Consider the following 54,739-nt stretch of genomic DNA (forward strand, 5'->3'; position numbering starts at 1 on the left):
GATGATGTTGATCAGCGATTCACGGCGATCGATCAGCGGTTTGATGATGTTGATCAGCGATTCACGGCGATCGATCAGCGGTTTGATGATGTTGATCAGCGATTCACGGCGATCGATCAGCGGTTTGATGATGTTGATCAGCAAATGGAACGGATCGATCAGAAAATTAATCATATTACTGAACAAGTCGCTAAAAACTCTGTTCAATTAACTGAACACGGTGAGAAATTGACTCCACTTTCCAAAGCTCGGAATGTGCTGATTGCCGGACAGCAAAAACAGGATAAGCTATTGCAGACGTTGGCCATGCGTTCACTTGAACAGGAATCCGATATCCGAGATTTAAAACGGATTAAATGAGCGGCAACGCCTGACAAATTGCAGCTTAAAAATTAATTAACGCCCTTAATTAGTATAGGATTATTTATCTGTCACATATCACATTTTTTCATTCTATCCGGGTTTATAGACTGCTCGTGCAGATCACACCGACCGAAGAGCCATTCATATGACTCTTACAGGCCGGAACTTATGTGAAGTTTCAATTCTCATAGGTAAGAGCTCAACGAATAAGTATCGTTATTCCACTAAGGACACTTCCGGCATCCTTTATTATGAAGCTTGTCTAAGGCAGATCGATATCGATAAAGCAAAATAGATGAACCCTTTTTCATGGCCAAGAGCGGCCCATTTTCAATGAAAAAAAGCAATCACCTGTCAGCAGACAGAGGATCACTCATTTTTCCCCTCGTTAAGCCTTAATGTCAATTCCTCCGGTAAAATTATTGCCGGACGAACTGTTTTGACTGCTTAAAACCTGAGAATGCTGATTCTCAGCTAGTTGCTGCTGTTGCTGTAATCTGTTCTTGATCGTTTGTATCGCCTGTTGAATCTTTTGAATCTGTTGTGAATTGCCATTGCTGTCCTGTAACTGCAATATCTGATTTGTCAATTGTTTCTCTTGATTAGCCAGAACCGTAGGATCGCTCGATGTAATAGTCGTTGAGATAGTCGATGAATTTTGAGAACTCGCTAAGCTGACCGCTTGACTGACTTGTCCATTTACCGCGGATACGCTCATGTACAAACATCTCCATTTATATTGAAATAACACTTGTCTAATTAAAAATAAAACATTTCAAACATACTGTCAATTATCCTTTTAAGCCGTATTCTTATACCACAGTCATGAATTGTGTCTTATTTTATTTGAAGATGTTCATTTAGGTCAATTATAGGTGCCTGAGGAACAAATGATTCGGGATATTTTATCCCGAGTCCGGTGTTCAGAAAGACAACCGTTTCTCCTTCCTTGATCCATTTCTTTTTTGTTAAGTGCTTCATTGCTGCAAAAGCCGCCGCCCCTTCCGGACAAATAAAACTTCCTTCGAACTCAGCGACTTCACGCTGCGCAGCTGTAATTTCCCGGTCAGAAACCGATAGTGCGTAACCGTCTGTTTTGTATAACGCATCAAGAACTAAGAAATCGCCAAGCGCTTTAGGGACATTGATCCCGAAGGCAATCGTTTTAGAGTGATCCCAAAAACGGCTTTCTGTCTGACCTTTTTCCCACGCCCCGACTATTGGGGCACATCCTTCTGCTTGTACCGAAACCAAACGGGGAATTTTTTTTATCCAGCCAAGTTCACGCAGCTCAAGCAACCCTTTAAAAATACCGATTATACCAACACCGCCGCCCGTAGGATAGAGGATGACATCCGGTACTTCCCAGCGCAGTTGCTCGAGTATTTCATAAATCATTGTTTTTTTCCCTTCAATTCGGTAAGGCTCCTTTAAAGTAGAAGCATCGTAGAAACCGTAGTCGGAAATCAGCTGAGCGGCTATTTTCCCGGCATCGCTGATCACTCCGCGGACCAGGTATAGATTTCCGCCCGATATTTCAACCTCCTCCCGGGTTATTTTCGGTGCATCCACCGGCATGATAATATAAGAATGAATCCCCGCCCGCGCCGAATACAATGCCCATGCTGCACCCGCATTGCCATTAGTCGGCAGAACAATATTCCTGACCCCTAGTTCTTTTGCTTTGGATACGCCTACGGAGGCTCCTCTTGCTTTAAAAGATCCGGTTGGTATGATTCCTTCATCTTTCATCAGAAGGTTAATAGAGAATCGCTCTCCGAGACGGCTTAACGGAACAAGCGGTGTACTTCCTTCTCCTAAAGAAACGATATTTCTTTCTTCCTTAATTGGAAGCACTTCATGATATCGCCACAAAGTGTTTGGCCTCGTCAACAAATCGGCTTTATTCCAATTCTTTTTTAATAAGCGAAGATCATAATGAACAAGCAGCGGAAAGCCATCGACAGACAAATGATGAACTTCATTCAGCAAATATTTTTCATCTGCATTCTTCGAACTGATCAGACGGTCTGCATAACTAAACGGCATTTTAATCATCATTCTCCTTCTCTTTATTTTCCTTCAATACTCATTTGTGATTGTCCAGTATCCGGAAGATAATTAAACTCTTTCTCGGATTTAGCAACAATGACAGCTGCTAATGCATTGCCAATGACATTTAATGAAGATCTTCCCATATTGACAAAGAAGTCAACGGCCATTAACAGAGCCACCCCCTGAGCAGGCAGCCCCAATTGATGCGATGCCGCTAAAAGAACGACGACAACTGCTGAAGGAACTGCGGCAATACCCTTGGTCAGAATGGCTAAAAACAATATGATTGTGATGATTTGGCCCAGTCCCAGGGCAAGATGGTAAACATTTGCGATGAAAACAACAGCCAGACTGATATAGATAGAGGCACCGTCCAGATTAAAGGAATAGCCAAGCGGGATGACAAAAGAAGTGATCGAACGTGAAAGGCCGAATTTCTGCAGGCGTTCTATGACTGAGGGCATCACCACTCCGGAGCTGCCCGTAGTAAATGTCAACAAGAGAAGGTCGGCAATCCTTTTTAATAATTCAATATAGGGGACACGAAAAATCAGGCTAATGATCGGGAATATAATCAGCGCGGTCACAAGAAATGCAAGATATGCGATGAAAACAAATTGTCCTAAAGCAATCAGGTTTCCTAACCCATACTTGGCAACGTCATAAGACAGAAAGCCAAAAACACCGATCGGAGCAAAGGAAATAGCATATTGAACAAGTTTAAACATGGCCTGAGACCAAGATTCAAAGAAATCAATGACCGGACGGGCTTTTTCTCCTATTGCAACCAATGAGAAGCCCAGGAAGGCCGCGAAGAAAATAATGGATAATAGATTCCCCGAAGCAAGACTGCTGACGATATTCGTAGGTATGATATCCAGAAGAAATGTTTTAAAGTCGATGCTGCGTGCGATTCCGCTCAAAGACGCGGTGCTGACATGGCCGGCACTGAAATTGCTGCCGATAGACAATGCTTTTCCAAGTATGATCCCTAAAACAATTAAAAAGGTCGTCACCACCTCAAAATATATGATTGCCTTCGTTGCAATGATTCCAAATTTTTTTGCATTGTTAATCCTGATAATTCCAAGTACAATCAATGGAAAGACGAGGGGAACGATGACCATTTGTATTAAATTGAGAAATGCCGTCCCCAATATTTGTAATTGAATGCCCCAGGTTTTATTCAAATAACCGACCAGAATACCCAAAACCAATCCAATGACAACTTGTATCGTCAGACTCACATGTTTTCTCGGCTTTTCCCGCAAAGTTTTTCCCACTGGCTACCACTCCTCAAATCCATAATATTCTGTTACAGTAAATTTTTTCTTAAAAACAAATGAAAGATTCTCTGTCGTTCGTAATAGTTTTTTTACTTTTCATTTGTTTTAATAGGATCAGTAACAAGTGGAACCTATCAATTTGTATCAGATTCTCATCTTTTATAAAGGACCAGAAAAAAGAGATGATAAAAATGCCTTCTTGAAAGATCACATCGGCATCATCCTGTTTCCTGCCTCTCTGCCGGAACGAACTTTCCCCATTATACCGACTGTCGGATTCCATTGAACCAGTCCCTCCGCCGTTTCTTATCAGGAGTCTCTTAATCTTGTACTAAAATTGGAAGTAATCGGCTTTGCAAAAACATGTCCGCTCCCGTATCCCGGATGCGTCCGGAATTGTACCAATCATTAGCTAAAATTATAATTCATACTAAAAACATGTCAATAATTATGTTTAGAACAACATAGAACTTTAACTTTTTTTCTACAAAAATAAAAGGGATCGCCAGGATGGATTACAGAAAGCATCGCATTTGGAGAACAACCGTCGGGTGTTCCCCTTCAGAATTTTGAGCACGACTCTGGCAAACCCTCATTTCATGGATCTGCTTGAACAGATACTTATTCCGTGTTTAATTTTTGAGTTCATTATCAGCCATGCGCTCACTGGCCCGGTTTCGTTCGGAAGCCTTCACTTTGCCGGCCGGCCTTTTAATTTTTTCTCGCTCATATCTGCATCACTCTGACCTCCATTCAGGCAAAAGAAAAAGCACCGCACGGGTGCAAAAAAATATTCATGTTTTTCCAAAATAAATAGTCATAAATCTCCTCGCATCAAAATATACCGGTAACAAGGGGGTGGATGAACATGAACAAGGTATTTATTGCCTTTTCAGGCTTTTTGTTTTTTCTCGTTTCCTTCCTTGCTCTGATCATTGCGCTGATCAAATAGCAGGCTTTTTATTCACCTGGTACTGCCCATACCGGGTGTTTTTTTTCACGCTTTATATCTATACACAACCGCATTCAAAAATGACAACGATCAGTCAATCTTCACAATAAATTCTCACTTCCTGAGAATTGTCCTGAGTTTTTCGCAGAGCGAAAGGCATCTCCGGATATAACGATAAGCAGCTGATTCATTGCCAAAGTCTTCAGGCATATATTCTAGTTATTAGCATGCGGTGCATCGGCCTTCGGAACCGTCATGCTTCGATCCACCCGCGATGTACCGTTTGCATAATTAAACTGAAAGCCGGGTTGAACGTTGAAGATGAATACATTGAAGTTTAACGATCGATCAGTTGAAACGGCTTGCAATTGCACACCTTTGGCCATTAAATCATTTCCATTGAAGATGGCCTGTGCCTGATAGATGACTTTTTTCCCTTGCTTCAATGCTTCCCGCACTTTACTTTCGTAAATGGTTTGAATCTCCTGATTGGAGAATGCAGTCTGCGTGAACAGGTTCTTCGGGTTATTCTGATCCCCTGACTGCAAATCAGGGTTATATTGTCCCGTGTAGGCAATCCCCTTCGACAATGAGTAGGCGATTAAATGACCGCGGTTGAGGATCGCTTCACCGTTGGAAAACTTCTGATGCCAGCCGCTCGGCTTGACAATCTGGCGTACCCTCAGCGTGTCGCCGGCCAGGTTGCGCTCTTCAAGATAGCCTGTATTCGGCTGTGATGTTCGGTTGAGTGAGTCAAGGTTGCTGTAGATAACTTTATTTCCTTTCCAATCTGCCGGATTGAGCGTGGATTGATTGTTGTTTACTGTAATCACAACGCTGCTTCCGGAGCGATACGACAGAGATGCAAGGTTTGACGAAGTGGCCGGCGACGGACCACGATCCGGCAGGGCTGAGTTAATGCCTGAAACCGCCTGTTGAATTCCGTTTGTAACGTTGCCGACCATGTTTTTTACGCTATCGGAGGCATTGCTTGCAGTGGATGCTCCCTCAAAATTAAATTTTCCGAGACCGAACCCTGCAAGGACAAAAACAATGGCAACGACGGCAATGAATTTTTTCAATCTCTTTCTCCTTTTTCTCTTTTTTATAAATAAATAGTATCGTTTGTACCTAATCTTTTATAGTCATCAGCAGGCTCAACGTTTCAAAATATCAGACTTCCGATCAATCAATACCCTTGTCAGTCATTAGAATAACTTTGCCGGCCAGCCGCTGTCCAGTGTATTCATTCAAATAGAAAAAAATAATCCGCTTCATATGCCATTACAGTGGCAAGAAGCGGATCATTAAGAGAATTTCAGCTCGTATATTAACTGATGTTAAAACGGGCAAGAGGATATTAGATATCGGCAACTCCAAAAATATTGTTCTTAAAAGATATCTTTCTTGTTAGTGATACAGCGGGCCGATCGGATCCTTTATCAAGGAAGTTTGTTCCCTGCGGCCAGATATATTTCGTACCATTCTTGACGGGTGAGCGTGATATCTGCTCCTGCTGCAGACTGAGCCACACGTTTGAGATTGGTCGTTCCCAGGATGACCTGCATTTCTGCCGGATGGCGCAGAATCCATGCGACGGCAATCGCATTGTTTGTCACATCGTATTTTGCTGCCAGTTGGTTGATTTTTTTATTCAATTCCGGGAATTTGTCATTATCGAGAAAGACGCCTTCAAAGAAACCGAATTGGAAGGGCGACCAGGCTTGAATCTTCATATCGTGCAGCCGGCTGTAGTTAAGAATGCCGCCATCGCGATCGGAAGACGCAGCAGCCGTCATATTGACGTTAATTCCCTGATCGACCATTCCGGTGAACATGATGCTGAATTGTAATTGATTGATTTCCAGAGGCTGCTTAACGGCCTTTTTCAGCAGCTCGATCTGTGACGGATTCTGGTTGCTGACACCGAAATGCAGCACCTTGCCTTCCTGATGCAGCCGATCAAATGCTTCAGCGACTTCCTCCGGTTCCATTAACGCATCCGGACGATGCAGCAGCAAATAATCGAGATGATCGGTCTGCAGCCGTTTTAGACTGGCATTAACGGTTTCCAGCAGATGATCCTTTGAAAAATCATAATACGTATATTCCGGTCCGTGGATAATGCCGCACTTGGTCTGCAAGACAATCTTATCGCGCAAATCTTTACGTTTTCCCAGCACTTGTCCGAATAATTCTTCACAAACACCCTGACTGTAACAATCCGCATGATCGAAAAAATTGATTCCATTTTCGATATCCGTGTCAATCAAGCGTTCCACTGCTTCTTCAGACAGATCCTTGATGCGCATGCAGCCTTGAACAACCGCCGAAACCTGTCTCTTATCCGATCCAATCGTTCTTTGTTTCATAATCATTTTTCCTCCTCACAATCATTGTCTTAGCTCACAAATAACTAACTTAATGTATTCCGGCAAAATGCGGAAGCCGTCAACCCGGCAGCATTTTAAGGGCCGCTGTCCAGTATTTCCGCATAAATCTTAAAAAGATCACCTGTAAGCCCCACTGATGATGGCAGCTGTCTGTTCGTCCGATAATTGATAACGGTCCATTTCAAACAGGCCTCCCATTGTTGCCTTGGAATTTTTAACCAATTCAGGTATTTCGTCTTTAAGAATGCCATAGTCCGACATTTTAAGCTGATCCACACCGCAGCTCTTCTGAAGATTTTTTAAGGCCTGCACAAAAGCCATCGGCCGCTCGTTCTCTGAATACGCATTCAGGTCGGCTCCGGCAGCTTTTGCCATCGTCGTATAACGATCGGGCACTTTTTCAGCAAAGAAAGTGTGAAATGACTCAGATAACATGATCAGCCCGGCTCCGTGGGGCAGCTCAGGGTGAAAAGCACTGAGGGCGTGTTCCATAGAATGTTCGGACGTGCAGCTGGATAAAGACTCTACATATCCGGAAAGTGTATTCGCCAGCGCAATTTGAGTCCTGGCCTCAATATTATCTCCTTGATTAACCGCCTGAGCAAGGTTGCCGAAAATTAACTCAATGCTTTTTAAAGCAAATAAGTCGCTGACTGGATTAGCAATCGTGGCAATATAGCCTTCCGCCGCATGAAAGAGTGCATCAAATCCCTGATAAGCTGTCAGCTTTGGGGGAACAGAAACCATCAATTCAGGATCGACGATAGACAATGTTGGAAAAGTGTCCGGAATGCCGAATCCTATTTTTTCATTCGTCTCTTCGTTTGTTATCACTGTCCAGGGATCGGCTTCGGTTCCGGTTCCCGCTGTCGTTGTAATCGCAACAATCGGCAGCACTCCCCGTTTAACCGGTTTCCCCCTGCCCGATCCGCCGGTCACATAATCCCAATAGTCGCCGGGATTTTTAGCCATGACTGCTATACTCTTTGCTGAATCAATGCTGCTCCCTCCGCCAAGGCCAATAACGAAATCGCAGTGCTCTTCTTTTGCCAGAGCCGCCCCTTCCATAACATGTGATTTAATCGGATTAGGAAGAATCTTATCAAAAACGGCACTTTCAACATGATTGGCTTTTAACAGTGAAATAACCTTTTCAAGATAGCCGTACTTGCGCATCGATTTTCCCTTTGAAATAACAATCAATGCCTTGTGACCGGGCAATTCTATCCGCGACAGTTCTGCCAGCTTTCCCGCCCCAAACAGGATTTTAGACGGGATAAAATAATCGAAACGCGTCATTTCTTCATCACCTTTCAATATTAGCCGTCCTTGCAAAGCAGTATTATTGTAACATTATTGATATACTACTTGAAGTAGTTACATATATGTCATATAGTTACACTAAAGAAACTCTTAAATCATACTGGGAGGTTCAGTGATTGTGGAATCTGAAAAAATAGTGAATGACGTTGAAGCGGAATGTCCGCCTGACGTGGAATGCTCGATTGAGAAAACACTTGAGGTTCTTGACGGGAAGTGGACTTTTCTGATCATCAAGAATCTCTTCGATGGGGTTAAACGATTCGGGGAGCTAAGAAAGTCTCTTGAAGGAGTCAGTCCAAAAACGCTGTCCTTGCGTTTAAAACAACTGGAAAATCAGCAAGTGATTACAAGGACGGCCTATGCAACCATTCCCCCCACGGTTGAATATGCGCTGACCGAAAAAGGAAAGAGCTTAAAGCCCATTATACGTGCGATGAAATTATGGGGAGCAGAATGGAGATAATTTGCAGAAACTCTGTTATGACAGGCTGACGCAGCCAGCCTTATTTTCAATACATCCCTGCGTTTCGGCGCAGGGATGTTTTATTCAGGAAAGACCTATGAACAAATAGTTGGCAGTTTTTCGGAGCTTCTTTATGAAGCACGGACAGACCAAAAGCGCGATCAGGTAGATCTGTCATCATCCAGCAGCGAATCGAAGATCTGCCTGACTATATAAGGCTGCCAGCCCGCATTTTCGGTCAAAAAATTTTCCCGCTTTTACTATACTTATTGATAACGGTCAGAATCATCATCCGGCGGCCGCGCTTTCAAATCACCTTGTCCATTTTTGACCGGCTTGAACGGCTGCTTTGCTTATTTACTGAACTGTTTACTTTTTATAGTGCGAATTTCATCCTGATGACGCTTGCCCCATTGGCGTATGGATAAAATGACCGGAGATAGTGTACTGCCGAAATCGGTCAGAGAGTATTCGACTTTCGGTGGAACAACAGGATATACTTCACGATGAATGACGCCGTCTTCTTCCAATTCTCTTAATTGAAGCGTAAGCATTCGCTGTGTTACATCGGGAATCAAACGTCTGAGTTCATTGAAACGGAGCGGCTTACTCTGCAAATGATAAAGGATGACGCCCTTCCATTTTCCTCCGATGACCGATAGGGTCACTTCAACGGGACAGGCGCGGTCCAAAAAATCCATATAGCTGTCAAAATCCTTTTCATACTTTTTCAAAGTGTGTTCTCCATTAACAGTATATTTTTTAATACTATAGCACAATAATGTGCGTACTTACAATTATATGCTCCTTATATTAAAGTGGGTGTGGATAGAGAGGATGAGAAAAGGAGCGGGTACGATGACAAGAATGAATGCGGTTGGTTTCTATAAAAATCTGCCGGCCAGCGATCCGGAGAGCTTAGTGGATGTGACTGTGTCTAAACCGGTGGCAAAAGGACACGATTTGCTCGTACAGATTAAGGCCATTTCTATTAATCCTGTCGATACGAAAGTAAGAATGACAAAGCGTCAGGTAGAGACGATGCCAAAGATTCCCGGATATGATGCGGCCGGTATCGTTGAAGCAGTGGGTGATGCTGTGACATTATTCAAGCCCGGAGATAAAGTTTATTACGCCGGCACACTCGATCGCCCGGGCAGCTGTGCAGACTATCAGCTGGTGGAAGAAAAAATTGCTGGACATATGCCTGAACAGCTTGGCTTTTCTGAGGCGGCCGCCCTGCCTTTGACAACAATCACTGCATGGGAAGCGATGGCTGACCGGGCCGGAATCACGCCGGAAAAAGATGCCAATCAGGGCAAGTCCATCTTGATTATTAATGCGGCCGGAGGGGTCGGCTCGGTTGCGACTCAGCTTGCGAAGTACTTCGGACTGACGGTGATCGGCACTGCATCTCGGCCTGAGACGGCAACGTGGGCTAAAGCACACGGCGCTGAATTCACCATCAATCATCATCATGAATTTCTTCCCCAGCTTCAAACAGCAGGATTTGCGGATGGCGTTGACTATATTCTGTGTCTGCATTCGACAGATCTTCATTGGGTGAATATGGCCCAAACAATTAAACCGCAGGGCCATATCGTGTCCATTGTTGAAAATGAGCACCCTCTCGATTTAGGATTATTAAAAAGCAAGAGCGTTTCGTTCTCATGGGAATTTATGTTTACTCGACCTGTCTGTCAAACTCCGGATCGCATCAGACAGCATAAATTACTGGAGGCGGCGGCACAGCTGGTCGGACAGGGAGTGCTCCGCCCCACGCTTAATAAACAACTGAAGGGTATCAATGCAGCGACGGTTCGTTTGGCGCATCAAATTGTTGAAACGAACCGCATGATTGGAAAACTTGTGATTGATGTTTGAATGCATCTAAGTAATCCCGGCACTCCATAAGAAAGTGCCGGTTTTGCTGTGCACCTGGCATGGATGACAGCCGGATGGATGCCATTTGAACCTTAACCAATAAATGCAGCCCACTGGCGGAAAACGGTTTTTCCTTGCCGGAGTTCCAACAGGGAAGAAGCAGACGCCGGCTATCCACCCATATAGGGTGGGATCTGAAAACAAGAAGCATCCGCAGCGGCTGTCCACACCTCGTACCCGTGGTCTTTCAGCTTTGTCCCGGTGACCGTTTCGTGCAGCGGATCAATAAGTTCATGACCAAGCGTCGTCCGGCCGGTTTCTTTACAGAATGTGTTCCGATCTCTTTGCGGCGTACCGGCTGCCGGCAATAATACCGGAAAACGGCCAATCAGAAGATGCCCACCGCAGAGATGATTCTGCTCCAGCAGGCGTTACCGATCCTAACTATGCAGATCCGCCTTTTCAGGAGATTTTCCGTATAAGAAAAAATAGGGAACGATGCAGGCAAGGACGACCAGAGCCATACATATATATAAACCTCTATATCCGATCGACGGCACTAACAGGCCAAGAAAATAGGGACCGATTCCCATGCCTCCTTCAAGAATGCTGTAAAAAGTCGACGTTGCAACGCCAGTTCGGTGCGGCAGCGCAACTTTTACTGCGATCGTCTGGGCACTTGAGAGAAAAGTTCCGAAACCGCACCCGACAAAGGCAGCTGCAAGCAGAAGAACTGCACTCTGGTGAGCCAGACTGATAATCGAAAGTCCGATGGCAAACAGAATAAAGCACGGATACATCACTGAATTTTCTCCTCTTTGGTCAAAGAGTTTCCCGGCGGCCGGTCTGGAAAGCAGGAGAAAAATGGCATAGACCGCAAAAAAGAAATTGCCTGCGGCAGCCAGGCCGGATTGCCGTGCAAATGGATCGATAAAGCTGACGATACTTGCATAGCAGATGCCGACAAACAGACTAATACCTGAGATAGGAAAGGCTTTGATCTCAAAAAAGTTGCCTAACTTGAATTTTCTCATGTCTGCCAGTTGTTCCCGGCTTACATTGACTTCAGGTATTTTCAGAAAAAGCATGGCAATCCCGCTGATGGCAATCACTAAGAAGCAGATAACAATAATCATGTTGAAATGGCCCCGCTGATTAAGATACATTCCTGCAAGAGGTCCGATCGCCGAGGCGATTGTAGAACTAAATGCAATAAAGTACCCGATGCCCTCCCCGCGGCGTTCCTTTGGCACAATATCGGCAATAAAAGTCTGCGCGGAGGTGGCAGAAATACCGAATCCAATCCCATGCAATATTCGCACAAAATACAGAAACGCGAGGCTGGTGACTCCGAAATATAAAAGAGTCGTCAGAAGGAAAAAAATCAGCCCGATAAAAAGGATCTTTCCGCGCCCGACCCGCTCGATCAATCGCCCCGTAAAGATTCGTGCGATCAGCGATCCAACGATAAATATGCTGGATGCAAGCCCGGCCTCGCTCGGCGTCGCGTGCAGAGTATCCATTGCATAAGGCGCAATGATAACCAGCAGCAGATAAAAGACAATATAAATAAAGAAATTTGCGATCGTATCAATCAGAAAATCTTTGTTTAACAGACCCGGTCTCTCCATTATGCTTTTCTCCTTTTTTGATTCAACTGAGTAACCTGCTTACAATTTAATATAAGTCATTTTTATATTATATTATTGATTGATTATGATTAATAATATATAATTTTTCATGTTATTATGGCCTCAATGCCATGTTAAGGAAGGTGAATAGCCATGCAATTACGGCAATTGGAATATTTTCAAGTGGTTGCACGTTTGGAAAATATGACACGGGCTGCAGAGGAACTGCATGTTGCCCAGTCCTCTCTGAGCAAGATGATGTCCCGCCTCGAAGAAGAGGTCGGCGTTCCTCTGTTCGAACGGTACGGGAGAAAAAGATTCCGTCTTAATCGATCCGGAAGACGTTTTTCAGAACGCATCCGGCAAAGTTTCACGGAATTAGAACAGGGATTGCGCGAAGCGAAGGATATTGCAGGTATCGAAGAAGGCCGTGTGATTATCGGTGCCACGACCTCCCGAATGCTTCCAAAATTATTTGAACACTATTTAGCTCAGCATCCACGTGTCAAATTTCGGCTTTATCAGATGACTCAGCAATCGGAAATTCAGGAGCAGCTTTTGGATGGCACTATTGACCTGTGCCTGTCTTCTTTACCGATTCAACAGACTAAAATACACTGTGAACCCCTGATAGACGAAGAGATTTTTTTAGCCCTGCCTCCGGGACATCGTCTAAGCGGAAGAAGCGGAATTCAACTGGCGGAGGTTGCAAATGAACCGTTTATTCACTTAACTTCGGAATGCGGACTTCGCGAAATAACAAACGAATTTTGTCGGCAGGCCGGATTCAGCCCCAATATTGCCTTTGAAAGCAATACTGCCGAAGTCATATGCAGCCTTGTGAAAGCGGGGCTTGGAAATGCGTTTATTCCCGAATATTGGTGGAACGGGCCCAACACAGAGTCTCTGGAGAGACTTCACATCAGCAATCCTGTCTGCCGACGGACAATCTGGCTTTCCTGGGTTAAAGATCGTTATCTTTCAGCAGCAACCCGGGACTTTAAAACGTACCTGATTTCAGAACTGAAACCTATCCGAAACAGGAAATAATGTACAGGTACGAAAAGTTAATCATCGGCAAAATTTTCCCCGGAGCGTCTTATGCCCGCAATTTATTAACCCGGATTCGTTTTTGACACTGTTTCTTAAATTCCGCCCCAATGACTAATCGGACATGAGCCAAAACTGAAGAATTTATGCGGTCATGGATCGCAGGCCATGGGGCATTATGCAATAAGGTGCCCGTCAGTCGGGGCACCTTATTACATCTCATTCTCTTCATTCCTATCAAAACATACATTTTACTTTTCAACGCAAAAGGATCGTATGTATATAATATTTGATAGGGGATTTAAAGCCAATAATACCTGGCAATCGCAAATATTCCGAAAGGGATCAAGATCCTGATTATCCAAACGCTTCTCCTCCCACTTTTCACTTTCCCATTACCAATCACTTTCATATTGCTGTTTACTCACGGCGAACGGATTAACCGTTATATTTTTTATCGCATCGCGATCTCTCCGTATGGTAAAATATTATCATAACTATAGCTCGGGAGGAATCTGAGCTTTTTTAACAAATGAAAGGAGAATGAACATCATGAGCCATGTCGCCGTTGTTTATCAAACACAATACGGTGCAACTCAGAGATATGCACAATGGATCTCTGAAGCGCTTCATTCCGACCTTTATAAGCTGTCAGATGTAAATGCTCAGGTTTTAAGAAAATACTCGACGATAATCTTCGGAGGTGCCATATATGCGAGCGGAATCATGGGTTCAAAACAAATTTCGACCTATTTCTCTGACTTACCGGATACAAAGTTAATTGTGTTTACAGTAGGTTTATCCAATCCGAAAACAACTAATTATCAAAGCATCATTAATAAAAATTTTAACGGCGCGCTTCAAAAATCAATATCCTTTTTCCACCTGCGCGGTGCTATCGATTATAAGAAGCTGAATTTTCTCCACCGAATCATGATGTTTGCCTTAAAAAACAAAGTAAAAAAATCTGCCCATACATCTCCTGAAACCTCTCTGTTTTTGGAGACCTACGGGAAAAAGATTGATTTCACTGATAAAGAATCGATAAATCCGCTTGTTCGTCAGGCTGAGAGCCTTATTTAAGCGATGTTTTGCCGTACCACGAATCATCGGACAAAACTGTTCACAACTTCAGGTGATCTGACTTCCGCTTCAATCAATCATCAGTAGCTTTCGTTTCAGTCCGCCCGTATCAAAGGTCTCAAAAGGATCCATCATTTTTCTCCTTCGTCCGGCTGCCTGTTCAATCATTATTACAACATTTACCCGATCAGCGGATACGGCTTTTACCGTCTTGGATGACAGAAGGAATGTCGCCCTGAGCATTCCGGTTGGCAGTTATAGATGCGGAAATGGTTTTGCATAACTCGTCGTCCGGTTCATTCCGCTGATTATTATTGCCCCACTCCAGCATTTATCTCCCATTCCGCCGTAGGCCCTAATTCATTGCCTTCATGCCAAAGGCACCCCGTTCAGAATGTCTTTTTCATCACTCAAAATCTCTTTTTTTCCCAACCGTCACGGCTTCTTGTGTGAATATCTCGTCCTTTAGGCGTTAGCCGTTAATCAAAGGCAAATGACTACATACAGTGTCTGTGTTGGCAAAATAAATGAGGAGTGGTAATCTTGATGAACGATAATTTTTACGATCCTTACCGGCCGAATCAAAATCCCAATTTTACAAATCCGACGGGTGCGCCCATGCCCATGAATATGTACCCTAATCTCAATGTAAATCCTGTAAATCCTGTAAATCCTAATCCGGGTATTAACACCAATCCATCAATGAGTACAAAAAACCTGAAGGAAAAAGTGATGTCCGCACTCAGACCGCTGATGCCTTCTATGCATAAAACGATGGCCATCGCTTACCTCATGGGTATGGGATACACCTATAATCACGCCAAAAGGACTGTCGAATCGTGGAGCTCAGCTAAAATGCCTTCGCGCGAAACCTATTAAAAAGTATTTCTCGTCCTTAGAGTGCCCTTTTTCTGAGCACTCTTTTTATCGCTTTCTGTTTCGTGTGTCCAGATCGTGCTTCTGCGGCCTTTTCCATCGTAAGATTGTATTCCAAATCTGTGACCATTTTAGAACCGGTCACTGCAAAATACATTTGTTGGGGAAGAACATCCCCAAAATACAAAGCAACAGTATCTCTAAATTCATAAGTTATCATGATTACCGCAACTCCGTCTCTCTTTCAGAATATCGCTCATTGAATCTCCTCCCGGCACAATTTCTACGCTGATTATTATACGGTGCATCTTCTGCACAGCTAATAGGTTTCGTTTATTTTTTACACAATTACTTATATGTGCAAACTCTTCACTTATAATAAATTTAGATTATGGCAAACAGCCGGGAAGTTTAAGAGAATCAAGAAATTTGTCGCAGCAGGATTGGGCTGACAGACTAAAAATCAATCGTTCAGCTAATGCATGATACAAATTAAGTTAAACAGAATCTGACTATCAAGTCTTGAGAAATATGGCTGATTTTTCAATGCTTCTTTCGATTATATTTTCGGCAGGACAGGTATTCCAAGCAAGGCTAGTAATAGCAAGGATATTGAGGAACCGGCGAAAGATCCGGACTTCATGATCGCCTATAAGTAATATCGCGGAAACCTTGAAGAGGCAAGAAGGAATCTGCTTAGATTTCTTAAGCCGACAGAACAAGACGAACGAAGGAGGAAAAAGAAGTAAAATTCATTTATGGGGATGAAATCTATGGCTGATGAATTATTAAAACAGATTGTGGAAGAATTGCATGGCCTGAGAAAAGAATTATCCGACTTTCGCTCAGAGACAAAAGAACACTTAGATCAGTATGACAAAAAACTGGATCGGCACGAGCAAAAGCTCAATGCGGTCTACGAACAGGTCGCCAAAAACTCGGTAGACATTGCACAGATAAAAACCGATCAGCATGCGCTTGTTGTTGGTCAGGCCAAGCAGGACAAAATATTACAGATGTTGGCAACACGATCGCTTGAACAGGAAGCTGACATTATCAGTCTAAAAAAAGCAAAATGAAAACTTGTATCTTTGTCATCGGCCATCCGTATGACAAAGATACGCTCTCTGGAGAAAACTATTGCAGCGAGTAAAAATCATACACCGGAATTTATGGTCAGCTTAATGGGTGTTAAGCTGGTCGGTTTCCGCTACTGATATGACAATAACGTATGGATTGTTGCCTGTAACCGGGGCATCAGATGTTGTATTTCCTTATAATTTATACAATGATGGGTGCTCCCTTGTTTTATTCAACCGGAACGGCTAAGCTCAAAAATAACACTCATGGATCAGGAATTTTCTTTTTAGCCGTTAATGCGTTCTGACTTATTTATTGTTCTTGAGAATGATGCATATAATAGATAAATTTTCCCGTGAACGGTCGAACATTTCGATGAATTTTTACGCTATAAATGCAGAAAAAATAAATCCCGTCCCACATGCAGTGGTTTGTCAGACGTCCGAATGAATTCTGCTTCGAACTAATTTCTCCAGGCAGGCGGTAAACGTGCTGCTGTCGTTGAGCGCCGGGATATAGTGGAAAGATTCACCGCCGGCTTTTTTGAATGCAGCCGCATTCTCAATCGCCAGTTCATACAGCGTTTCCACGCAATCCGAAGTGAACCCGGGAGCCATAACCGCAAGATGCCGGATGCCCTGATGAGCAAGCGAAGTGACGGTCTCCAGTGTATCCGGTTCCAGCCATTTTTCATGACCGAACCGCGACTGGTAGCTTTGTATGATTTTCAGGTCAGATAATCTTTTCTGAAGCGCGCCGGTCGTCGCCAGGCAGTGCTGTGCATAGGGATCGCCTGAATCGGCATATTGCTGCGGGATCCCGTGATAGGAGAGAATCAGGCAGTCCGGCTTGCCGTTTTGCCTGATTTCCGTCTGAATGCGTTCTGTCAATGCTTCGATATACAGCGGATGCGTCGCGTAATTGGTAATAAAACTTAATTCCGGCAGATCCGGCCATCCGGCAAGGACGTTTGCGCAGCCATCCCATACGGATGCAACAGTTGTCGAAGAATATTGCGGATAAAGCGGCAGAATAATAAGATGGCGGACGCCCCATCGGTGCAGTTGTTCGAGTTCGCCCCGGAGAGCGGGCGATCCGTAACTCATTCCCAGAGCGACTTTTATTTTGTCCGCTGCCAGTCTTTTTTGCAAACCGCTTCGCTGTATCAGGCAGTTCATCAGAAGCGGCGAACCTTCGCTTGTCCAAATCTGACGATAAAGAGCCGCCGTTTTTCGGGGCCGGACGCGCAGAATAATCCCGTGCAGAATCGGCAGCCATTTCCAGCGGGGCAGATCAATGACGCGGCGGTCGCTCAAGAATTCAGACAAATATCTGCGAACGGCAGCAGGCGTCGGCGCGCCGGGGGTTCCCAGATTAACAAGCAGTACAGCGGTTTTCAACATGAGTCTCTTCTCCATTAGATTCAGGATACAGTCTAAGCTTAGCAAAATTACAGGAATCGTCAATAGTGACTTTAAATTGTATCCCTGGAAAAAGCAATGGAGAAAATCCGGAGACAGGGTCAGGGCAATGCGAAGAGGGCCTGAAAACAGCAGAAGAATTCTCCTATTTCCAGACCCTTTCTCTATATGAACGAGTATTGCCCTACACGATCCGTGTGTGCCATCGCGGATCGTGTGAGTGTGTCAACAGTCCGGGACTGAGAAGCGATGATCAGTTATCAAATCAGGCAATCAAAAAGGAGATGGCCCAAGCGGATCGGCCGGCACGCGCCCGGGGCTGTATCTCACTGTTTAGTTGGGGCTCAAGTCGCAGCTGTCAAATCGGGGCCGTCTTATCACTTTTCGGTGCCGCTCACCACGTTTGGCTGTTTCTACTCTACATGCTGCTGCTTCCAGAAGAATAATGCTAACAATCTATCCCCCTTCTTTCCTTAAATGCGAATATTTCTTTTACTGCATATTTGTATCCGCCAGCCTTCTTAAACGAATGACTTATTTTTTTGATATTCTCCAGATAGCTTGGATCTGCCTGAACTTTCTCAACAGCATCTCTCAATGTTTCCGGTGTGACCTTATCCTTATCAAGAGAGATCGCGGCTCCAAGTTCTGACACCCTTGCTGCCTGATATGGCTGATCTGCTCCGATTGGTATTGCAACAAACGGTATGCCGTTATATATCAGGTCGCTCATACTGTTCATTCCAGCATGGGTTATAGCAACAGCCGTATATTTTAAAATTTTTGATTGAGGAACATAATTTCTAACTATGAAATTCTTCGGGATATTAAACTTTGAAATGTCCATATTATATGCGGTCATAACTACGACAACATCGGTATCAGCAAATGTCTTGAAAAATATATCGTAAAGTTTACGGTCCGTGCCATTATATACCGTACCTAATGAGATATATACCACTTTTTCATCCGCTAATTTTTCAAACGGAAAATCGACCTTCTCTTTCCTGTCGTAAATTGACGGGCCAATAAATATAAAACTATTATCGTAATTTTCAGGATGAGGAATAAAATCTTTTGACGTATATGCGATGTTTAAATCACTTTTGATGCCAAACAAATCAAATATATTGGCGGGCGCTTTTACATGATAATTCCTGTACAGTCTATCTGCAAACCCGCTGTATACATCACTGAATAATTCCCTCAATTGATCTCCAAGTGCGATTTTTTTCAGCCGCTGACTTATTGAAACAATTGCTGCAAAAGAAGAGATCGTGGGGATTCCCAGTATTAAAGAGATCAATTTCCCCAGCGGAAATTGAGGACTTACTATCATATAATCAAACTTTTCATCTTCGATTTGTTTCATGATAATTGGTATTGTTTCTTCATTTAATTTAAGCATTTGATCAATATAATTTACCAGGGATTTTCTCATGATTTTATTTTCTGACAGATCACTCGGAAACACATTCAAGGCGGGCTGCATTGAACGTACGTTATGACTCCGCGGAGAATCATTTAATAGTGCCGCACCCAATCCCTTAGAGGCATTACGAAAATTTCTTGGATAGAATTCGGTTTCACCATAGCTTCTAAACGTGGCGCCTGCTCCTTCTATCCTTGTTCTATATTCTTCAGAGCAAAAATAAGCCACCTGTTCCCCTTGCCCTACCAATTCATCAACTAAGCCTATTGTCGGATTAACATGCCCATTATAAGGCTGTATGACAAAAAGAACGTTAGACATATGGATACAGCTCCTCTTTTAAGAAATACACATTTTGTATGAAAACACGCGCGAAAGACTCAGGGCTTTTTAAGATTTGACTTCGTCATACTATTTTTTTCATTAAAGCACAGATTTTATCGCTTAAAATATATGCCTCACTTCCTTTCACCGCTGCGGCATTTTCGGTTCAGATGAAGAATTTCCACGTCATCCTTTCTGCGGCGCCGTTTTCGTCCCTGATTTTTTGTGCATGGCTAAAAACAGCGTGGGGATCGCCGCTACTGCAGCGAAGCCGATCGCCCACCAGAACGAGACGTCGAACGCATTGGAAACCGCATGGAGATCGGTATCCGCATGGCCTGCCATCTGATGTTCGGCGACGGTCGCGAGAATAGCAGACCCGAAAGCTCCGCCGATGGTCTGAAAAATCCTCGTGGCGATGCTCGCGTGGGGGATCTGCTCTCTCGGGAGTCCGATATAAGCGGACACCATGATGGCAATCAGCAAGCCGCCGAGCCCCGCCCCTCTGATCAGCAGGGCGACAGCTAAAAGGATATAATTCGTAGCCGTTCCCGCAAAAGCAAACGGCAGCGTACCCACTGCAATACCCGCGAGGCTGAGCAGCACGATGGTACGCGAACCGCTGCGGTCGGCCGCTTTTCCGGCCCAGCTTCTGGTGAGCAGCATCCCGATTCCTTGCGGAAGCAGCCACAATCCGGCATACAGGGCGCTGGCCCCGCGCACCTCCTGATAATAGAGCGGCAGCATCAGCATGGCCCCGTTCGTGATGATCCCGCACAGGATCAGCAGGATATTGGAAGCGGAAAAATTGGCAGATTGGAACAGCCGCACATTCAGAGCCGGTTCCCGTCTCGTCTTCAGCGCATAGACGACATATGACGCCATCAAAACGATGCCGAGGATAAGCGGAATATAAACCGCGCTGCTGCTTATGCCCCCGTGCGTGGCGACCTGCGCAATGCCATAGATCAGAAGGGCGAACGCGGGAGAAAGCAGAAGCATGCCGATCACATCGAGAGACGCTTTCTTTTCCACGTGCTTGTCGGCCGGTATTCCCCACAAGGCTAATGGGATCGCTGCGACGCAGATCGGAATATTGACAAAGAAAATCGCGCGCCAGCTTAAGCCATTGACGATAATTCCTCCTAACACCGGGCCAAGAATCGGCCCCAGAAGAGCAGGAATGCTGACGATCGACATGATCTGCCCGAGCTTGCGGCCGCCGGAAAGCTGTACAAGCTCCGTTTGCAGTACCGGCATCAGGAGTCCCGCACCGATTCCCTGGATAACGGCAAAACAGATTAAGCTCTGGATATTCCAGGAAAGCAGGGCGAGCACGGATCCGGCCAAGAAGATCACCAGGGAAAAGATATAGGATCGTTTGCATCCGAATCGTTTGGCGGCCCAGCCTGAAATTGGGACGGTCAGTCCCATGGCCAGAACGAATCCGGTTGTGATCCACTGCACGGTAGAAATGGCTGCCTTCATATCGGTTGCAATGGTATGAATCGCTACATTGACCATCGTTGTATCGAACAGTGGCGCAAGTGCACCTACGACCAGAATGATGGCAACCCTGAGCACGACCGGATCGAGTTTTTCTTTCGCCGGTTTTACATTTTCTGCATTCATGGGAAAACTCCTTTTATAGTTTATTTTAATAAGAAACTTATGTTTCTTATTAAACGATGATATAATAAATATAAATTTTTGTCAATAGGAAACGCGATGTTTTCTATTTTCATTTCTACGACAGAGGTACATTTATCGCTGAAACCGGCGATTGGCGCAAAGATGTACAGGCCTAACTTCGTGTGCATGTTGAACCGATGAAAGCAATCGGCGCGCAGACGATCAAGGCTTGGTTGGGGTCAGAGTACTGTCGCCGCATTTCTGGGCTAATACATGGCAACACAGCCATAGCGGGATCTTTCACAAATGCATGATCTGGGAAAGCAAAGGCTACCTATGGCTTTCCGAGCAGGCGAAAAGATAAGTCCCCAGGCCCAGGAAGATTGCTGTCAAGGTGATGATAACAACCAGATCTGCCAATGGATGAAACAATACGACGCTATGGTATTCCGGCGTCCCGGCATAGACGACGGCGCGCGTGAGGTCGAGGCAGCAGGTCATCGGCATGATGCGGCTTAAAGCGAGCAGCACGCCGCTGGAATGGCTGATCGGGATAATCACGCCGGAGAGAAACATCAGAGTTATAAACGACGCGACGAGGGTCGCCGTTCTCGCATTCTCTAATGAAACATTGCTGACAGCATGTGTTTGCCAAATGTTTTCGTGAGGTGATCCAGTTGGATCACGGCATCTCTGCCGCTGCTCAGCTTCTCCATTAAATAACAATCCCTTCGTGTTTTTATATTTGGACAGAAATCCCGCTTTCATATCGGACACAATGGTATGGATGGCCACATTGGCCCTCGTCGGCAGCGCACCTGCGGACAGAATAACGGCGGTCCTGAGTACGGCCGGATTAAGTTTTCTTCCGCCGATTTTACACTTTCTGTACTCATGAAAATCCCTTTTGCAATAGAAAACTTTTAGTTTCTTATAGGGCCATGATATGATAAATACAGATTTTTGTCAATAAGAAACTTTCAGTTTTTATAATTTTTACGATAGAGATCCCTTTAATTTAATTGTTGAGGGGGAATAAAAGATGGACGAGCAAAAGAAAGGGAAGCACCGCCGCGGACAAGTTCTGGAAGAGGCGATCCTGCAGGCCGTGTGGGAGGAACTCTCCAAAACCGGCTATACGCAAATGACGATGGAGAGCGTCGCAACGCGGGCGAGGACAAATAAATCCGTCCTTTATCGCCGCTGGCCCGATAAGTCTGAGCTTGTGATGGCCGCCCTGCGCAAATATTATTTTCCAAAGATTACAAATGAGATCCCCAATACCAGGAACCTGCGCGATGATGTGTATGCCTATCTGTATGCGCGTGTCGCACCGCTGAAAACAATCGGCTCGGAGACGATCAGGGGGCTAATTATGGAACCGGCGGTGCGGCGCAGGATCATCGCATCCATGCCGAAAATAAACGAGCGGAAATCAGAGAGCAAACAAATAGCAGCTATGGCAGCGATTTTGAAAAACGCGGAACTTCGCGGAGAAATCATCCTTGAAAAGCTGATGCCCCGGATCATCTCATTGCCGTTGGATCTGCTGCAGCACGAGCTGATTACAAGGCTGGGACCCGTATCCGACGGAGCCCTAGCAGAATCTTTTGCAAATGCGTGGTCAGGATCGGCATCTTCTAACGTCGGATTATAGAACAAAAAAATCAATAGCCCCCACCCCTATATTCCGGTGTGAACGATCGATTTCTCGTATTTGAAAATAAAATAGGCAGGCAAACGTTAATTTCAGTCCAAAAGCCTGCATCACTCTCATTCTTTTAGCCAATAGCCTCCGGCTATTCAATGTTAGCGTGTTTCCCGGCCATCGCAGCGTATTAATCCCTGTATCCTTCCTAAGCTGTAATACAGCAGCAGCAAAATAGAGCAGGACGGTCTGTTCAAACAATGTTACCAAAGGCTGAATAGAGTTCAGCACATTCGTTTCTGCTTTTTTTATATTTCCTGTAATGAAAAGAGTTAGCCAGGCCGGTTTGATCGACCTGGTTTATGGGTCAAATCTGAGGCATGACATGCTATAATCAGAACAGGCAATAGATGCATATGAGCGGACAGCGACGCCCTTGTGAAAGGGGGTGGCGCCAATGACAGTATTTCAAGCCTTAACGCTGATGCTTTCTTTCGGTGTATTGGTATTCATGCTGTCAGACAGAAAGAAATAATCCGCTTCATATGCCATTCGCAGTGGCGATAATTGAAGCGGACCATTCATGTTAATGTGTTTAATTCTTATTGCGCTGCTCCGCTCTGTGCGGATATTGCCATTCCGTCAGTGTTCACGCGCTGGCGGTTTTATTTTATGTTCCCTGTGTCCTTATTATACCCGGTAGCCTGTAAGAAATGCAATGGGCGGGATTGGTCAGCTCAATTCTGAGCGATGAGGCATTCATCCTGAAGCCTTAGTTCCAGTTGAGCGGTTGAAGTTGAATCACCCGCTGAAGGGTATACCCGTCAGATGAATCCCCCCGCCTTGGTTCCTAACTTTTGGGAACGTGCAGCAGGGCTTTCTTGTGTATTTTTTCCTGTTTGTAAAATTAATTGTTAACCAATAATAGATATGAGTCAACTCTTCATGAGGCCGTCAGCTTGAACGAAGTGCTGATCATCAAGACAGCCGGCATACTCGGTTTTCTGGCGGGATAGAAAACAGATATTTTTTCATTTTTGCTCCCGATTTGCTCCTCAAACGTCTTTAAGGGGAAAGGGCAAAATAAAAAAGCCTTTCATATCAAGGCTTTTCGCTATGTCCCAGAAGGGATTCGAACCCATGACCCACGGCTTAGAAGGCCTAGATACGCTTAAATACGATTAAAGCTCATGACATTCATTGCCTGTTATTATACGATTCTGTGAAATGATATAATGCTCATTCATGCCGAGTAATACTTATGTTTATTCAATTTCACTCCCATTTCCACTCCCATTCGCTTACCATGGTAAACGAACGGATCAAAGAGTATTTTAACCGCTAATATTGTGCATACTGTTCCTTGCCCCGTCCATTCTTTATCCCCTTATGTAATCCCCGTGCTTCGGCGTGGGGATATTTTTTATAAACAGAAAAGAAGTCCGCAATTTGAATCGGTCTCAATGTTCTACTCTGTAATTTCATTATTATTTTAATTATCGATAGTGATCCTACATATTTGAAAGTTTTTTATAAAAAAATTACCTGCATTCGCAGGTGTTGAATACCACAGTTGCAGTGGTTTAACAATGGCTTATGAGTTCTTTTTGCTCTTTTTATTTCTGTTAATTTTCAAATTCATGTTTTTTTTAACATTTTTCTTTTTCTCGGCGTCTGTTTTTTCCTTTTTCTTTCTTTGCTTTTCTAAATACTCTTGATGTTTTTCCTCAGAAACTTCAATGCAAAATGCTTCAAGACCATATTGGCTAGCAAAAATTCTCTTTCCATTCCTCAATGTAATGAACTTAGTAAAGATGGTCATCATTAATCGATCCTTTGCTATTTATTTCTTGCAAAAGGACTTATGTAGTGATAAAGTAAGAATGCATCATCCAAATGTGTTTTTACTTTAGCAACTTCACTACATATTATTTTTTTGTTGGTCCCCTACAAGGGATAATTTTCTGCGTCAAGTTAAATTATCTCCTTATTTAATTAAATGTTCGAGTTGAATTTCAGCGACTTTTGGAGAGACGTTGAAATGAATTGATACTTCAGGGATGCTCATGCCTTTAATTAAATCTGGTGGAGCAAGCAATTCACCGGCAAATGTGTTTGCTTGCCATTCCGGCTCTTTAAAAGCCGGAATTTTTGTTTTTCCATTAATACTACGTGCAAATGCAACTTTCGCGGGCTGATGCAATATATAATGCCCGATCTCATGAGCAATGGTGAACCGATCTAGATGGGATCCATCACAGGCACGGTCATATACGTCCTGCCTTATTTTTATTAAATGTTCCTCAGGATATGTTACAGCATATTTATCCGGCATCTGTTCAATTGGAACAATCTCATAATTAAAATTCTCATCAATTTCCGACATGCAACTTTCAAGAAACCTCATTATAGGAAACGGTTCAGCTTTGTTTAAATCAAATAATCTCCTAATAAACATGACTATTTCCCGAATATTTCTTCTTGATAATGGCTTAGCAACATAGAGACCGTCCATTTTTTCACTCCTTATCGTCATCAAATAATATCTTGCTGATCCTCTGTAATTCGCTATCGTCCATGCCGTTAAGTTTTCGAGCGAACGCTAATGCAATATTCTTCTTAGAATTACTGCTTCTCGAAAGGTCGATATTAACGTTCGTTTGAGACGCCTCGAATGTAAATTGTAAATCGCTCCTTTCCTTTTCTTTAAGCGAATACTTATTGATCAATTTAGCTACCCATTCATTGGGAATCTTTCTCTTACCATTTTCAACAGCGGATAGATAAGCAGATGTGACATTAAGTTTAGTCGCCATGTCTTTCAAGAGTTCCCCCCGATCAATACGCAGTTTACGGCAAAATTTACCGAATGGGGTTAACATATACTATTTCCTCCTTTTTACTTTTCCCTTTTACTTTCCCCTTTTTACTTTTCTTCTTGTGTTTATAATATAACACACGCTGGATATCCAGTCAACTAATTCTGTTTATCCGTTCAACATAATTGTTTCTTATGTACGCCCGCTCACGCGGACCTTTTTCATTATGTCAAGCTTTCTGAGCAGGACTTACCGGCGCCTGCACAGGATTTGCACCTGATACAGTGGCCGATTTCACTTCACTGGCAACCTGTTTCCCATCATTCTGCAGCTCCGACAGCAGCGTTTTCACCTCATCCTGAGTGATCTTGATCCCCTTTTTCTGAGCGAAGGCTATAATGACCTCGGTACCCTTATCCACTGTTGCTGGTGATTCAAGAACCTGTGAAACCTCATTGGCTACTTTCTTCGTCAATTCTGCTGCAGCACTTTTACTGCTAAGAAAGGCTTCAACTTTGCTCAGCTTTGCCAAGTCCGCGTGATGTTTAATAAGAACTGTTAAAAAAGAGCCGGCAGCGAGTGCTACCAGCTTGATGAGGTCCGTGAGACCGGATGAAATGATTGTCTGAAACATGTGATCGTCTCCCTTAATATCTTATTTTCTGACCTGGATAGACCAGATTAGGATTTTTAATGCCATTTTTGCTGACAAGCACTGATACTGTTGTATGAAGTTTCGAAGCAATGCCCGAAAGTGTATCGCCACTCTTAACGACGTACACGCCGCCGAGACTTGCTGCAGATCCGGATAGCTTCAGGACTTGGCCCACACGGATCAGATTTGGATCCTTTATTCCGTTAATGCTAGCTAGCTGTTGGACGGTCGTGCCGTGAGTGGATGCAATTCCGGACAGCGTATCGCCTGGACGAACGGTGTAGGTGCCTGAAGCAGCAGAATTAGATGCCTGGGCACCTGACAATCTAAGTACCTGGCCGGCCTTAATCAGGTTGACGTTATGAATCCCGTTGACGGCTGCCAGAGCTTCGACGCTTGTCCCAAATCTTGCCGCAATCGTACTCAATGTATCGCCCGATCGTACTGTGTACGTGCCCGGTTCCGATGTTTTTACCGGTGTTGCAGGATGCTGATCAGGAGCCTGGTGAACAGTTGCAGCTGGATTCCCGGGAACGACGAGTTTGTCCGTGTAGGCAATATCTGTATCGACGTCACCATTGATGCCTGGAATGCGTCCCGTCCATGAATTTTGCCAAACATCGGCGCCGGAAACACCAGGTGCCGAAGATTCCGGGTGTGCGATCCACAAGAGGCTACCGCCTCTGAGTTGATTAAAATTGAGTCTGTTGTTAAAAAAGTTGATATTGCAATACAAACCGAGTTTTGTATAACCGTTCTTTGCAAGCTCGTCCAAAAATGCGTTTACGTAATTGGTTAATGCACCCTTGTCCGAAGTTAATTCATCAGCCTCAACATCGGCAAAAATATAGCCTTTTACCGGAATACCTTTGATGTTTTTTAAGCACCATTGAGCTTCAGCCCTCGCATCAGCTTCATTAATGCCTCGAAAATAATGATAAGTGTGCGTAGTCAGGCCCGCTGCATTGGCGTTTACAATGCTTTGCTTAAAATACGAATTGATATAATGTGATCCTGCCTCACTGCCCTCTGTCGCTTTAACGATTACGAATTGATAACCAGCAGCCTTGACTTTATTGAAATCAACATGACCCTGCATCGAAGCGATGTCAATGCCTTTGTATTGTGTCATTTTGAACCATCCTTTCCATTCAAAAGTTCAACCATGTTCTTCACTTGATTAGGGACCGGCAAGCCCATCCGGCCCGCATTTTCGATAATGGAGATCAGTTCATTCGCCAGGTAAAAATAAATCGCTGCATTCATCGCGATATGGTCCAATCCAAAAATCTGATCAGACAAGTGTGCGACGGCAACGATAAAAAAGATCATTACTTTTTTGGCGATCCCATGAAATCCTACTTTGCTGGACAGCTTGCCAAGATAGGCCGCGGCCAAAACCCCCGACACATAATCGATCACAACGAACGCGATCAAGATCCCCATCAGTGACGTCCACCCTCCATACAGATAGCCCGTGACAGCCCCGATCGCCGCAGCCAGGGAACGATAAATCAGTTCATATTTGTTCATTTTTTCACCTCAAAAGCCATTGTTTTTAAGTATAAAAAATAGATCCCTATGGATCTGAAAAGGCTATCCTCCTTTTTTGAGGTATGAAAAAAGAGCCCCGAAAGGCTCTTTACTAATTAACTATTCTTTAACTCATCCTTAAACCTTTTTATGTTTTTATCAATATAATTCTCAATGTCTGGATCGGTTTTTAGTTTTGGATTGTCTTTAATCTCGGGCTTTAAAATATTGACAAACCCTTGAATATACGAATCAGCATAATTAGGATAATAGGACTTCGCCCTTCTCCAAATGAGGTCTTCGAGATCATTATCTTGCATAGATTATCATCTCCCCTTCTATATTATAGTACTAAATTTGATTAAATTTGGATCCATTGCCCTACCTGCCTTTTGTGCAAAATAAAAAGAGCCCGGAGGCTATTTAATAAATCATTTTTATTTAATCAAAATGTTTTTCATTAATTTCATAAAAATTTTTGTCTTTTAAATAACCACCCTGATTCTTTCTTAACACCATTAACTCGTTCCCATTAATTGTCCAATGACGAATTTCGGTAAGCTTAAAATATGATTTTTCGGTTTCTTCATCCATATAAAAAAATTTTAAATATGTTGGTTTCCCTACAAGTTTAGATAAACTCTTTACCAGATGATTACCAAGGTCTAGATAGGTATTCTCATAATATTTATCGCTGTCATGGAAAACATTTAGTGAAGTAGCACCAATTTTTTCGTCATTTTTATTAATAAATATTTCTAGATAATCAATTTGTCGCATAACTTATCCTCCAATATCTATACCTATTAGAGATAATATTGGCGGATATAATATTTTTGTCAAGTATCTATTTGTTACACAGTAACTTACTACTTTAAAAGTATTCTTTTTCTTATCCTTGCCGCTTCTTTATCAGTGATTACTTTTTCTTTTAATAACTGATTTACAAGATTTATTTTTTCTACTTCGCTGAGTCGATTTTGATCTGATTCCTTAAATAAATGAACGACCTTGTCATTCACCAAACTTTATGCCTCCCACCACGCAAATTACAATAATTCTTTTACCTTTTTTCCATTTCGCTCAATAATTAGCGCATGGCTTCCTACAACTGTACAATTGTCAGCGACATCTTTTGTAACTGTCGTATTGGCTCCAATTACAACATTGTTACCGATTTTTATATTTCCTACAACAACAGCTCCTGAATAAATATGGACATTGTTGCCAATCTCTGGGCATCCTCGACCATCGATCCATCCGATTGTCACTTGTTGATTAATCCAGCAATTTTTACCGATGCTTTTTGCGATGACTATCGTAGAAAACCCGTGCTGGATGTAAAGGCCTCCGCCTATTTTGGATGATTCCGTGTTTAAATAAAGCGAATCCATAGGAGCATATATGAATGTTTTCAATATTTTTTTAAGAATTTTTCCTCTTCCGATTCTCATATAAAACAAATTTCTAAATTCTTTTACCTCAAACAACAAAATATGGAGTTTAAGAAACACAGATAAATTTTTACAGTCAGGAAAATTTTGCTCTATCCAAGCATTTATATCCTCATCGATCTTATTCCTTTCTCTTGATCCTTTATAAAGAATAAAAGCGGGTATCGAAATAACTAGAGCTAATTTATTAATTTTTTTCACGGAAGCATTCAAGTCCTCTCAAAAAAAATTAATTTATATCCTCTCTAACAATACCACAATTTTTACCATATTTTATTATCTTTCCAAATGATAATTCTAACTATGCAAATAATTAAGATCCGATAGACTATGATGTCTGGCCTGTCTCTAAAACATCTGTGGCGCCTTTAAAATCTGATAACGTTTTAAGATATGCATATGCTTGAGTCAACAGATCTCCTGCAGTTGATCCAATATTCATCGTAAAGGTATATAACTTGTGATACCCTTCAATTTGTGGATACCCGTTATTCATTGACGCTTGATCTTTAAAAGCACTTATATCAATAAAAGCATTGTTTCCAGTCCCCCTATAATCTGTTATCTTCACATATGCATTTTCAATTTGGATGCCGCTCGGTAATGTAATCGTCATTTGAAACGCCATAATTACATCTCCTTAATCAACTTGCAAATTATGAATTACACTTGAACCATCTTTAAATTTTATTTTTCCATCTGTAGAATCAACAAAAACTGAATTTGATTGGATATTTCCATAATCATTTCGCGGTATTAGAGGAACTGTATCTTCAGGAGCCGGCATATATCCGACTGTTTTTGTTCCAACATAGATGATTAAATCCCCAAAAAACACACTGGATTCACCGGCCAAATTTCTGACGAATAATTGTGTATTTGATATTCCGGTAATGGTCTTATTGGGAATATAAAAGGTTTTGCTAACTCGTCCTTTAAATGCGCCACTTTGCCAGTCTTTGGTTTTATCATATCCCTGATTAATTGACCGCTGATTATTTAGGCTCACCCACATGCTTGTACTATCGGAAAAGGTAATCTTCATATCTAGTCCATATACAGTGTCTGTACCCATATTGATATTAATGTTAGCACTAAAGGCTACCGTTATATTTAATCCCTTAATAGCATTCGAGATAGCCGCTACGCTAGTAACGAGCTGAAAGGCAGCATTTGTATCAGCTGTTAGATTAGCATTTCCAATATAAACTTGCGATGAATTTAAAACTAAATTTCGTACAGAGATAATATCATTGTCGTTTTGAATTTTTTTGACAAGTTCATTTGATGAGATGCCTATCCCGAGTATATTTGCAATATATTCGGCGATCATCTGATGCCCTTTTGGAGTTGGGTGGGCATTGTCTTGTAAAAAGCCCATATTGATTGCTGTCTGCTGATCGGAAAATTTTACTATATCTGGGAACGGAATATATATCGCACCAGGAACGCCGTCAGCCAGCCGCTTTAATTGCTGACGATAAGGATCTGTTGGATCCTGCCACCACAAAAAATCGAGTATGATGAGCTGAGCATCTACCTGAGTGAGATATGGAATTAGCATATCAATTTTTGATGTAAATCCGCTGATATTTTTTCGACCATAACAATCATTAAATCCAAGGCCAAAAAAGGCAATATCCGCATCGAGTTCCTTTTTTAATGTATCATCAACACAATCGGCAAGTGCAAGTCCGCTTTTTCCGTAGTTGTCCATAATCATTGAATTAGGGTCATTAACGAGCTGAATGCCACTAAATGCTGTCCTTCCGGTGTCTTTTTTGATTATATCTAAAATATAATAATCGCCATATTGACTGACATCAATGTCATCTGACATATTATATTTAGCTACAGTTCCTTGCGTAGTATCAATTGTTTTGACAGTCGTTCCATTAAGTTGGATATCAACTTGACCGCCATCAGCAGCAACTTCATAAAATAATCGTAATATAAGGCTTGATTTTTTAACAAAAATACTTAATTTATCTCCTGCTGCACTGCTCTCATAAGCAAATCCGCCAATATACGAACCATCCGGATTGTGTTCTATCCATGACCCCGTAGGAGTTGCTTCTATAACATCTGCATCGAATACCCCCTGCGTTGCTTCTGGAAGGGACAAATTGACATAGCCGTGATTCGTCGTGTTGAACTCAATTTGAAAAAACTTGCGCAAAATACCAGCCCATGAATATTCATAAGCAACAGAAGATCCAGCCCCATGTCCAATACTATCGAGGACCATAGATATATGCTTAAGTCTACTCCAAGTACTTTCAAGCGAATTTTTATATTTAAGATTAAATTTGTTTTGGACGTCATTTTGAAGCTGTGCCTTTTCCGCCAACTGTGCAGCAGTATTATTGTAATCGTCATCCAGTCTTTCCTTAAGAACGGTATGCGTCGTTCCAGACGTATCGACCCTGGCATCCACAACCTCCGGGTTACTATCACCTGTTCCATTAATGACGAGATTGTCAACTCGGCCATTGATTAATTGATCACGCTGTTTTGACTCGCTATCAATCTGGGACGCTTTACCGTCTTGATCGGCAATGTCTGCAGCAATATCTATTAAATTCTGATTCTGATCATTTCTAAAATTCCTATTTAATGAGACTCCGATTTGCCGGTAAGGATAATGTGGCATCAGCAATCAACCTCCTGTATGCGGCAGTGTGGATAGTGTCCCATCATCCGCGACTGCCAATGTAAATTTATTTCCGCTCGGAGAAGTTAAAAAAAGGTCCTGTTTGGCCGTCAATTTGTCATCAATTTCCTGCGGAGTTTCGGCTCCAACGTCCGAGGCAGTCAGCTGTACGGCTCCGGTTTTACCGTTGATAGATGTAACCGGAATTTGACTGCCAACATAGTCTTCCAGGCCGTCCACTGCTTGAGCGTGCGTCCGGGGATAAAATATCATATTATCTTTATCTTTTATCGATCGAATCGCTGTCATGAGATCTCTCCCTCCGAATCACCATATCGAACAGCCTCAGCGCTCAAAGCGTCAATCCGTTCAGCTGCCTTCTTTGTATCAGTTGTCAATTTTACCTGCTGGCTTGCAGCTTTATTCAGGCCCATGATATTCCTTGTAATATCTGCAAAAAAATTGCCAAGTTCTAACACCGGTGACTTTGTCGGATCTTCCGGATAGTCCTCAATGCTCACGATTCGCGGTTGCAAATCAATGCCGACGCCGGAACTTAATTCATAAATACAATAAATGTAATCACCGATGTCAAAGTTATGGAGCTTCAATCCATTGCGGACCAGTTCCTGATATTCAACCTTCGCGCTATAATTTCCATCGCTGAGCAGTGATTCCGCATAAGCCTGCAGCGAACTCTCGACTGTAAATCGCTCATCCTGAATAATTTTGATATATGGCCGTTCGAATTTATCAAAGTTGGCCGATTTGACATCGACTGAAATGGTTGGGTTCCCGTTGCCATCATTTTTCCCATAAGCGATGACTTCGGTTACAAGTGCGCCATTACTTGTGTCGTATTCATCCGAAAATGTCTTGAGATTATGCCCATGTCGGAACTGTGCATCGGTCACGTCGCCAATGAGTTTTGCGATCACTAAATGTGTCCCGACAACGCGATATTCGCATTCGAATTGCTCAATCACATTTTTGAACATGGTGAGTGAATCCGTCATGCCAAAATTATCAAACTCCTGCGAATCAAAATTACCGATAACCTCAAAATCAAGACCGGTGCCAGCGAGAATAGTCTCTAACCAATCATTAATTGATTTCGTTGCCGTGTAGGAAGTTTTGATTCCGTTGGCCTGCAACCGATCAAACATCTCATGATTAGCCGTGATAGTTTTCGTAAATGAATCACCGAGCGGCTCCCGCTGCACATCGTCAATGACGAACAATTCATTTTCACATTCGATTTTTGCTTTGTTTTGCAGCGCATCGAATTGCTCGGCGTTTGTTTCAGTCCGATCAATAGAAAAGGACAGCGAATAATCGCCGTCCGTTGTACGCTTTCGCGTGCAATCATAAACGCCGGTCAAGGGTTCAGGGTCGCCGCCAATCGGATGAAAAGCAAGCATTGAATCACCGCCTTACAAATAAAGAAATGGCATATCGAATGTGATTGAAAATATTCCCGATGTGCCACTGATTTTGATCTTATTTTCTCCGGATTCTAAACGGGTCAGACCGTGATTCGTGTCTCCAAAAATGGAAGCTCCATTCTTTTTGCTAAATACGCCCTGCAAAGTGATTGTATCCGATGCGGACGTCGTTCCGGTATATTGCCATTTGTCACCATTCGTTAGATTTTCAATCGTCAGCCCGGACGACGGACCCTTGAATGTGATTGTCAGATCCATTCCATAGAGATCACCCACATTGCGCGGATCAATTTGTCCATCACCAAGATTCCATATTGAGAATTCTGCCTCGCTATGCGTATAAGTGGGATCAACCGTCGTAGGGATATTTTGACCGACCTGCCAGACGTCGGCATCAGCTGTCAATGGCGTCAACGAGGTGCCGATGGATACCGCATATGGCGCGTAAGCGATCATCGGAATTGTCGAGACCGAAACTCTCGACCCGTTATCCTCGAATGTGATCTTATCCGATAGCCGAAGATGATACCATTTGAGCCCCGGCCGGTCCTCGTCGATGATATTAAACGGCTTCTTGCTGTCGAATAGCCGCATGAGGTCCATTTTGAGCAGCGATAGATCATATTTATCCCGGCAGACGAGCAGAAACTTCGCTTCCAAATTCCGCGATCCGTAAGTTGTTCCGCCAACATCATAAGCGCCATCCATGTCCGGAATTGCTTCACTCGTGTTGTTTTGCGGTGTCGGGGGATCCGGAATAAGGCTAAGAAAGATTAAATCCATATTTTCATCCAGCCGGACATCATCATAGCCGTCGCGCTGCAGAATAAGCGTTGTATCATTGATCCCCGCCACATTTTTAAAATCATCGGTGTTTAAAATATCATCGAGGGACGGCATATTGGACCACCTGTTTCGCTTGCAAATTATTAACATCATCAATAATCGCCCGAGCAATTTGACGCGATCCGACTTGAAAAATGATCGTTGCCGGCTGACTGTTGGTTTCCATATTCCCCAGCAGCTTGCTTGTATCACCATTGTTAAAGACTCGGCTTGTGCTTCCAAAATGGATAAGTTCCGGCCCCTTCTCGCCGGTCAATGCCCATTCTCCAGCGCTAGGCGTTCCTCCGCTGGCATAGCCATGCCCATGACCGATAACCGAGAGCATTCCGGATTGCCCATAACGAGCAATCGCATAACGCATTCCGGCCAGCAAGTCGTCCAATCCATTGAAAATATTGCCATGGCCGGGAAGCTTGTAGGCATTAAATGTGCTGCCCGTCGTTTGGACAAGGCCCTTTGCCAAATTTCCAGTCAAGGTATTAATATCGGTATAGCCGTTCTGGACCGCATTCGGATTGCCGCCTGATTCGGTTTGGATTTGCTTCATCCAAGCATTAACATAAGCGGCCGATGTCGGCAGTCCAACCATTCCCAGCGCTCGCATAACATAAGAGCGCCATCGTTCAACGCCGGATCCGCCCGGATTGTTGACGCCTAATGACAATTCCTTTTTGATGAATCCGACGGCTGAATCCTTGACCTTCGTAACTAATCCTCCGGCTATTTGCCCTAATGCTCCGGGAATATTCGGCAGGCTGAAACCCATTTTGCTCAAAACGGCATTCAAGAGTTTTGATGGATTGGTCGCATAATCCCAAACGTTGACCGCAATGTTCTTAATACTGCTGCCGACGCTCTTAATGCCACCCCACGCCGCACTTGCCGCACCGGATAACCAGCCACCGATGCCACCGGCATAGCCCGGAAAGGTGCCTACCATGTCCTGAATGGACGGCCAGACGACCGTTCCCCTTGGCAATCCCGGGAATAACGTCGGCATGGCTGGGCTGATACCCATCATTCCGTTTGGTAAGAGATAAGGTTCCGGCTTACCACCGTCGCCCATTACCGCCGGTCCGCCGGCATGGCCCCCGGTCCCATTGGCATAATATTTAGCCATCGGGATATTTAGCGTCGGTATCTTGGCTTTAACGCCGATTTTGCCGAGTATCCAGTTAATGCCTCCAACAACGCCGTTGACTCCATTATTGATTCCGGATCGCATCATATTGGTCAACCAAATGACTCCATTCAGAGCCGCCTTACCCATGGATTTCAGGCCGTTTCCTATTCGGCCAGGCAGAGCCTTTGCGCCGTTGACGATCGCATTCCAGCCGTTTGATGCAACGGTTTTTATGCTTCCAAAAATGCTTGCTGTCCATGACTTTGCGGCATTCCAACCGGATTTTATGCCATTTGCCGCACCCATGACCAGATTCACGACTGTTGATTTAATCCCGTTCCACAAGCTTGCTGCTATGCCTTTAATTCCATTCCATAAACTGCTAAGCCAGGCTGATACGGATCCCCATATGGCGATTGTCCAGCTGCTGACTGTTTTCCAATTTGCGATAATAAGAGCCACAATGGCGATGACAGCTGCGGTCACCCAGCCGATTGGCCCAAGAGCGATAAACCAGGCTGTAGCCATGCGAGCCGCTTGAATTAGTGCCTGAGCGCCCATCAGCACCCATTGAGCTATGAAAATAGCAGCCGTTGCAATCATACCCGCGACAGCAGTTATCATTGATACACCGGTTGAAATAGTCCAGGCCGCCGCAACTCGGAGCGCATTCGCTGTTGCCTGAATGCCCATCATGACCCAAGAAGCGACTGCCTTAGCTCCAGCAGTTATCATACTCGTGGTCCAAATAGCCATTGCAGCAATTCCTTGAGCAAGTGAAGCAATCCATTGTATGATGCCTTGGATGACCATTTTTAAAGCGTTTGAAAACGTCAGAGTCTGTGCTGCTCCTGCACCGCTCATTGCCATGCCTAATGAAATTACAGCTGCCGATGCAATACCGCAGATAACACTGATCGACATAATGGTTGGGTATAGAGCTGTAAAAACGCCAATTAACGAAACGACGACTGCGATGACTCCGGCTATAGTCGGATGCGCTTTTAATGTTGTCGCCAGCCATTGTGTGAAGGGGACAAGCATTTTGAGCACGGCCGCTCCGACCGGAGCAAAGCCGACAGCTAAAGCTCCAAGAATTTGAACAAGATTGCCAAGCACAGCCATTACACTCGGTGCATTTTGATTCACATAACTGATAAATGCCTGAAACTGTTGATTCTGCGAGAGCGTCTGACCCCATGATTTAAAACCGGCTGACAATTTAACCAAATAATCCAACACATTCGATGCCGACGGTGCGAATCCGGTAAACATGCCAATAATCCCGGAAGCCAGATTGCCGATAATCGTGAGTAATTTCGGAGCGTTCATCTCAATATATTGCGTGAATTGCTGAAATCCCTTCGATGAACTAACCGTTTCGGTCCATCTTAAGAAAGATCCGCTCATGGCAACAATACCATCATTCGCCTTTTGCCCAATCGGTACGAAAGCGACAAACAGATTCATGAGCCCTTCCATGACCGTTATTCCGGCGACACCGAGCGATTCCAAAGATGGCCCGACTGTTTGTCCAAGCGTTTTGAAAAAGCTGATCACATCGGAATCCTTCAAGATCGCAGTCATATAAGAATTAAGATGCTGTATGGCCGTTGCCGCACCATTAAATGCCGGTTTTGATAGATTTAAAACAGTCGTCAAGTTATTGACCGCTGCCGTGAAAATATTGACGGTTTTCGATTCTAGCGGTTTCGTGATCCCCATCCATGCAGCTTTCAACTTCTGAATGGCCGTATAGGCTTCCCGCTGCGGGCCCGTCATAGACTGCAGGATCGCTTTTTCCTGTTGCAAGTATTTATTTCGTGTCTTAATGTCGGTTGCCTGTGCGGCTTTAGTCTGCAAATCACTAATTTTCTTTGTGGAATCAAATACTCCGGATAAATTTGTTATAGCGACCGCCGAAAAGGCGGCAACTCCGCCTGCGGCCAATGCAAAAGACGTCCCGATGCCCGCAGCTCCGCCGGCTGCTGCGGCCAAAATTGGACCGAGGGAACCAATGCCAGCAGCTAATGAAGCTATAGCAGGAATGGCTGCAGAGCTAATCGAGATAGCAAATCCCTGTATCATGTTTTGCCCGATCGTGCCGAACGTACGCATGCGAACGGCCAGTTGATCAAGATCCTCGCCGAATTTATCCCAGCGCTTATCGATCTTGGCGTGGATCTCGACCGTTTTATCCCGTATGGCTGCAAGCTGGGCCTTTACCTTGGCAATGCCCTTTGTTGCTCCGGCTGTGTCCGCACCAACTTTAATATCTGCCCCGGTCGCTGTCTTTTTCATAATTGCATTGACTTCAGCCATCTGTTTTTTAAAATCAGTGATCTTCGCGCCGACATATGCCTGCAGTCGCTCCATCATTGGCTCCCACCCCCTTCACAAGCTGTTTTTTCTTCATGAACGCTTTCATCTTTCTCGCCAACTCCGGCGAAAGCCCGGGAAGATTGCTGCTCGACTTGCCTTCGTCAATTTCTTTATGCGCCTTCTTGGCATCAAACAGCTTTCTCAGCGTCATCCGCTTGCCACCTATCGCTTTAGCAACGAACATCGCTTGAACGGCCGCATCTTCCCATCGGTCAACCCGGCGATGCGAGGCGCCCCTCATAAACGATTTAAACTCAGCTGGCGTCCATGAATCAATTAGGTCCGGATCATAGACGCTGAGATAGCGAGCTGCTTGCTGATTGACATCGCCATAGTTTAAGCGAGCAATTCTTCTCGTTTGGCCGTAAACATTTCCTTCGCCATCCGGGACTGTTTGCGTTCCTCCTCGTTCTTCGCCAACTTGTCCACCAGATCGAGATTTTTCCAGTAGTCTTTGATCTTCAATCTGAAAAAACCGGAGTTTTCAATCGCTGCGAACGCCTCCTTGAACAAGCGTTCATCCTCGCCGCTTTCAAGCACCGCGGATAAAGCGTCCTCGATCTGTTCAAGCGATGGCTTCGCTTTCTTCCGGTTATAAATCTCCAATGCACAATCCCAAAAAGCCAGCAGGCCGTTGGCATCGTAATTCATGAGATGCTGATAAATGTTTTCCAAGCCACCAGTGACGAGGTCTGCCTTCCCCTTTTCATCATTTTTCTGGACCAATTTATATCTTTTATCTGCCAGTTTCGCAAAAGCAAAAGTCAGTTTTGCTTCATAATCCTTGCCCTCGATCGAAAGAATAGGCATTAATGATTCCCCTTTTCATAAAAAAATAAGCAGGTTTTAACCTGCTCTCATTATCCAGCCGCTGTGACAGTTACTTCGCAAGTCGCTTGTTTAGTAGAATCCCCAACAGATTGAACCGTAATGGTTGCTGATCCCGCTGCGATAGCCGTTACCAATCCGGAACTATTGACCGTAGCAACAGCCGGAACGCTGGAGCTGTAAGTTACATTTTGATTAGCCGAAGCAGGCAATACAGTCGCCGTCAGCTGCTTGGTTGCACCGACCGCAAGAGAAACCGTTGTAGGATCAACCGCTACGCTAGTGGCAGGATCTGTTCCCGTGTCGCCCGGCGCCTCAAAGGCATATTGAGCCGCTTCGACAATCGATGCATCCAGATCAATTTCTCCGCGCTGTGACTTGCCAATGACCTGAAACTGCGGGTTGATTTCGACGAATCCATCCTGCGGATAGGAGAAATCGATTTCGTCCACAACGCCATAGAAGAAAGTTGCATCGTGCTTACCGTTTGTATTTTCATTGACGTTGACATACCAGACCTTAACCTTCCGGCTATTCTGCTTTGCGTCGATCAGGATTTCTTTTGCTTCCTCATCGTCGACCATGTAATAGGTGAAATCGCCGCTTTCTTCTATCGTCGCTCCGGCAAGTACACGACCGTTTTTCGTCTGTTCATCGGCCAGATCGCCGCCATAAGTAAACGATCCGTCCGTCTGAAACAGCGGCAGGATCGCATCGGAACCAATGGGCGCATCCGGGCTCTGAATCAAAGCGATGATGCTTTTGCCGCGTGTCGGCTGAGCCGAAGAATCTGTTGCCATTTATATCACTCCTTATTGATTGATTAGAAAATTCAAAGTTAAAATTCCGTGATACGATACCCCGTCGGCGTCCATGATGACTGTCGGCCGACCAGGCACATATGAAGCAATGAAAAAGCCACCCTCGAGAGAGAGCGGCGCCTGTAAGGCCTGCATGATTAAGTTCAATAGGTTGTAAGATTCGGATTTCCCAGAATACCGGCTGAATGTATTGATCTGCCAGACGATGTGCTCACCGATCGATAGCTTTGTATCTTCAGCGATGTTCGACGCCACATCCAGCGTGACATATGGAAAAGCCGCTGCTACTGTATTTCCGGAATCGTCGATATACGTCTGCGGCACATCGTCCCATACCCCAGTCACTTTATCCATGAGCGGCTGATAGTTCTTCAAGCGGGCGTATATGGCGCTCTGCAGGGCCGGCAAAGCGGTTTGCATGGTATCACCCCAATTTGTTCATTTCCGATTTAAAATGTTGGGCCGCTTTTTCATAAGCAGGGACCCAAAAATGCTGTGCTTTCGTACCTGGATGGTGTACTTCTTTTACTGGATTATCCGCGCCTTCCCAAAACAATGCCTTTTTTTTCTTTGGCTTGATAATATGGGGAACCGTCCCAAATTCCACATAGACAGCGTAACTGGCATCCACATAGACAACTGCAGTCAACCCATCATTTGAATAATCAGCTTTGATATGTTCTTTTAGATAACCGGTATTGACCGGAGCATTGGTTTTCGCGATGGAGACGATCATTTCGGCCGTTTCGGCAACAATCCGTTTGATCTCGCTAATATATTTCTGCTCAAATCTATCAATAGCCAGTTCAAACTTTTTATCCCCAAATTGCGTGATGCCGCCTTTAGCCATCGTTCAGTTCATCTCCAGTGACTTCGATCATGCATATCTCCTGCATGCCGCCTTGATCGATCGGCCGCGTCTTGATCTCAACCGTTCGACCATCTTCCAATAGTACCCGCATATCCGGAAGTATATCGGTTCGATATGGGAAATAAATATCCATGACAATCGGATTGACGTTCGTTCCGGCTTGCTGATACTCATTACTGGATACTGGCTGCACATGTGCCGACGACCAACCGTCATTCCCGTTATCCTTATCTACATCTTCCCATCCTTTATCGATCTGCCCGCCCATTCCGTCATCCTCGACCAAGTGCGTTTGAAACTGGATTTTATGCGGAAATTCATCCATGGGATCGAATTTCAATGAGTGGGAAAGCATGTGAATCGCACCTTCCTATAAGGCGTCAGCAGGCTCATCACGCTGTCGGGAAGCTCAGTGTTAAAACTATACGAGACATTCCCCATTGACCGCGATTTCAGCCGCACGTCGCTCATATCAAGTTCAGCAGACTTAGCAATGAATTTAACTACGGCAAAAGGCGCATCGTCTTCGGTGAACGACTGATTGCAATAATCATTCACCTGCTGCAGCGTTCCCGGAACAAAAACATTCAGATAGGCGTCTTTCGAGCTATCACTTATTCCCAGCAGCGCCTTGACCTGATCCGTTAGTGCTGTCATTCGTACCACCTGCTTGCGCTGTTTTGGCCGCTGCCTCTTTCTTCTTGGCCTCGGCTTCTGGATCATATGGCCCGACATATTTAAAGCCCGCCGGAATAACGGCAGGCTGAACGATGCGGCGTTGACCTTGTTTGTTCTCCACAATGATTCTTTTCAGAGACATACAGATCCCTCCTTATTCCACCAGTCCGGCTTTTTTGTATTCATCGGCTTTGGCCGAATCAATCATCACTGTCTGACCCTTTTTAAAACGTTTGTCCGGTCCGGCTTTCACATTGACCTTAAAGATTACTTTCTTGCGCTTGCCATCATCTGTCTTCGTTTCAGTTGCTTTTGTTTCAGCGGCCGGAGCCGCCTGGTTCTGTTCAGCCATTTGGAAAACCTCCTTATGAATTTACCGTTGCCGAGAATACCTGATCAATTGTCTCGAATGACGGGAGCACAATCTCCGACGCCACGGTCACAATATTCACCGGGTGCGGTTCCTTATATGTCGTCACAGCCACGCCCGTATTGACCACCCTGACCTGTGCATCCGTTCCGCCGTTAAGCAAATCAGATTCTTCTGGCGATGTTCCGTAATATGTGCTGCCGAGATTTCCAGCCGGAATCAGTGCGAATTTGTCATCTGGGAAGAAACTCTGCTTGGTACCGTCCTCGGCGATGAACTTATTGTTGTACACGGCGACCGTTAGGCCGAGTTTCGCCAAGAGATATTGCTGAAGCAGATTGTCTGTCAGGATGATGTTCTGGCCGCCGACTGGATTCATATCCAGCTTGATCGATTTGTTCGAGAGCAAATAACCCCACGTTTTACGGGTGCAGATCGCCCGCGTCGGACGGACACCCGTGTCATCCTCGACTTTGTCCTGCCATTCGATGATATCCTGGATTGGCGTTGCCGTGTCCGTTGCGGACCATTTCGCCGTATCAGCCAGCGTTTCTTTATGATCGTCAGGTTGCTTGTAATCATAATCAAGGAGCTGCCCATTCGCAGAAACTGAAATCTTTCCGTTCGCAATGAGCTGCATGATCATGCGCTCCGGCTGAACATTAGCACCATTGATTAAGTTCGTCACATCATCAAAAATGCGGGCAATCGCCTGCTGAACCTGCGGGCTGTTCTGATTCTGCTGCTGCAGGATGTTCAAGAGCTGGCGATCCTTTTCTTTGATCGTCATGGATTCGCGGAAAAACGGCATCTCCGTGTCAATCTTCGAAACGCCGATCCGATTTCTTACCGGAGCCTTCGTATCAAAAGCAGACGGCTTCAGTGCAATCGGCAATCCGGATGCTCCTTTAATCCATGAAATGTCCAGGCCGAGTTGCTTTTTTGCCGGAAACAATGTCGCGCCCAAATATGGAACTTGCGGCTGTGATTCGTAATAAACTGCGATATCATTCGCGTTGATTAAGTCAAAAATATTCGCCATTTCTCATTTCCCCCTCATGCTAAAAATGTAATTTGCTTCAGTGCCGCAATTTCTTCAGCCGTTGCCGCCGTCGGCAATTTTGACTGACTGACAAATCCATGAATCACCGCAGCGCCCGCTGCCGGGCCATAAGTGACATCCACATCGCGCAGCAGAACACCTTCTGCATTCGAAATTGCAGGTGCTCCGCTCGTCGTCGCTTTAACTGCCTTTTGTGTGCCATCCGTGAGAAAACCACCGCCGAGAATCGTTCCAGCAGGGACAATCTTTTTGCCGTCCGCATTGGCCGTAATTCCCGTATCATCAATGGTTACCGATAAGGCAACATAATGATCCGGAAAGGCAAGGATTTCCGTGCTGTTGCTGTAATCCGTTTCTATGAACTTGCTCATCCTTCATTCCCCCTTAATTTTCACCGAAATATTGTTTCTGTGCTGCTTCCAATTTCGGATTGTTCTGGGCTTGCTGCTCTGCTAATTTCTTGCCAAATGTGCCTTTATCATCGCCATTTCCGCCATGTGGTATATTCCGGCCACCTTCCTTGAACTTAGCATCGACGCCCGCTTGCACAGCCGCGCTGAAAGTCTGCTCAAGCTTATCGAGATTGGCCTTTGTGGTGTCTTCGTTTTCGCCGATGAAGAAATCCAGAACGTCTTTCGGCAGATGTTTCTCGTCAGCAATCTTGAGTGCCTTATTGGTCAGTTCCTGCCGTTCACGCTGCTTACGTTCGTTCTCAATTTCCTTGCGAAGCTTCTCAACTTCGAGTTCCGCCGGCGATTTCTGCGGGTTGCGCTTTTTGACCTCTTCCTCAATCAGCGAATCAAGATTGTTCGATTTCCATGTTTCAAGGCCTTTCGTGAAGTGCTGATCCAATTTCGGCTGAATGAGTTTTCGTCCCTCATCTGTATCTAAAAAGCCCTGCACCTTTTCTGAAGAAACGGCAGACAGTTCTCCGAGATATGCCGATACATCAGTATCCGATTTATGTTCATTCAACCATGTTTTGACTTCATTCAGATCCATTATTCAATTCCTCCTGAGCCCTCGCTGTACGCGCCAGAGAGTGCAAATTTAATAAGCCTTTTAACGTCATGCTCAGGACGAGATATATAAGGCTGGATCACCGAACCTTTCCGGCATATCGCCTTATTCTGTTTGTCCGTCTAAATAGTGTTGCTGAACGTACATCTTACCAAGTTCAAGCAATCCTAATTGTTCGTGCAGTCGCATGTCCGAATAGCAGATATCGAACTCTCCATCTCGATAACGGCCGATAATCATGATTTCATCGAATTGATCAATATTTTTTACCGCTGATGCAAATACGTCGCGCGGTGTTGGCTCAATACTGATTATTTTAGCCATTGCTATCATTCCTTTTTATCCCACGCGTTTCTTTAACCAGTTTTCCATTTTCAAAAAAGCGCCGAATGACATAATAGCCTTTTTCCTCCGAGACAACCCTTTTCCCATCAGCCGACAAGTAAATCGTTTCAACTTTCATTGCCATCATCCTTTGCCAGATGATAAATTAATAAAGCCTATCTTCATAATCGTCTGGAACTGCAACAGGTTTATCCTGTTTTATTTGATTGTCAATAAAATCAGATAGCCGTTTTGCACCCAGCACCGAAAAATCATAGCCATTCCCAGAAGTCATTTTTACGTACTCGTAGATAGGAAAAATGTTATTAAAATGGTTTTCATATTTTTCAACTGCCTTGTCTATGATTTCCCATGCTCCATCTTCGGAATGAAACACATCAATCACCCGCTTTCAGCATATCATCAACAATAGTTTCCCATACTTTTACTGCATTCGGGAATATTTCATTCAGCATATCAAAGCTTTCCTTATTCGCCGCCCTTGTTTCTGCCACCTGTGCGAAAAACTCGGCTTCGGCAAGCCCAACTTTGTTGTAATATGCTTTACCGTGCCCTGATCCAAACGGCATTGAGCGGCTGGTGAACGGTGTTGATTCATAAATATCTGAAAGAATGGCGATTTCCTTGCTGTCTTTCCCGTATTTTTCAACTATTTCTTTTTCGAAATTTGCGAAATTTGCTCTACTCTTATCGAGTATTCCATAGTATTTTTTATCCCATGCTGCCTTTTCGGCCTTTTTTCTAGGACGGTTCCCGATATCTCCAATCATCGGGAAGTCCTTTCCATTGACATATTCCCATAAATCACGTTCCACCGTATCTCTTAATTGATATTTGGGAATTGCTGACAGCACTGTTACATATTCATCAGTCTCAACCATGCGCCCATTGTGCTTTATTTTTATTTTATTCCCGTCAGCGTACATGCTCTTTCCGGTTATTGTTCTTAACCCAATTCCATCAAAAGCGTGCCCAATTTCGTGATATACGGTTTGCAATGGATTTTCATATTTATCACCATCAAAATCTGCTTGAGCCAGTTGCACAATTGATCCGTTTGTATAAGCCGTTACATTCGCTAGTTTCTTAAACCCAATTTGATCAGCATATTTTTCAAAAAGTGATCGAATTGGGCCATCTGATAAGCTGTTTAAATGTTCAGCAAAACGATTATAATTATTTTCTCCCACTCGTTCTTTCATATTCGTTTTGGCAATGCTATTTTCGACTAAATTGTCCTCTGGCTTCGATTCTTTCTTTTTCCCATTTAGCCACTCGTCATAGCTTTGATAGGGGATCACCTTGCTCGGCGGCAATATTTCCTTCTGTGCCTGCTTCTCGGCTTGCTTTTCAGTCATTCCTTCGTCTGCCATCAGCTGATCCATCCGATCGGCAAGTCTCTGCTGATAATCGGCGTCAGTATAATCCCGGGCGCGCCGGGTATCAGGAAGCTGGCCGTTCACCTTCATGACGAACGTGCAGCGGCAATTACAATCTTCCTTCGCCACGCCGAACAGGTGCGGGCCTTTGGCCTTAAATTCATGGATGTGGAAATACCCGTCCTTGTCAGCTTCCTGGCCGTCCAATTTGCGATGATCCGGCCGTGTCCGAAGGTCGAGTGTGCTCATCCATACCTTTTGCAGATCGGCGTGTTTGGCCGCTTGCTCCGCGCTGTCTAACCGGGCCTGCGTCTGGATGCGGCCACCTTCTGTCCGGGCGACGTTTCGAGCCTTTGCCTGGCTGAACCCGACCGCTTGCTGGATTCGGCGGGCCATGAGCGCGTAACCTTCACCGGCCATTAAACTCTGCGAAATCGAGATATGCAGCTTATTGATGATCTCCGATTGATGCGACTGCATCAGCGCTGGCAGGGTCAGTTTGTCGATCGGATTCTTGATTGCCGAGGCAATCTCCGACACAGATGGGACGGACACGCCGAGAGGCGTCTGTGCGGCCAGCTCGTACAAATATGAGGACCGCATGTAATTCTCCAGATAGACGGTCTGTATCAGGTTCTGCAGGGCCTTCAGCACATCCTGATATTGTGCCGAAATAGAGCCGGAGATCGTCGCCATTTCCTTTTCCAGACGGTTAAACTTATTCATATCCGTCCAGGTCAGCGTCCCGTCACTGTTCGCATATTTCTGATACATATCAGCAATCTCGTTCAGGATTTCTTTCAGCGTCGCGGCAAATGAGCGATCAATACCCTTCTTGGCAGTTGATATGATATTGTCGAGATATTGGTCAATATCCTGCTGATTCACAATTGCTCACCGCTTTGGCTGCTTCCCAGCTGGTTACCATTCTGATTATCTTGCTGAGCATTGCCATTTTGCTGCCCTGTGAGCGTCGCTGCATATTCGTCTTTCTCTTTCTGCATTTCTTCCATTTCCTTGTCCACATCAGACACAAAGGACAATTGAGACAGCCGGGTCCGCTCACTAATGCGCCCCTGCAACTGCGCGGTCGTCGCCGCTTCCGACGCGATGTCTGCCGGAAGATTGCGCGTGAAGGTGAAAGAGACACTCAGATAATCATCCGGGCTGCACAGCCCTTTTTTCGCCCATGCCGAACACAGCACCTTGAACTGGTACCGGAGCGCTGATGTGAATTTGCGCTCCATGGTAATGCACTTATTCTCAAGGCCAAGCAGTTTAAAACGCATGGCCATTCCGCTCTGATTACCGGCAAATTCCTGGTCTCCAAAATTAACAGACTTGGCAAAGCGAAGAATGTTCTGCTCCAGTCGGTCGAGATGGTGTTCGATGAGCGCATCATTGACATCTTTGTTGAGATACTTGATGTCCTCGCTGTCATCGAGCAGTTCGAACACACCGGTCTCTTTCAGATGTTTAATGTCGTCCTCATCAAGTGAGGCACCTTTCAGCACTAGATAAGCGAGCCGGTACTGCTCAATCTCATTACTGGCATCGCTCAGGGTTCGATCGTAGGCATCAATCAGGCTCAGAACCTTCTCTGCATCGCCCTTTTGTTCTCGATTGTTTGGCACACCAAACAGTGGATTATAATCAAACAGGTGCGCCTGTTGGTCCACCAGCTGAAAGGCTCCGGATTCGTCGTTAAACGAATAGACATCTGAATCATCATAGAACTCAGCATACAGGTGATCGCCCTTGTCAGCGTCGTCCAGCTTGTAATAATAAAGTGAATAATCTGGGTGCGTGATATCTTTACCAATCAGCACCACATACCAGGGCTCCAGATCTTCGATGTTCGGATTGCCTTCTGGGTCGATATAAGCAAGCCGGGCACCATAACCGCAGATTGCCGCAAACTTTCCGCACTCGGCGTCCTGATCCTCGGTATTACTTCGGAGCAGGAAGTTCTGTATCTCCTTCTTCCAACTGTCGCCGGCCGTATCCGCCCGATAAGTGATCGGATGGCCGAACATATAGCCAATCTTGGTGTCTACGATGTCCGAATCAAAGCTGTTGTTCAGCATATTGTTGACTTTGTCGTCCAAACGGAAAACGTTTTTCGAAGATCCGGTTCCGTAATTGATCGGCGATCGGTTGAAAATTTTTGGCCCATCCTTGACACTGGCAATATAGCGCTTATAGAGATGTTTCGTGTGTCTATGTTCACGCATATGGTCATTGATGATCTCATTGACCGTGTCGGTCGTGATGCCCTCTGTCTGGATCTTTTTGATGTACTTAATAAACTTGTTCATGGTTCATCCTCCTTCCTGTCCGGCGCCGCTCTGGCCGGTTATTCGTATAGATTCCGTAGCGCAGCGCATCGAGAACGTCATCAAACTGCTTGACCGGTTCTCCAGTCGTTTCATTCCAGACATACATGTAAATCTCTTTCTTGAAGCGCTGAACGCGGTCTTTCACGACGAACAGTTTCTTCCGTTTGAACAGCCGGGCCACTTCTTCAATGCCTGATATGACGGCCTTATCCGCGTTAATCGCCCGGATATGCTCTCTTCGAAGCCTTTTCACATGCTCAGGCCTTGCAGAATCACAAAAAAAGTTGATGTTTCCGTATCGGTCCTTAATGCCGAGAGCCACATCAACCCAGTAGTCAATCTCTTCAAATTGCTTCGCATGTTCCTCAATCAGATAAAAGTTGTCCTGATCATCCTGGCCAATCACAATTATGGCTCCAAAGTGTTCATAACCAAAATCGACGCCGGAAAAGTATTTCACGAAGTTAATGTCTTTCAACTTTGACTCGCTGATGTAATGGATATTCTGATCAAAGTCCTTGTAGACAACGCCGGAATCTGCGACCCACAGGCCTTTTATATCCCGGTCGTAAAACATGCCGCTCGGCGTCGTCGCCTTGATATTCTCCCGGTAGCGCTCATTGAGAAATGTATTGTCGTCCAGGACAAAATGAAAATCAACAATGCTTTGATCCGGATTATCGATGTAATCGCGTTTCAGCCAATGTTCCGGTTGGTCCGTATTGGTATCAATCAGAATTCGTGCACCGGTGCCGCTGCACCGTGACTTAATTTCATCGAAGACATCTTCATTCGCCAGTGATGCCTCGTTGATGTACGCGCCATACGATGTCAAACCTCTGATACGGCTCAGGTCATTGATCTTACTGTGACCAGTGCACACAACCAGAACGCCGAACAGTTTGAACCGGTTATACTTGTCCATGTGAAAATGGATGCCATACTTGTTGGTTAGTTCAATCAGCACGTTCTTTGCCAGGTTGCCAAGATTGGCTCAGAATGTATTGTGGATTCTCCACACCCTCATTCAGCGCAATCCGGCGAACACGCTTCAATTCGTAGAGAAACAGATCATTGTCAATGACCGTCTTGCCGGTGCGCTTTGCCCCATGATTGATCAGCATGAAATAGTCATGGTTGAAGGCATACCGGAGGACTTCCTGCTGCTTTGGCGTATAAAGATCATTCAGGCTCATCTCTGAACGCCTCCTCCAGCTTGTCCAGCAATCCTCCGACCTTGTCCTCTGTATTTGCACCCGTGTCCGTTGAAGAACGGATCTGATCTATTCTGGCCTGCATCAGCCTCAGCTTCATTCTCCGCTCGTCCGCTTCATCAGCGATGACGACGAACTGTTTGATAAGAGCCCTTAGTTCGCTCATGGCCCGACTCTGAGCATTTAAAAAGTTCGCCTGTTTATCCCAAGCGAACTGTAATTCGTATTCTTCTTCATTACTGCTCGCACTCTTTGAATAAGATTCTTTGGTGCGTTTCAGTACCTTGGTCAGATCCTCTTTGCCCTCGACGAGCATAATCCGTTGCGCCCGAATTATGGCCGTGTACTGAATCATGATCTGATCCCATATCATATCAGCGGGGGAACGATCCTGAATCTCGGCCATGATGTCGAGCGATTCATCAGGAAGATACTTAGAGAAGAAGCCGAACTTTACTGCATTCACGTTCCCTTTCGGCGGCCCATGACCCTTCGCATTACGATTGCCCACAGGTGCGCCTTTTGTGTGCACCCTTTTTGTCTTGTGTGCACCCTTTTCTCGGATCCATGAATAGCGCTTCTTCCATGACTTGACGGTGTTGAGCGACACGCCATATTTGTCGGCAATGTCTTTATATTTCATGCCTTCCTGATAATCCCGATAGGCCCTGTCTTTGCTGTCATCCACTCACGACACCTCACCTCCTGACCGCAGATTGTTTGTTTTGGGACAAAAGAAAAACACCCCCGAAGGGTGCTAAATATTCTTTTATTCACAATAATGCTTGACTTACTATAATTTCTTCAATTGATGAAATATGCGATATCTTAATATATTTCGTGGGTTTGATTTCAAGAAATTCAGTATTGTTCTTCTCTTTATGAGACATTTTCGCTATAAAATCAGGGATTCCAAGATATGTTTCATCATCTGTTTTGTATTCTTTTCCGCTGTCCATGATAATTCTTAATCTCATACTATTTCATCTCCATTTTCAGAATATCATAGCTTTCGACAAATGGAGATATTTTCCTACATAATCCTAAAATAAAAGCCCCAACGGGGCGTCAACGTCTTCTGTTCTGGCCGGGGAGCTTCAACTCTCCGACCTGCCTTCCATGGTAATAACATAACATATAAAAATCAATAGTGCAGTACACTCTTGGTACACTCTTTTCATCCATGAACCTTTTTAGCCGCCATTTTAAAGAGTCTATTGCTGATTTTCGAGCTCACTCGCTTGATCCATGAGTAGCTATATCCTAACTCATCAGCAATTTCTATCAGCGATTTTCCCTGAATTTTCATGATGGCAACCTTATAATCAATTCCATCGAGCGTGCTTATTTTCTGCTCAAGTCGTTTTTTTACGTACTCTTTATCTTCCAATATTGCATATAGCGGACGCAAGACGTCGTCAACCTCACACACTTTCTCCATGGCCTGATCGAAATGGATGATCGAACGTGCGCCCATTTTCCAGTAATATTTACGCTCAATTTCAAGCTGCTGAATGCGCAGATAAAGGATGTCAATCTCTTCGCACAGTTCGTTGTACATTTTGAGAGACATATGCTCGGTTGCTTCAGTCATCCCTACCGCCCCTTCCTGCGGAACGCACCATGATGACGTTCAAGCGTCTGATCGAACTCGCCCATCAATGCACGCCACTCGTATTTTGATATATCCTGGTTCCGTTTCTTCCGCTTCCTGCTCTTCTTTCGTTCCTTCATGGCGCGCCTCCTAAAATAAAAAGAGGACACAGAATAACGGCTTTTAACCGTATTCCATGTCCTCCAGATGACTGGTAGAACTAAATTAGGATAGATAATTTTTTAAAAGGCTATTTTGATCATTAATTAAATCAATAAAAGATTTACCCTCAAATTTTTCATTAAGTAGTTTAGATAAATTAGAGTAATTTGCGGATGCTCCACTCTTATTGTAAACTCTTGTATCAAGCAACTTAACATAAATTTTACACTCCATAAGTTGATCAATTATATTTGTTTCTATTTTATTCCATTGAATATTGTCATATATATCATTGATGAACCTTACTTTTTCCCTAATCTTTTCATATTCAATGTTGTATGAAGGGTCAGCCAATTGCTTTTTGTTTATGGAATTAATTAAATCTGCTAATGTACCAATACGTTTTTGAACTGCCTTGATAATAGTTTGAGACTCTATTTTTCTTTCTTTATCCATTTTTGAAAGGTTCTTTGAAGCCAATTGTGCAGCGTTTGCTCCCGAAATATATGCGCCAAGCGAAGCACCAACTATGGTAGAAATTCCGGAAAACGCGACAGTCATTGAGCCAGATGTATTATTTGAAAATAGAACTAAAAAGAAGAATAGAGCCCATGCCGATATTGTAAAATATACTACTGTAATGTTAGCTTTTTCACCTAAATATTCTTTTAATTTGATATACCCTAATACAATAAATAATAATATTAACATCAATACTGCGATGAAACCTAGTAATACAGTTATTGATATTAATTCATCATAAATTCTAGTGAATGCAAAGAACTTATTAAAATAATCAAAACTCAAAACTCCTCCCCCTCGTCCCATTTCACACGCTTCACCTTGCCCTGGTGCGTCACGATAATCGTCTCTCCATGTTCTGGCAGCTCCGTCATCCGAGCTTTACCATCACACACCACAATGGCAAAAGGTTCCTTATTTCCCATTATATCAACATTTATGTGCATTGACTTCGGATCAACCGCTATATTTTTTAATCGCATCGGGATCCCTCCGTATGGTAGAATTAAGATGTCGAACGATCGGGAGGGATCCCGATTTTTTATTTAATAAATACTTGAAGCAATGACTTGTGGAATCGATCGGTCAGTCAATCTCCCAACTAGTTCACGAAGAGAAATCATTTCGCCTTCGTCATCAATTTTTGTTGAGTCCAATTCTTCCTCAGTGACTTGATGTACATCATATCCATCCATTTCTTCAGCAAAATCAGGATTGTATTCTTTCTCGTAGTAATCACAGGCTTGCTGTTCATTCAGTGCAAGAATCCAATGATTTTCACCGTCTTCAAAAAAGTAAACGTGTAACGGAATTGCTTCTGTGATTGCATCTTCCAATTTTTCCATTGTCTTTCCTTCTTTCTGTATATCGTCAGGTCATGAATTAAACTTTTTTAAAGTATCCTTCACGATACAATTGCCCATCTACTAACAGCCATCCTTCTTTATAAGGCTGTGCTTCATATTCTCGACCTAGAACAAAGTCATAATTGTTATGCCATCTAATATAAATAACTTTCATAATACTCCTCCTTTCCTTCGTTTTAGCTGTCTACTCCGCCATATCCCACTGACAAAACAGGCGCTATCATTCATCCATTTGTCCCCTTCAAGATCGTCTGTCCGCTCATATCATGTATTATCACGTGACAAGGAGGCGTTTTCTCATGGGCTATGATGGTGGATCAAGCTGTGGCTACAGCAGCGGCTATGGAGCTGGCAGCGGCTTCGCTCTGATTGTTGTGCTGTTCATTCTGTTAATTATTGTTGGAGTTGCTTTCATTAATTAATGAAATCGGCTATATCCGCTGACGCCAAGCCGACATCCTTCTTCAAAGGGCACCTTCCGCCGGGTGTCCTTTTGTTTTCCTCTCACCTAATGGCCCCTTTAGGCGCTTTACCCATTCCACATTTATCCTTCCGCACATATACTGCCTTATCACGTGATAAGGGGGTGTCGTCATGGGAGGTTCAGTTGCTGGTTACGGATGCGGATGCGGCGGTGGATATGGATATGGTGCAGGTGGTGGTTTCGCACTGCTGATTGTCCTGTTCATTCTGCTGATCATCATCGGTGCCGTTATCTGGTAGTCATTTCCCATTTCCACCAGGGCCCCCGACTCATTCAGCACCTTCATGTCAAGGGCACCTCATTTAGGTGTCCCTTTTATTACTCAAAATTTTTTCCTCTTAACCTCTTTCCACCCGTCCCGCAGCCGCGCATTCAGGTCGTACTTCTGCAGTGGCTCGTACAGGTGAACCTTCTGCCGGCCTTCCATTCGAAACAACAAGATCCATTTACGTCGAGACATAAGATCCCCTCCCGAATAAACTAAAGGGGCTTACGCCGCCCCTGCTCCTTCCCCGTCATCGTCATTATCTTCACCCTTATCCTCGTCTGTGTCCGTATGATCCAGATTTGCTTTCGCTTCCTGGTCTTTTCTCCACTCATCCCATTTCTCAGCCAGAGGGGCCACGCGTTTCCGGTACTCGTCCAGATCCTGCGTTAATTGCCCGTCTGAAATATTCAGCTTAGACGCGATCTTTAGATAGGACAGCCCGTCCAAATGCCAGCTGATTATGTTGAAGAAATCATAGCTACGATCATCAAATTTCGGCGCCAACCCACTGGCGATAAACTCATCAATCGTCCGACGCTCAAGGACCTCGTCCTTTTCTTCAGTCGGTACCAACTCCGGCGGTAGTCCGAGATCCAGTTCTTCCTGCTCGAATGCTGGCTTGACTTCGTGTACAACACCCTGCTCGTCTACTTTGTATTCCGTCATTGGTGCTTGCGTTTCCTTATTGATCGTCACTTTATAAGCCACGTACTTCTCTTCCAGCTGCACATTCACGTGTGTATCAATCATGTCGGCCAGTGCGTCAATCTTCCCGGCGAGACCGCCCCCCCTGACTTCGAGCACAATTTCCTGAACACCATCCGGTTTTAGGTTCACTTTCTTAACAAGCGGGCTAAATTCGATATAAGCCATGCTCAACAGCTCCTTTAGATTAAATTTAATTGCTCGACTTGCTCGTCCAGCTCAATGACTTGCACTTCAACGCGCGGCTGTTCCGAATAATATTTGGATACCTGAAGACCGACCACTTGTTTGTCATCAGCCCATATAATTCCGGTCATCGCGTCCATGATGCCTTTAGCCACATTGTCGACGTCCGGTTTCTTGATTGGACGGAGCGCGCCGGCAACAGCTGCAGCTTTTTTCTTTTTGCTCATCGACTTTAGCAGCGGGCGATAGATCAATAGCTTCAGCTCCACCGGGCCCTCAATCGGCGTGTGCGGCCGGTTCTGGCTGGCCAGCAGCTTCACATATTTCTTGTACTCTCGGCTGTCCGGAGGATCGTAAGCCTGCGTGAACTTCCCACGCCGGGCGAAACGGGGGCGGCCTTGTGCTACCGGCTCACCGTAGATCGTAAATTCAATCATTCCGTTCACCAACATATCTTACGGCCGCTGCTTCTAATTCACTTTTCAGATATTCATTTCTATCTCTCAGCCGCTCCACTTCGGCAATTAGCCACTTCATATCGTCTTCTCGTACATAAAAGCTCTTTTTAATTTCTTCCAGCCGGTCACTCATGCTTTACTTTTCTCCCTTCTCACATCCACAAAATTCTTTATAACTTAAAAATCCGGGACATTTATTTGTATTTGGCTGCATTTTAGTGTCATCTAGCGATTCCGATACACAAACTTTGGAACTGTCGTCTTTCGTTCTTGATCTTGGATTCCACATATTCCAATAACATTCCGTACAAGTGCATGTTCCATCCCAATTTTTATCTTGTTCAATCATCCGTCTCACCATCCTTCAGCCAATCCTTCACTTCTGCGTGTTTCGGATCTTTAGCAATGATGCCAAGCACCTGCCGAACAAGATTTTTATCGCTTGGAAATAGGGCGTCCATTAATTTGTTCAATTCTTCTCTCGGCGACATCGGATTGACGATCTTCTTTCCGCTCCAGCAAGCCGCTACCATGTCAATAACCTCGTCTTTTCCACTAACAGCCACAACGTCTTCAATTGCCCGTTTAAAACCAGTAAGTCCACTGTCTCTATTCAACTTTTGTAGAGTTTCTTCGGATTGCCTATATCTCAGCGTATAGGGTTCACTCATCGCTCTCGCTCCCTTCCACAAACTTCACAAGATCATCCAACTCTGGTTTATAAATGCTAATAAATCCAGTCACTTTTCCTTCAAGATAT

General features: G+C 44.5%; 72 protein-coding genes and 1 pseudogene (1 of these 73 cut by a window edge). 10 read left to right on the forward strand and 63 right to left on the reverse strand.

What is annotated here, in order from left to right:
- From Q6A92_RS17205 to Q6A92_RS17235, 7 genes are all read right to left on the reverse strand, one after another.
- The coding region (locus Q6A92_RS17205; RefSeq protein WP_332238850.1) for a hypothetical protein at positions 1 to 186 on the reverse strand (186 nt) is incomplete at its 3' end.
- Positions 187 to 751: 565 nt separating this feature from the next.
- The gene (locus tag Q6A92_RS17210) at positions 752 to 1,081 is read right to left on the reverse strand and encodes a hypothetical protein (RefSeq protein WP_332238851.1); all 330 of its coding nucleotides are present in this window, start codon (positions 1,079 to 1,081) and stop codon (positions 752 to 754) included.
- Between the two features lie 119 nt (positions 1,082 to 1,200).
- Entirely contained in the window at positions 1,201 to 2,412 is a 1,212-nt protein-coding gene (locus tag Q6A92_RS17215) for a threonine synthase (RefSeq protein ID WP_274398178.1), read from the reverse strand.
- A 23-nt stretch (positions 2,413 to 2,435) separates the two neighbouring features.
- Positions 2,436 to 3,701: a dicarboxylate/amino acid:cation symporter gene (locus Q6A92_RS17220; RefSeq protein ID WP_274398179.1), complete on the reverse strand. Its 1,266-nt coding sequence runs from the start codon at positions 3,699 to 3,701 to the stop codon at positions 2,436 to 2,438.
- A gap of 1,170 nt (positions 3,702 to 4,871) precedes the next feature.
- On the reverse strand, positions 4,872 to 5,738 hold the full coding sequence (locus Q6A92_RS17225) for a DNA/RNA non-specific endonuclease (protein ID WP_332238852.1): 867 nt from the start codon (positions 5,736 to 5,738) through the stop codon (positions 4,872 to 4,874).
- A 360-nt stretch (positions 5,739 to 6,098) separates the two neighbouring features.
- Entirely contained in the window at positions 6,099 to 7,028 is a 930-nt protein-coding gene (locus Q6A92_RS17230; protein WP_274398181.1) for an aldo/keto reductase, read from the reverse strand.
- A gap of 138 nt (positions 7,029 to 7,166) precedes the next feature.
- Positions 7,167 to 8,366 (reverse strand): iron-containing alcohol dehydrogenase, encoded by a 1,200-nt coding sequence (locus tag Q6A92_RS17235; RefSeq protein ID WP_274398182.1) that lies wholly within the window; start codon positions 8,364 to 8,366, stop codon positions 7,167 to 7,169.
- Between the two features lie 124 nt (positions 8,367 to 8,490).
- Between Q6A92_RS17235 and Q6A92_RS17240 the strand changes: the two genes are divergently transcribed.
- A complete protein-coding gene (locus tag Q6A92_RS17240; protein ID WP_274398183.1) occupies positions 8,491 to 8,835 on the forward strand; it encodes a winged helix-turn-helix transcriptional regulator in 345 nt (114 codons plus the stop codon).
- Positions 8,836 to 9,188: 353 nt separating this feature from the next.
- On the opposite strand, the gene Q6A92_RS17245 is transcribed toward Q6A92_RS17240, so the two are convergent.
- Positions 9,189 to 9,536, reverse strand: a complete 348-nt coding sequence (locus Q6A92_RS17245; protein ID WP_332238955.1) for a winged helix-turn-helix transcriptional regulator — start codon at positions 9,534 to 9,536, stop codon at positions 9,189 to 9,191.
- A 157-nt stretch (positions 9,537 to 9,693) separates the two neighbouring features.
- Here Q6A92_RS17245 and Q6A92_RS17250 point away from each other — a divergent pair, with 157 nt between their 5' ends.
- Entirely contained in the window at positions 9,694 to 10,719 is a 1,026-nt protein-coding gene (locus Q6A92_RS17250) for a zinc-binding alcohol dehydrogenase family protein (protein ID WP_274398184.1), read from the forward strand.
- Positions 10,720 to 11,159: 440 nt separating this feature from the next.
- On the opposite strand, the gene Q6A92_RS17255 is transcribed toward Q6A92_RS17250, so the two are convergent.
- Positions 11,160 to 12,350, reverse strand: a complete 1,191-nt coding sequence (locus Q6A92_RS17255) for an MFS transporter (RefSeq protein WP_274398185.1) — start codon at positions 12,348 to 12,350, stop codon at positions 11,160 to 11,162.
- A 153-nt stretch (positions 12,351 to 12,503) separates the two neighbouring features.
- Here Q6A92_RS17255 and Q6A92_RS17260 point away from each other — a divergent pair, with 153 nt between their 5' ends.
- The 3 genes from Q6A92_RS17260 (at position 12,504) to Q6A92_RS17270 (ending at position 15,362) form a co-directional block, all read left to right on the forward strand.
- The gene (locus Q6A92_RS17260; RefSeq protein ID WP_332238853.1) at positions 12,504 to 13,400 is read left to right on the forward strand and encodes a LysR family transcriptional regulator; all 897 of its coding nucleotides are present in this window, start codon (positions 12,504 to 12,506) and stop codon (positions 13,398 to 13,400) included.
- Positions 13,401 to 13,952: 552 nt separating this feature from the next.
- Positions 13,953 to 14,483 carry a flavodoxin domain-containing protein gene (locus tag Q6A92_RS17265; protein WP_332238854.1) on the forward strand — a complete coding sequence of 177 codons (531 nt, stop codon included), beginning with the start codon at positions 13,953 to 13,955 and terminating at the stop codon, positions 14,481 to 14,483.
- Between the two features lie 546 nt (positions 14,484 to 15,029).
- Complete coding sequence (locus Q6A92_RS17270) at positions 15,030 to 15,362, forward strand: hypothetical protein (protein ID WP_332238956.1); 333 nt, start codon at positions 15,030 to 15,032, stop codon at positions 15,360 to 15,362.
- A 16-nt stretch (positions 15,363 to 15,378) separates the two neighbouring features.
- Here Q6A92_RS17270 and Q6A92_RS17275 read toward each other — a convergent pair whose 3' ends face one another.
- Positions 15,379 to 15,579, reverse strand: a complete 201-nt coding sequence (locus tag Q6A92_RS17275) for a hypothetical protein (protein ID WP_274398188.1) — start codon at positions 15,577 to 15,579, stop codon at positions 15,379 to 15,381.
- Between the two features lie 553 nt (positions 15,580 to 16,132).
- On the opposite strand from Q6A92_RS17275, the gene Q6A92_RS17280 reads away from it, so the two are divergent.
- Positions 16,133 to 16,438, forward strand: coding sequence for a hypothetical protein (locus Q6A92_RS17280; protein WP_274398189.1), 306 nt, complete (start codon positions 16,133 to 16,135; stop codon positions 16,436 to 16,438).
- Positions 16,439 to 16,873: 435 nt separating this feature from the next.
- On the opposite strand, the gene hemH is transcribed toward Q6A92_RS17280, so the two are convergent.
- The 4 genes from hemH to Q6A92_RS17300 form a co-directional block, all read right to left on the reverse strand.
- Positions 16,874 to 17,842 (reverse strand): ferrochelatase, encoded by a 969-nt coding sequence (gene hemH / locus Q6A92_RS17285; protein WP_332238855.1) that lies wholly within the window; start codon positions 17,840 to 17,842, stop codon positions 16,874 to 16,876.
- Positions 17,843 to 18,308: 466 nt separating this feature from the next.
- Complete coding sequence (locus Q6A92_RS17290) at positions 18,309 to 19,613, reverse strand: macrolide family glycosyltransferase (protein ID WP_332238856.1); 1,305 nt, start codon at positions 19,611 to 19,613, stop codon at positions 18,309 to 18,311.
- A gap of 189 nt (positions 19,614 to 19,802) precedes the next feature.
- Positions 19,803 to 21,248: an MDR family MFS transporter gene (locus Q6A92_RS17295; RefSeq protein ID WP_332238857.1), complete on the reverse strand. Its 1,446-nt coding sequence runs from the start codon at positions 21,246 to 21,248 to the stop codon at positions 19,803 to 19,805.
- Positions 21,249 to 21,578: 330 nt separating this feature from the next.
- Positions 21,579 to 22,043 carry a hypothetical protein gene (locus Q6A92_RS17300; RefSeq protein ID WP_332238858.1) on the reverse strand — a complete coding sequence of 155 codons (465 nt, stop codon included), beginning with the start codon at positions 22,041 to 22,043 and terminating at the stop codon, positions 21,579 to 21,581.
- 247 nt (positions 22,044 to 22,290) lie between these two features.
- On the opposite strand from Q6A92_RS17300, the gene Q6A92_RS17305 reads away from it, so the two are divergent.
- Positions 22,291 to 22,905 carry a TetR/AcrR family transcriptional regulator gene (locus Q6A92_RS17305; protein ID WP_332238859.1) on the forward strand — a complete coding sequence of 205 codons (615 nt, stop codon included), beginning with the start codon at positions 22,291 to 22,293 and terminating at the stop codon, positions 22,903 to 22,905.
- Between the two features lie 448 nt (positions 22,906 to 23,353).
- On the forward strand, positions 23,354 to 23,431 hold the full coding sequence (locus tag Q6A92_RS20390; protein WP_443029754.1) for a putative holin-like toxin: 78 nt from the start codon (positions 23,354 to 23,356) through the stop codon (positions 23,429 to 23,431).
- A gap of 1,059 nt (positions 23,432 to 24,490) precedes the next feature.
- Here the strand turns inward: Q6A92_RS20390 and Q6A92_RS17310 are convergent.
- From Q6A92_RS17310 to Q6A92_RS17515, 42 genes and pseudogenes are all read right to left on the reverse strand, one after another.
- On the reverse strand, positions 24,491 to 24,721 hold the full coding sequence (locus Q6A92_RS17310) for a hypothetical protein (protein ID WP_332238860.1): 231 nt from the start codon (positions 24,719 to 24,721) through the stop codon (positions 24,491 to 24,493).
- A gap of 162 nt (positions 24,722 to 24,883) precedes the next feature.
- Positions 24,884 to 25,411, reverse strand: coding sequence for an ImmA/IrrE family metallo-endopeptidase (locus Q6A92_RS17315; protein WP_332238861.1), 528 nt, complete (start codon positions 25,409 to 25,411; stop codon positions 24,884 to 24,886).
- Between the two features lie 4 nt (positions 25,412 to 25,415).
- On the reverse strand, positions 25,416 to 25,778 hold the full coding sequence (locus Q6A92_RS17320) for a helix-turn-helix domain-containing protein (RefSeq protein ID WP_332238862.1): 363 nt from the start codon (positions 25,776 to 25,778) through the stop codon (positions 25,416 to 25,418).
- Between the two features lie 166 nt (positions 25,779 to 25,944).
- A complete protein-coding gene (locus Q6A92_RS17325) occupies positions 25,945 to 26,349 on the reverse strand; it encodes a hypothetical protein (protein WP_332238863.1) in 405 nt (134 codons plus the stop codon).
- 13 nt (positions 26,350 to 26,362) lie between these two features.
- Positions 26,363 to 27,502: a LysM peptidoglycan-binding domain-containing protein gene (locus Q6A92_RS17330; protein WP_332238864.1), complete on the reverse strand. Its 1,140-nt coding sequence runs from the start codon at positions 27,500 to 27,502 to the stop codon at positions 26,363 to 26,365.
- Positions 27,499 to 27,903: a phage holin family protein gene (locus Q6A92_RS17335; protein ID WP_332238865.1), complete on the reverse strand. Its 405-nt coding sequence runs from the start codon at positions 27,901 to 27,903 to the stop codon at positions 27,499 to 27,501. Before Q6A92_RS17335 ends, Q6A92_RS17330 begins: the two co-directional genes overlap by 4 nt.
- Before the next feature lie 116 nt (positions 27,904 to 28,019).
- The gene (locus Q6A92_RS17340; RefSeq protein ID WP_332238866.1) at positions 28,020 to 28,223 is read right to left on the reverse strand and encodes a hypothetical protein; all 204 of its coding nucleotides are present in this window, start codon (positions 28,221 to 28,223) and stop codon (positions 28,020 to 28,022) included.
- Positions 28,224 to 28,344: 121 nt separating this feature from the next.
- A complete protein-coding gene (locus tag Q6A92_RS17345) occupies positions 28,345 to 28,683 on the reverse strand; it encodes a hypothetical protein (protein WP_332238867.1) in 339 nt (112 codons plus the stop codon).
- An 89-nt stretch (positions 28,684 to 28,772) separates the two neighbouring features.
- Entirely contained in the window at positions 28,773 to 28,928 is a 156-nt protein-coding gene (locus tag Q6A92_RS17350) for a hypothetical protein (RefSeq protein WP_332238868.1), read from the reverse strand.
- Between the two features lie 24 nt (positions 28,929 to 28,952).
- On the reverse strand, positions 28,953 to 29,558 hold the full coding sequence (locus Q6A92_RS17355; RefSeq protein WP_332238869.1) for a serine O-acetyltransferase: 606 nt from the start codon (positions 29,556 to 29,558) through the stop codon (positions 28,953 to 28,955).
- Positions 29,559 to 29,685: 127 nt separating this feature from the next.
- Positions 29,686 to 29,985 carry a hypothetical protein gene (locus Q6A92_RS17360; protein WP_332238870.1) on the reverse strand — a complete coding sequence of 100 codons (300 nt, stop codon included), beginning with the start codon at positions 29,983 to 29,985 and terminating at the stop codon, positions 29,686 to 29,688.
- Positions 29,986 to 29,997: 12 nt separating this feature from the next.
- On the reverse strand, positions 29,998 to 32,010 hold the full coding sequence (locus Q6A92_RS17365; protein ID WP_332238871.1) for a hypothetical protein: 2,013 nt from the start codon (positions 32,008 to 32,010) through the stop codon (positions 29,998 to 30,000).
- Positions 32,011 to 32,016: 6 nt separating this feature from the next.
- A complete protein-coding gene (locus Q6A92_RS17370; protein WP_332238872.1) occupies positions 32,017 to 32,319 on the reverse strand; it encodes a hypothetical protein in 303 nt (100 codons plus the stop codon).
- Positions 32,316 to 33,431, reverse strand: a complete 1,116-nt coding sequence (locus Q6A92_RS17375) for a phage tail protein (RefSeq protein WP_332238873.1) — start codon at positions 33,429 to 33,431, stop codon at positions 32,316 to 32,318. The genes Q6A92_RS17370 and Q6A92_RS17375 overlap by 4 nt, the downstream gene beginning before the upstream one ends.
- A 12-nt stretch (positions 33,432 to 33,443) precedes the next feature.
- The gene (locus tag Q6A92_RS17380) at positions 33,444 to 34,355 is read right to left on the reverse strand and encodes a phage tail family protein (protein WP_332238874.1); all 912 of its coding nucleotides are present in this window, start codon (positions 34,353 to 34,355) and stop codon (positions 33,444 to 33,446) included.
- Positions 34,339 to 37,803 carry a hypothetical protein gene (locus Q6A92_RS17385; RefSeq protein ID WP_332238875.1) on the reverse strand — a complete coding sequence of 1,155 codons (3,465 nt, stop codon included), beginning with the start codon at positions 37,801 to 37,803 and terminating at the stop codon, positions 34,339 to 34,341. The genes Q6A92_RS17380 and Q6A92_RS17385 overlap by 17 nt, the downstream gene beginning before the upstream one ends.
- On the reverse strand, positions 37,760 to 37,957 hold the full coding sequence (locus Q6A92_RS17390) for a hypothetical protein (protein ID WP_332238876.1): 198 nt from the start codon (positions 37,955 to 37,957) through the stop codon (positions 37,760 to 37,762). The genes Q6A92_RS17385 and Q6A92_RS17390 overlap by 44 nt, the downstream gene beginning before the upstream one ends.
- Before the next feature lie 185 nt (positions 37,958 to 38,142).
- The gene (locus Q6A92_RS17395) at positions 38,143 to 38,616 is read right to left on the reverse strand and encodes a tail assembly chaperone (protein WP_332238877.1); all 474 of its coding nucleotides are present in this window, start codon (positions 38,614 to 38,616) and stop codon (positions 38,143 to 38,145) included.
- A gap of 50 nt (positions 38,617 to 38,666) precedes the next feature.
- The gene (locus Q6A92_RS17400; protein ID WP_332238878.1) at positions 38,667 to 39,434 is read right to left on the reverse strand and encodes a phage major tail protein, TP901-1 family; all 768 of its coding nucleotides are present in this window, start codon (positions 39,432 to 39,434) and stop codon (positions 38,667 to 38,669) included.
- Between the two features lie 12 nt (positions 39,435 to 39,446).
- The gene (locus Q6A92_RS17405; RefSeq protein WP_332238879.1) at positions 39,447 to 39,875 is read right to left on the reverse strand and encodes a DUF3168 domain-containing protein; all 429 of its coding nucleotides are present in this window, start codon (positions 39,873 to 39,875) and stop codon (positions 39,447 to 39,449) included.
- 4 nt (positions 39,876 to 39,879) lie between these two features.
- On the reverse strand, positions 39,880 to 40,305 hold the full coding sequence (locus tag Q6A92_RS17410) for an HK97-gp10 family putative phage morphogenesis protein (protein WP_332238880.1): 426 nt from the start codon (positions 40,303 to 40,305) through the stop codon (positions 39,880 to 39,882).
- A complete protein-coding gene (locus Q6A92_RS17415) occupies positions 40,298 to 40,681 on the reverse strand; it encodes a phage head closure protein (protein WP_332238881.1) in 384 nt (127 codons plus the stop codon). The genes Q6A92_RS17410 and Q6A92_RS17415 overlap by 8 nt, the downstream gene beginning before the upstream one ends.
- Positions 40,663 to 40,983 (reverse strand): phage head-tail connector protein, encoded by a 321-nt coding sequence (locus Q6A92_RS17420; protein ID WP_332238882.1) that lies wholly within the window; start codon positions 40,981 to 40,983, stop codon positions 40,663 to 40,665. The genes Q6A92_RS17415 and Q6A92_RS17420 overlap by 19 nt, the downstream gene beginning before the upstream one ends.
- Positions 40,937 to 41,146 carry a hypothetical protein gene (locus Q6A92_RS17425; RefSeq protein WP_332238883.1) on the reverse strand — a complete coding sequence of 70 codons (210 nt, stop codon included), beginning with the start codon at positions 41,144 to 41,146 and terminating at the stop codon, positions 40,937 to 40,939. Before Q6A92_RS17425 ends, Q6A92_RS17420 begins: the two co-directional genes overlap by 47 nt.
- A gap of 12 nt (positions 41,147 to 41,158) precedes the next feature.
- On the reverse strand, positions 41,159 to 41,356 hold the full coding sequence (locus tag Q6A92_RS17430; protein ID WP_332238884.1) for a hypothetical protein: 198 nt from the start codon (positions 41,354 to 41,356) through the stop codon (positions 41,159 to 41,161).
- A 13-nt stretch (positions 41,357 to 41,369) separates the two neighbouring features.
- Positions 41,370 to 42,416, reverse strand: coding sequence for a major capsid protein (locus Q6A92_RS17435; protein ID WP_332238885.1), 1,047 nt, complete (start codon positions 42,414 to 42,416; stop codon positions 41,370 to 41,372).
- Positions 42,417 to 42,430: 14 nt separating this feature from the next.
- A complete protein-coding gene (locus Q6A92_RS17440) occupies positions 42,431 to 42,808 on the reverse strand; it encodes a hypothetical protein (protein ID WP_332238886.1) in 378 nt (125 codons plus the stop codon).
- 13 nt (positions 42,809 to 42,821) lie between these two features.
- Positions 42,822 to 43,439 carry a DUF4355 domain-containing protein gene (locus Q6A92_RS17445; protein WP_332238887.1) on the reverse strand — a complete coding sequence of 206 codons (618 nt, stop codon included), beginning with the start codon at positions 43,437 to 43,439 and terminating at the stop codon, positions 42,822 to 42,824.
- 123 nt (positions 43,440 to 43,562) lie between these two features.
- Positions 43,563 to 43,781, reverse strand: a complete 219-nt coding sequence (locus Q6A92_RS17450) for a hypothetical protein (protein WP_332238888.1) — start codon at positions 43,779 to 43,781, stop codon at positions 43,563 to 43,565.
- Positions 43,774 to 43,920 (reverse strand): hypothetical protein, encoded by a 147-nt coding sequence (locus tag Q6A92_RS17455; protein ID WP_332238889.1) that lies wholly within the window; start codon positions 43,918 to 43,920, stop codon positions 43,774 to 43,776. The genes Q6A92_RS17450 and Q6A92_RS17455 overlap by 8 nt, the downstream gene beginning before the upstream one ends.
- Before the next feature lie 27 nt (positions 43,921 to 43,947).
- On the reverse strand, positions 43,948 to 44,178 hold the full coding sequence (locus tag Q6A92_RS17460) for a hypothetical protein (RefSeq protein WP_332238890.1): 231 nt from the start codon (positions 44,176 to 44,178) through the stop codon (positions 43,948 to 43,950).
- 1 nt (position 44,179) lies between these two features.
- Entirely contained in the window at positions 44,180 to 45,721 is a 1,542-nt protein-coding gene (locus Q6A92_RS17465) for a phage minor head protein (protein ID WP_332238891.1), read from the reverse strand.
- A gap of 344 nt (positions 45,722 to 46,065) precedes the next feature.
- Positions 46,066 to 47,499, reverse strand: a complete 1,434-nt coding sequence (locus tag Q6A92_RS17470) for a phage portal protein (protein WP_332238892.1) — start codon at positions 47,497 to 47,499, stop codon at positions 46,066 to 46,068.
- Positions 47,483 to 48,716, reverse strand: a pseudogene (locus tag Q6A92_RS17475) (PBSX family phage terminase large subunit). The gene Q6A92_RS17470 and the pseudogene Q6A92_RS17475 overlap by 17 nt, the downstream one beginning before the upstream one ends.
- Positions 48,703 to 49,422, reverse strand: a complete 720-nt coding sequence (gene terS, locus Q6A92_RS17480) for a phage terminase small subunit (RefSeq protein ID WP_332238893.1) — start codon at positions 49,420 to 49,422, stop codon at positions 48,703 to 48,705. The pseudogene Q6A92_RS17475 and the gene terS overlap by 14 nt, the downstream one beginning before the upstream one ends.
- 85 nt (positions 49,423 to 49,507) lie before the next feature.
- Positions 49,508 to 49,711 carry a hypothetical protein gene (locus Q6A92_RS17485; RefSeq protein WP_332238894.1) on the reverse strand — a complete coding sequence of 68 codons (204 nt, stop codon included), beginning with the start codon at positions 49,709 to 49,711 and terminating at the stop codon, positions 49,508 to 49,510.
- A gap of 200 nt (positions 49,712 to 49,911) precedes the next feature.
- The gene (locus Q6A92_RS17490) at positions 49,912 to 50,328 is read right to left on the reverse strand and encodes a hypothetical protein (RefSeq protein WP_332238895.1); all 417 of its coding nucleotides are present in this window, start codon (positions 50,326 to 50,328) and stop codon (positions 49,912 to 49,914) included.
- A 2-nt stretch (positions 50,329 to 50,330) separates the two neighbouring features.
- The gene (locus Q6A92_RS17495) at positions 50,331 to 50,468 is read right to left on the reverse strand and encodes a hypothetical protein (RefSeq protein ID WP_332238896.1); all 138 of its coding nucleotides are present in this window, start codon (positions 50,466 to 50,468) and stop codon (positions 50,331 to 50,333) included.
- An 85-nt stretch (positions 50,469 to 50,553) separates the two neighbouring features.
- Positions 50,554 to 51,297, reverse strand: a complete 744-nt coding sequence (locus tag Q6A92_RS17500; RefSeq protein WP_332238897.1) for a hypothetical protein — start codon at positions 51,295 to 51,297, stop codon at positions 50,554 to 50,556.
- Positions 51,294 to 51,494, reverse strand: a complete 201-nt coding sequence (locus Q6A92_RS17505) for an XtrA/YqaO family protein (RefSeq protein ID WP_332238898.1) — start codon at positions 51,492 to 51,494, stop codon at positions 51,294 to 51,296. The genes Q6A92_RS17500 and Q6A92_RS17505 overlap by 4 nt, the downstream gene beginning before the upstream one ends.
- A 63-nt stretch (positions 51,495 to 51,557) precedes the next feature.
- The gene (locus Q6A92_RS17510; protein ID WP_332238899.1) at positions 51,558 to 51,857 is read right to left on the reverse strand and encodes a hypothetical protein; all 300 of its coding nucleotides are present in this window, start codon (positions 51,855 to 51,857) and stop codon (positions 51,558 to 51,560) included.
- Positions 51,858 to 51,894: 37 nt separating this feature from the next.
- Positions 51,895 to 52,032: a hypothetical protein gene (locus Q6A92_RS17515; RefSeq protein WP_332238900.1), complete on the reverse strand. Its 138-nt coding sequence runs from the start codon at positions 52,030 to 52,032 to the stop codon at positions 51,895 to 51,897.
- 145 nt (positions 52,033 to 52,177) lie between these two features.
- Between Q6A92_RS17515 and Q6A92_RS17520 the strand changes: the two genes are divergently transcribed.
- Both Q6A92_RS17520 and Q6A92_RS17525 read left to right on the forward strand, forming a co-directional pair.
- Entirely contained in the window at positions 52,178 to 52,300 is a 123-nt protein-coding gene (locus Q6A92_RS17520; protein ID WP_332238901.1) for a YjcZ family sporulation protein, read from the forward strand.
- A 172-nt stretch (positions 52,301 to 52,472) separates the two neighbouring features.
- Positions 52,473 to 52,601, forward strand: a complete 129-nt coding sequence (locus tag Q6A92_RS17525) for a YjcZ family sporulation protein (RefSeq protein ID WP_332238902.1) — start codon at positions 52,473 to 52,475, stop codon at positions 52,599 to 52,601.
- Between the two features lie 83 nt (positions 52,602 to 52,684).
- On the opposite strand, the gene Q6A92_RS17530 is transcribed toward Q6A92_RS17525, so the two are convergent.
- The 7 genes in view from Q6A92_RS17530 to Q6A92_RS17560 are tightly spaced (at most 30 nt apart) and all read right to left on the reverse strand, a layout consistent with a single transcriptional unit that may run on beyond the window.
- Positions 52,685 to 52,822 (reverse strand): hypothetical protein, encoded by a 138-nt coding sequence (locus Q6A92_RS17530; protein ID WP_332238903.1) that lies wholly within the window; start codon positions 52,820 to 52,822, stop codon positions 52,685 to 52,687.
- Between the two features lie 30 nt (positions 52,823 to 52,852).
- Positions 52,853 to 53,503 carry a 2-methylcitrate dehydratase gene (locus Q6A92_RS17535; protein ID WP_332238904.1) on the reverse strand — a complete coding sequence of 217 codons (651 nt, stop codon included), beginning with the start codon at positions 53,501 to 53,503 and terminating at the stop codon, positions 52,853 to 52,855.
- Between the two features lie 14 nt (positions 53,504 to 53,517).
- A complete protein-coding gene (locus Q6A92_RS17540; protein WP_332238905.1) occupies positions 53,518 to 53,958 on the reverse strand; it encodes a RusA family crossover junction endodeoxyribonuclease in 441 nt (146 codons plus the stop codon).
- A complete protein-coding gene (locus Q6A92_RS17545; RefSeq protein ID WP_332238906.1) occupies positions 53,951 to 54,112 on the reverse strand; it encodes a hypothetical protein in 162 nt (53 codons plus the stop codon). The genes Q6A92_RS17540 and Q6A92_RS17545 overlap by 8 nt, the downstream gene beginning before the upstream one ends.
- A gap of 3 nt (positions 54,113 to 54,115) precedes the next feature.
- Positions 54,116 to 54,328 (reverse strand): hypothetical protein, encoded by a 213-nt coding sequence (locus Q6A92_RS17550; RefSeq protein ID WP_332238907.1) that lies wholly within the window; start codon positions 54,326 to 54,328, stop codon positions 54,116 to 54,118.
- The gene (locus Q6A92_RS17555) at positions 54,321 to 54,650 is read right to left on the reverse strand and encodes a hypothetical protein (protein WP_332238908.1); all 330 of its coding nucleotides are present in this window, start codon (positions 54,648 to 54,650) and stop codon (positions 54,321 to 54,323) included. Before Q6A92_RS17555 ends, Q6A92_RS17550 begins: the two co-directional genes overlap by 8 nt.
- Positions 54,643 to 54,739, reverse strand: the 3' portion of a protein-coding gene (locus Q6A92_RS17560) for a hypothetical protein (protein WP_332238909.1). It continues 80 nt past the right edge of the window; the window shows 97 of its 177 coding nt (coding positions 81–177); its start codon lies beyond the right edge, outside the window — the gene reads right to left on this strand; it ends in the stop codon at positions 54,643 to 54,645. The genes Q6A92_RS17555 and Q6A92_RS17560 overlap by 8 nt, the downstream gene beginning before the upstream one ends.

The sequence above is a fragment of the Sporolactobacillus sp. KGMB 08714 genome, assembly GCF_036598985.1.
Taxonomy (GTDB): Bacteria; Bacillota; Bacilli; order Bacillales; family Sporolactobacillaceae; genus Sporolactobacillus.

Bases quoted from the DNA above. Each gene is read 5' to 3' on its own strand.
- Q6A92_RS17210 (WP_332238851.1), bottom strand. From the start codon at position 1,081: ATGAGCGTATCCGCGGTAAATGGACAAGTCAGTCAAGCGGTCAGCTTA.
- Q6A92_RS17215 (WP_274398178.1), bottom strand. From the start codon at position 2,412: ATGCCGTTTAGTTATGCAGACCGTCTGATCAGTTCGAAGAATGCAGAT.
- Q6A92_RS17230 (WP_274398181.1), bottom strand. From the start codon at position 7,028: ATGAAACAAAGAACGATTGGATCGGATAAGAGACAGGTTTCGGCGGTT.
- Q6A92_RS17245 (WP_332238955.1), bottom strand. From the start codon at position 9,536: ATGGATTTTTTGGACCGCGCCTGTCCCGTTGAAGTGACCCTATCGGTC.
- Q6A92_RS17250 (WP_274398184.1), top strand. From the start codon at position 9,694: ATGACAAGAATGAATGCGGTTGGTTTCTATAAAAATCTGCCGGCCAGC.
- Q6A92_RS17255 (WP_274398185.1), bottom strand. From the start codon at position 12,350: ATGGAGAGACCGGGTCTGTTAAACAAAGATTTTCTGATTGATACGATC.
- Q6A92_RS17260 (WP_332238853.1), top strand. From the start codon at position 12,504: ATGCAATTACGGCAATTGGAATATTTTCAAGTGGTTGCACGTTTGGAA.
- Q6A92_RS17265 (WP_332238854.1), top strand. From the start codon at position 13,953: ATGAGCCATGTCGCCGTTGTTTATCAAACACAATACGGTGCAACTCAG.
- Q6A92_RS17270 (WP_332238956.1), top strand. From the start codon at position 15,030: ATGAACGATAATTTTTACGATCCTTACCGGCCGAATCAAAATCCCAAT.
- Q6A92_RS17275 (WP_274398188.1), bottom strand. From the start codon at position 15,579: ATGATAACTTATGAATTTAGAGATACTGTTGCTTTGTATTTTGGGGAT.
- Q6A92_RS17280 (WP_274398189.1), top strand. From the start codon at position 16,133: ATGGCTGATGAATTATTAAAACAGATTGTGGAAGAATTGCATGGCCTG.
- hemH (WP_332238855.1), bottom strand. From the start codon at position 17,842: ATGTTGAAAACCGCTGTACTGCTTGTTAATCTGGGAACCCCCGGCGCG.
- Q6A92_RS17290 (WP_332238856.1), bottom strand. From the start codon at position 19,613: ATGTCTAACGTTCTTTTTGTCATACAGCCTTATAATGGGCATGTTAAT.
- Q6A92_RS17295 (WP_332238857.1), bottom strand. From the start codon at position 21,248: ATGAATGCAGAAAATGTAAAACCGGCGAAAGAAAAACTCGATCCGGTC.
- Q6A92_RS17305 (WP_332238859.1), top strand. From the start codon at position 22,291: ATGGACGAGCAAAAGAAAGGGAAGCACCGCCGCGGACAAGTTCTGGAA.
- Q6A92_RS20390 (WP_443029754.1), top strand. From the start codon at position 23,354: ATGACAGTATTTCAAGCCTTAACGCTGATGCTTTCTTTCGGTGTATTG.
- Q6A92_RS17310 (WP_332238860.1), bottom strand. From the start codon at position 24,721: ATGATGACCATCTTTACTAAGTTCATTACATTGAGGAATGGAAAGAGA.
- Q6A92_RS17315 (WP_332238861.1), bottom strand. From the start codon at position 25,411: ATGGACGGTCTCTATGTTGCTAAGCCATTATCAAGAAGAAATATTCGG.
- Q6A92_RS17320 (WP_332238862.1), bottom strand. From the start codon at position 25,778: ATGTTAACCCCATTCGGTAAATTTTGCCGTAAACTGCGTATTGATCGG.
- Q6A92_RS17325 (WP_332238863.1), bottom strand. From the start codon at position 26,349: ATGTTTCAGACAATCATTTCATCCGGTCTCACGGACCTCATCAAGCTG.
- Q6A92_RS17330 (WP_332238864.1), bottom strand. From the start codon at position 27,502: ATGACACAATACAAAGGCATTGACATCGCTTCGATGCAGGGTCATGTT.
- Q6A92_RS17335 (WP_332238865.1), bottom strand. From the start codon at position 27,903: ATGAACAAATATGAACTGATTTATCGTTCCCTGGCTGCGGCGATCGGG.
- Q6A92_RS17340 (WP_332238866.1), bottom strand. From the start codon at position 28,223: ATGCAAGATAATGATCTCGAAGACCTCATTTGGAGAAGGGCGAAGTCC.
- Q6A92_RS17345 (WP_332238867.1), bottom strand. From the start codon at position 28,683: ATGCGACAAATTGATTATCTAGAAATATTTATTAATAAAAATGACGAA.
- Q6A92_RS17360 (WP_332238870.1), bottom strand. From the start codon at position 29,985: ATGGCGTTTCAAATGACGATTACATTACCGAGCGGCATCCAAATTGAA.
- Q6A92_RS17365 (WP_332238871.1), bottom strand. From the start codon at position 32,010: ATGCCACATTATCCTTACCGGCAAATCGGAGTCTCATTAAATAGGAAT.
- Q6A92_RS17370 (WP_332238872.1), bottom strand. From the start codon at position 32,319: ATGACAGCGATTCGATCGATAAAAGATAAAGATAATATGATATTTTAT.
- Q6A92_RS17375 (WP_332238873.1), bottom strand. From the start codon at position 33,431: ATGCTTGCTTTTCATCCGATTGGCGGCGACCCTGAACCCTTGACCGGC.
- Q6A92_RS17380 (WP_332238874.1), bottom strand. From the start codon at position 34,355: ATGCCGTCCCTCGATGATATTTTAAACACCGATGATTTTAAAAATGTG.
- Q6A92_RS17385 (WP_332238875.1), bottom strand. From the start codon at position 37,803: ATGATGGAGCGACTGCAGGCATATGTCGGCGCGAAGATCACTGATTTT.
- Q6A92_RS17390 (WP_332238876.1), bottom strand. From the start codon at position 37,957: ATGACGCTGAGAAAGCTGTTTGATGCCAAGAAGGCGCATAAAGAAATT.
- Q6A92_RS17395 (WP_332238877.1), bottom strand. From the start codon at position 38,616: ATGCCTATTCTTTCGATCGAGGGCAAGGATTATGAAGCAAAACTGACT.
- Q6A92_RS17400 (WP_332238878.1), bottom strand. From the start codon at position 39,434: ATGGCAACAGATTCTTCGGCTCAGCCGACACGCGGCAAAAGCATCATC.
- Q6A92_RS17405 (WP_332238879.1), bottom strand. From the start codon at position 39,875: ATGCAAACCGCTTTGCCGGCCCTGCAGAGCGCCATATACGCCCGCTTG.
- Q6A92_RS17410 (WP_332238880.1), bottom strand. From the start codon at position 40,305: ATGGCTAAAGGCGGCATCACGCAATTTGGGGATAAAAAGTTTGAACTG.
- Q6A92_RS17415 (WP_332238881.1), bottom strand. From the start codon at position 40,681: ATGCTTTCCCACTCATTGAAATTCGATCCCATGGATGAATTTCCGCAT.
- Q6A92_RS17420 (WP_332238882.1), bottom strand. From the start codon at position 40,983: ATGACAGCACTAACGGATCAGGTCAAGGCGCTGCTGGGAATAAGTGAT.
- Q6A92_RS17425 (WP_332238883.1), bottom strand. From the start codon at position 41,146: ATGTCTCTGAAAAGAATCATTGTGGAGAACAAACAAGGTCAACGCCGC.
- Q6A92_RS17430 (WP_332238884.1), bottom strand. From the start codon at position 41,356: ATGGCTGAACAGAACCAGGCGGCTCCGGCCGCTGAAACAAAAGCAACT.
- Q6A92_RS17435 (WP_332238885.1), bottom strand. From the start codon at position 42,416: ATGGCGAATATTTTTGACTTAATCAACGCGAATGATATCGCAGTTTAT.
- Q6A92_RS17440 (WP_332238886.1), bottom strand. From the start codon at position 42,808: ATGAGCAAGTTCATAGAAACGGATTACAGCAACAGCACGGAAATCCTT.
- Q6A92_RS17445 (WP_332238887.1), bottom strand. From the start codon at position 43,439: ATGGATCTGAATGAAGTCAAAACATGGTTGAATGAACATAAATCGGAT.
- Q6A92_RS17450 (WP_332238888.1), bottom strand. From the start codon at position 43,781: ATGGCTAAAATAATCAGTATTGAGCCAACACCGCGCGACGTATTTGCA.
- Q6A92_RS17455 (WP_332238889.1), bottom strand. From the start codon at position 43,920: ATGAAAGTTGAAACGATTTACTTGTCGGCTGATGGGAAAAGGGTTGTC.
- Q6A92_RS17470 (WP_332238892.1), bottom strand. From the start codon at position 47,499: ATGAACAAGTTTATTAAGTACATCAAAAAGATCCAGACAGAGGGCATC.
- Q6A92_RS17485 (WP_332238894.1), bottom strand. From the start codon at position 49,711: ATGAGATTAAGAATTATCATGGACAGCGGAAAAGAATACAAAACAGAT.
- Q6A92_RS17490 (WP_332238895.1), bottom strand. From the start codon at position 50,328: ATGACTGAAGCAACCGAGCATATGTCTCTCAAAATGTACAACGAACTG.
- Q6A92_RS17495 (WP_332238896.1), bottom strand. From the start codon at position 50,468: ATGAAGGAACGAAAGAAGAGCAGGAAGCGGAAGAAACGGAACCAGGAT.
- Q6A92_RS17505 (WP_332238898.1), bottom strand. From the start codon at position 51,494: ATGCGATTAAAAAATATAGCGGTTGATCCGAAGTCAATGCACATAAAT.
- Q6A92_RS17510 (WP_332238899.1), bottom strand. From the start codon at position 51,857: ATGGAAAAATTGGAAGATGCAATCACAGAAGCAATTCCGTTACACGTT.
- Q6A92_RS17515 (WP_332238900.1), bottom strand. From the start codon at position 52,032: ATGAAAGTTATTTATATTAGATGGCATAACAATTATGACTTTGTTCTA.
- Q6A92_RS17520 (WP_332238901.1), top strand. From the start codon at position 52,178: ATGGGCTATGATGGTGGATCAAGCTGTGGCTACAGCAGCGGCTATGGA.
- Q6A92_RS17525 (WP_332238902.1), top strand. From the start codon at position 52,473: ATGGGAGGTTCAGTTGCTGGTTACGGATGCGGATGCGGCGGTGGATAT.
- Q6A92_RS17530 (WP_332238903.1), bottom strand. From the start codon at position 52,822: ATGTCTCGACGTAAATGGATCTTGTTGTTTCGAATGGAAGGCCGGCAG.
- Q6A92_RS17535 (WP_332238904.1), bottom strand. From the start codon at position 53,503: ATGGCTTATATCGAATTTAGCCCGCTTGTTAAGAAAGTGAACCTAAAA.
- Q6A92_RS17540 (WP_332238905.1), bottom strand. From the start codon at position 53,958: ATGATTGAATTTACGATCTACGGTGAGCCGGTAGCACAAGGCCGCCCC.
- Q6A92_RS17545 (WP_332238906.1), bottom strand. From the start codon at position 54,112: ATGAGTGACCGGCTGGAAGAAATTAAAAAGAGCTTTTATGTACGAGAA.
- Q6A92_RS17550 (WP_332238907.1), bottom strand. From the start codon at position 54,328: ATGATTGAACAAGATAAAAATTGGGATGGAACATGCACTTGTACGGAA.
- Q6A92_RS17555 (WP_332238908.1), bottom strand. From the start codon at position 54,650: ATGAGTGAACCCTATACGCTGAGATATAGGCAATCCGAAGAAACTCTA.